The following is a 57446-nucleotide window of genomic DNA, read 5'->3' as shown; positions in this document are numbered from 1 at the left end:
CGGGGTCGTCGGTGGCGATCGTGAAGCGCAACCACTGGGACTACGTGCTGCTGGCGTGCGCGGCGGCGCGGCTCGGGGCGGTGCCGGCGCTGCTGTCCGACCGGGTCGCGCCGGACGGGTTGGCCGCGTTGCTGCACCGGCTGCGTCCGGACGTGCTGGTCACCCAGCGGGACGTCCTGGCGGGCGCCCGGGCGGCCGGGCACGACTTGGACCGGTTTGCCGTCCGCACGGTGTGCCTGGACGGGCCTGCGGAGGGTGCGTTGACGCCGGACGACCTGCGGGGCGGGGCGGTTCCGCCGGTGCACTCGCGCGGGGACGACGAGCCGCTGGCGGTCATTCACACCTCGGGGACCACCGGGGTGCCCAAGCTGGTGGTGCACTCCACCCGGACGTTGATCCGGCGGCTGTCCGCGTTCGAGGCACGACCGTGGCCGGTGCTGTCGGTGCGTGGGGACGACACGGTCGCCAGCGCCATCTCGTTCGCCCACGGCCGCGCGCTGACCTGGACCGTCAGCGCGTTCTGGCGGGCCCCGCGCACCGTCGCCCTGCTGCCGGACTCCGACCTGTCGACGGCCGCGGCGCTGCTGCGCAGCCACCCCCCGACCGTGTTGGAGGCGATGCCGTCGCACTACGTGCGGTGGCAGTCGCTGGCCGAGGACGGCGCTTCCGAGGCGAATCCGTTCCGGGACGTGCGGCTGTTCATCTCGACCTTCGACGCGATGCATCCGCCGACGGTGCGGTCCTTCCTGCAGGCGAGTCGGCGGCGGCGGCCGTTGTGGATGCAGGGCTGGGGGCAGAGCGAGACCGGTCCGTTGAGCTTCCGGTTCCTGACTCGGAAAGCGCTTTCCGCACCCGCTGGTCGGCATCCGACCACCCGTGATCTGGGGCGTCCGGTGCCCGGGTGGGTGCGGGTGAAGGTGGCCGATCCGGAGCGGCCCGGGCGATCGGTGCGGCGCGGCGAGACCGGCATGCTGTACGCCCGCACCGGCGCGCTGTGCCTCGGCTACCTCGGCGAACCCGAACGGTGGGCGCAGAAGGTCGACGGCCGCTGGTTCAACACCGGCGACCTCGGAGTGCACACCCGGGACGGTCGGGTCTTCGTGCTGGACCGGGAGGTGGACATGGTTCCCGGACTGAGCTGCGTCGAGATCGAGGACGTGCTGCACGAGCGGCTGCCGGACGTCGAGGAGGCGGTACTGCTCTCGGTGGCGGACGGCCGCCCGCAGCCGGTGCTGGTCACCGCGGCCGGCGACCTCGACCCGCAGCGCTGGCAGGACGCGGTGCGCGATCTTCCGCCGCTGGCCGAGCCGCTGCTCGTCCCCTGGGACGCGGTGCCGCGCACGGCCACCGGGAAGGTGCGGCGGCACGAGCTGCGCGAACAGGTGCTGGCGGGGAGTTCGCCTATCGGGACGGGGCGGTGGACGTGAGCCGGCGGCCGGTGGGGCGGTAGCTCGCGGGTCGGTGGCCGGTGGGTCAGCGGTCGGTGGGCCGGTGGGTGGCGGGTCGGCAGGTGGCCGGTGGGCAGGCGGGCAGGTGGTGGAGCGGATGGAGGAGTTGGGCGTGGACGAGCTCGATGTCGCGGTGGTGGGTGCGGGGATCGCGGGGTTGTCCGCGGCGCACCACCTGGCTGCCGCCGGGCGTGAGGTGCGGGTCTTCGAGGGTGCGGACCGGGTGGGTGGGCGGATGGCGTCCACCCGGGTGGACGGCTGGCTGCTGGACGAGGGCGCGGAGACCATCGCGGGCGCCGGGTACGAGGCGACCTGGGAGCTGATTCGCGCGGTCGGCATCCCGGAGTCGGAGGTACCGGTGATCGAGCCGGGCTTCGCGCTGTGGCGGGGCGGCCGGGCACATGCCCATCTGGGCCGTCCGAAGGGGCTGTTGACGGGTGCCGGGCTGTCCTGGCGGGGGCGGGCGGCATGGTTGCGGTTCGCGATGGAGCTGTCCACGTCCTGGCGCGGCTTCGACCCGGACCGGCCGGAGACCGCACCCAGTCGGGATCGGACGCTGAGCGAGTTCTGCGCCGGTTCGGCCGGGCGGCAGGAGCTGCTGGCCGCGATGCTGCAACCGCTTTCCAGTCACTGTTTCGGGTGGCGGCCGGAGACGTCCGCGATGGCGCCGATGGTGGCGACGCTGATGTCGGTCGGCGGGGCCGGCGCGCGGTGGATGACGTACCGGGACGGCATGGACACCCTGGCCCGGCGGCTGGCCGAGCGCCTCCGGGTGGAGGTGGGCGCGCGGGTGGTGGCCGTCCGGGAGCAGCCCGGCGGGGCCGGTGTGCGGCTGCGGTTCGCCGACGGTGCGGAGGTGGTGGCCCGGCAGGTGGTGCTGGCGGTGCCCGCGCCGCTGGCGTTGGAGTTGCACGAAGATGCCGCGACGGACGCGCGTCCGTATCTGGCGGCCAGTACGTACACGCCGATGCTCAAGGTCGCGTGTCTGCTGGACCGTCCGCTGCCGAGTCCGACCCGCTCCCCCAGTTATGCGATGTCGGTGCCGGAGAGCGAGAGTCGGGTGTGCACGGGTCTGATCCTGGACCATCTGAAGGCGGAGGGCCGCGTGCCCGAGGGGCGGGGCCTGGCGAGTGTCTTCGCGTCGCCGTGGATCTCCCCCGAGTTGCTGGACGAGTCCGACGAGCGGGTCGTGGAGGCGGTCTGTGCGGAGGCCGAGCGTTTCCTGCCGGGCCTGCGGGACGCCACTGTCCGCACCTTGGTGCACCGCTTCCGGCTCGGTCTGCCGCAGGGTTCGCCGGCGGCGGTGCGGGAGCGTGCCGCGTTCCTGGCCCGGCCGGCCCGGGCGGTGGAGTACGCCGGTGACTGGGTGATGCTCCGGCCGAGCAGTGAAGGTGCCGTCCGTTCGGGCAAGTTGGCCGCCGAGCGGGTGCTGGCGTTCGCGGCGGAGCGGTCCGGGGCGGTGGCGGTGCCGGGGCCTCGTGCGGCGGGGGCGGCGGCGGACGCTGTGGTCGCGGAGGGTGCGGTGGCGGATGCTCCGGGTGAGCGGGCCGTCGACGAGTCGACCGGGTCCGTCTGATGGGCGGCGCGGTAAGGGAGTTGACGTCCGGGCGCGGTGGCGGTTCGTACCTGTTCGACAACGCCAGTGTGCATGCCGGTGGGCAACATCGGTGTCTGGCCGGGTGGTTGGACCGGATCAGTATCGGCGAGCTGAGCCGGGTCGGGGTGCGGCCCGGGATGAGTTGTCTGGATGTCGGGGCCGGGGCGGGGAGCATCTCGCTCTGGCTGGCGGATCAAGTCGGGCCCGGCGGTTCCGTGTTGGCCACGGATGTGGCGCCGCTGCCGATGGCGGAGCGGCCCGCTTTGACGGTGCGGCGGCACGATGTGGTGCGGGATGCGCTGCCGGAGGGCGCGTTCGACCTGGTGCATGTGCGGCTGGTGCTGTCCCATCTGGCCGCGCGGGAGGCCGTGTTGGGGCGCCTGTTCGCGGCGTTGCGGCCGGGTGGCGTGCTGCACCTGTTGGAGTTCGATGCCGAGTACGCGCCGGTTCTGACCGCCCCGGACGATCGCGCTGCGGATCTCTATGAGCGTTACCAGCAGGCCAAGTTGAGGGCTTTCGTGGCACGCGGTTCGGACCAGGGGTGGGGCCGGAAGTGCGCCGCCGCGATGGCACGCGCCGGGTTCGTCGACGTGGAGGCGTCGCCGTACCTCGACACGCTCGCTCCCGGCACGCCGCAGTTGGAGATGCAGGTGCACAACACCTGGCACCTGCGGGACGCCCTGCTGCGCGAGGGGCTGACGGACGACGAACTCGCGGAGCTGCGCGCCATGTTCACCGATCCGAGGTTCCTGGCCTGCTCGAACGTGGTGTACGCCGTGCACGGTCGCAAGCCGTGAAGTCGGGTTCCGCCCATCGCCCCTCGCTGCTCGGAAACAGGGCAGCGGGGCGAATGGGTGGCGGGGCAAGAGGGCGACTGGGTGGCGGCATGTCGGTGCGGCCGGCCCGTGACGGGTTTGGGAGGCTGGAGTGACAATCGGTCAACTGCTGCGTGCTGGAGAAGTAGTTGGCGTCGGCGTGCGAGATTCGACGCCGTTTGTCGCGTCCGGCGTCGCGGCTGATCTGCTGCGCACCGCCGGGGTCGAGGTGGCGGAGGCGTCCGGCGGCGGCGCGCTGGAGGTCGGCGGGGGTATCGGCTGCCGGTTGACGTGGGCCGGGCCGGTGGCGCTCCCGCTGCGGAGCGAGGCGGACGTGCAAGCGGCGTGCGGGGTGATGCACGTCCATGGGCGCAGGTACGGCGGACCGCGGCTGCTGGGCGTGGACTTCGCGTCGGTCGCGGCCGGCGTACTGGCCGCTGGTGGAACTCTCGCTGCTTTGCGGGCACGGGAGTTGGGCCTTCCGTACCGGGAGGTGGAGGTGTCGGTGGCGCAGGCCGCCCTGCTCGGCCTGTCGCAGTACTTGGCGGCGGCGACGGCCGAGGAGGCATGTGTGGAGCCGGTCGGGGTGGGTGGTCCGCCGTTCCGGTCGTCGGACGGGGTCTGGTTCGAGCTGGAGGCGCTGGGGCCCGACGGCTGGTTGCGCTTCTGGGTCGAACTCGGCGTCGAGCGGCGGGTGGTGGGCCGTTCCTGGCTTCCGTTCCAGGCGCGGTACGGGACGGCGACGTGTCCGCTGCCCGACGAACTCTTCGTGGCGGCGGGCCGGTTGACGTTCGCCGGACTGGCCGCGCTGGCGGAGCGGTGCGGAGTCGACGTGACGCCGGTGGAGACGTGGCCGGCGGCGGTGGGCGGGGTGCCGTGGCGGGCGGTGCCGGGCGCGGCAGTGCAGGGCGCGGCGGAGGGCGCGGCGGAGGGCGCGGCGGAGGGCGCGCGGCCGCGCGAGGCTGCGGCGGGTGGGCGTGGCCCGTTGGACGGTGTCACGGTGGTCGAGGTGGCGCGTCGTGTGCAAGGGCCCATGGCCGGGCTGGTGTTGGGGCTTCTGGGTGCCCGGGTGGTGCGGGTCGAGCCGCTCGGCGGGGATCCGTTGCGGGGCGTGCCGCCGATGACCGCGTTCGGCGGGGAGCCGGTGTCGGCGCGCTTCGCTGCGCTCAACCGTGGCAAGGAGGTGCTGGAGGCAGACCTTCGTTCGTCCGAAGGGCGTGCTGCGGTAAGGGAGTTGGTGCGGGATTCGGATGTGCTGCTGCACAGTCTCGCGCCGTCGAAGGTGGCCGGCTTGGGTCTGGACGCGGAGACGCTGGAGGCGGTCCGTCCGGGTCTGGTGCACGCGCAGGCGTCCGGGGGCGCACCCGGGGTGACCACCGACTACCCCGTCCAGGCGCGCTCGGGTCTCGCCGCGCTGGTGGCTCCGCCCGGTCTGCCGCCACGACCCACGCTGTTGACGGTGTGCGACGTCCTCGGCGGGCTGGTCTGCGCGACCGCCGCCGTCGCCGGCCTGACGGCGCGGGCCCGGACCGGGCGGGCGCAGCGGGTCGAGTCGTCGCTGCTGTCGGCGGCACGGTTGCTGTGCGGGGCGGTGAGCGGGCCGGGCCTCCCTGGTGAGGCGATCGAGGTGTGCACGGACCTGGCGGCGCTGGCCGGTGATCCGCGGTTCGGCGGGGCGCTGGACGGTTCGGGGTGCGCGGTCGTCCGTGCGCCCTGGGAGTTCCGGACGTGAGCGGGTGGCGGTGGCGCGAGCGGCGCCCTCGACCGCTGTGCGGACGGGCGGGGCGGCGGACGTCCCACCGCAAGGGCCTCGCCGGCCGGGCCCGCAGGCGCTGCGCGTACGGGCGGTGGGGTCGCTGCTGCCCGCCCGCAGAGGGGGCTTCGGACGGGCGCGGGCGCAGCGGGGTTTCGGCGGGTGGCGGCTGCGGTGGTCGGTGCTCCGTTGTGGGGTGCTGTGGGCTTCGCGGGCGGTGTGGTGGTGAGGGCCTGACCTGGACAGGCGGGCGGGGCGGTGTTCGGCCGGGTGCGGCTGGGGTGTCGTCCGGTGCACGGGCGTGTGGCGGTGGCGGTGGCGGTGGCGGTGGCGGTGGCAGGCAGGGTGAGGCACTGACGGCAGGCGGTGTCTTGAGAAGTGGGGGCGCTGTTGGGGGTCGGCGGCGGCAGGCGTGCCGCGTTCGGGCAGGCCGGGCGGGAAGGGTGGATCGCGGTGCCGCGACCGCGCTGGTGGCGGACGGCGCGGGCCACGTCGGTGGGGGGTTTCGGCGACTGAGCGGACAGCGGACCTGCGGGACAGGCCGGCGTCGGCGGGAGTGCGGTGGTAGGGCGGGCGGCGTGGGCCGACGGAGAGATGTTCGGTCGAACAGTGGTTGCCGGTGGGGCGCGGCCTTGCCGACAGGCGGTACGTGGAAGGGCGATGGGGCTCGGCGGTGCCCGGCGTGCTGCCGTGTTCAGTTCCCCTGGGTGCGGAGCGTGGGGTGTGACGCTGCGTCCGCAATGGGGACCGGAGGAGAAGGCCGCGCGTCCAGGTGCCTGAACGGGCGGAAGGCCTGCGGGACAGATCAGGGTCGGCCGCAGGGTGCAGGGGCGGGAGCAGTTGGTGCCGGACCGCGCAGGGGTTACCGGTGGGGTGCCGCGACCGTGCCGGGGACGGGCAGCGCGGGCCGGGTCGGTAGCGGGTTCAGGGGACTGAGCGGGCGGCGGACCTGCGGGGCAGCCCGGCGTCGGCGGGAGTGTGGTGGTCGGCCGGAGGTTGTCGGCTGGTGCGGAGGTGGCCATCTGCCGGGCACGGCGAGGGCTGGGGCAGTTGGTGTTCCGCCGCGCGGTGGTTGCGGGCGGCGCGGTGCCCAGGTAGCGGGCGGTGCCCGAAGTTGTGGCGGCACTGCTGGCGATCGGCGGACGTCCCGTACTCGGTCGGCCTGGGCGAGGCGTGAGGATCGGGGTGCTGTGACGGTGAAGGGCGGACCGGGGCGGGATGCGGGTCGCCGCTGCGAGACCCGGGCAGGTGTGCTGGGCGGCTGGTTGCGCAGCGGTGGCGGACGGCGTGACGGGGGTCGGGCGGGCGTCCGGCGTTGGTGTGCTTCTCCCGTTGGGCGCGAACGGCGCAGTGGCTCTGCTCCTGGCGCAGCGAGCGTGCCGCTCGGAGCGGACCGCCGCCCGAGCGACCGTCCCGGGGTGCCGGGAGCGCCGGCCGACCCACCGTGTGGTGGTGGCGAACGGCGGCGCGGTCACTTGGCAGAGGCCGGTTCGCGGCGGGGTGGTGGCACTTCGTGTGGCGGAGTCCGCCGACGGCCGAGGTTCCGTGATTGGGCCGCCGGGGCGGGTAGCGGGGCGCGCGGGGCTGCGACCGGGCCGGTGGTAAGCAGGCGGGGCCACGGCTGTGAGAAGTCCAAGGCCGGGAAAGGACGGCGTGCTTGTACGGCTGGTCGGCGTTCGGGTGGGGGCGACGAGGTGCCGCCATCGCCGGGGGCCACCAGGTGCCCGGCCGGGATGGGCCGGCACGGAAATCGCCGGTCGGGCGCGGCGATGGCACGGGCGGCTGGGGCCTGGCAGCGCGGCGGTTGCGGGTGGATCGGCGCCCTGGCATCGGGCGGTGGCTGGACGGGGGCTGGCGGCACTGGAACTCGGCAGCAGCCGTGCCGCGTTCGGGCAGGCGGACGAAACCGTGCCGGGGCGGGAACCACGGGCGTGAGCGGGCGGTGGACCGGGACGGTGGGCCGGTGTCGGCAGGACCGCGGCGTACGGCCGGATGGAGCGGACCGGTTCGGAGGTATGGGGCCGGGCACGGCGACGACGGGGGCAATTGGCGTCTGGTCGCGTGGCGGCTGCGGACCGGGCGCTGCCTCGGCAACGGCCAGTCCCCGGCAGCGCGATGGCGCCGCAGGCGACCAACCTCGACAACGGCAGGCGTTCCGCACTCAGAACGCCGGTGCGGTGCCCAAGAACCTGAGCGGACGGCGGATCGGTGCGGCACAGGAGCGCGGCGCACAGTCGCATGAGGTCGACAGGTGTGGGGGTTCTCGGCCAGGCGCAGCGAGGGTGCAGGCAGTTGGTGTCTGGTCGCGTGGCGGTTGCGAGCCGGGCGGTCCTCGGTGGGGTGGTGGCGCTTCAGGCGACGAACCTCGACGGCAGCGGACGTGCCGTACTCACACCGCCGAGACAGGAGAGCCGGTAGGCAGACGAGGCAGCGCCGGTGCGGGGCCCAGGAGCCTGAGCAGACGGCAGACCTGGGTGGCGGACCGGTGTCCGCAGGAGCGCGGCGCGCGACCGCATGGAGCGAACCGGTTCGGAGGTGTGCGGCCGGACGCGACGACAGCGCGGGCAACCGGGGCCTGGTCGCACGGCGGTAGCCGACTGGGCGATGCCTCAGCAACGGGCAGTCGCCGGCGGGATGGTGGCGCGTCGGGCGACGAACCTCGACGACGGCGGACGTGCCGCACTCGGGAAACCGAGGCAGGGAGGGCCGCACGCAGACGAGGCCGCACCAATGTGGCGCCCATGGGCCCGACCGGACGGCAGACCCGCACGGCGCGCCGGTGCAGGCCGGAGCGCGGCGCACGACCGGCCAGAACGGAACGGTTCGGAGGTGTGCGGCCGGACACGACGACAGCGCGGGCAACCGGGGCCTGGTCACGCGGCGGTAGCCGACTGGGCTCTGCCTCAGCAACGGGCAGTCCCCGGCGGGATGGTGGCGCGTCAGCCGACGAACCCCGACGACAGCAGACGTGCCGCACTCGGGAAGCCGAGGCGGGGAGAGCTGCACGCAGACGAGGCCGCACCGACGTGGCGTCCATGGGACCGACCGGACGGCGAACCCGGACGGCGTGCCGATGTCGGCCGGAGCGCGGCGCGCAGTTGCATGAAGTGGACAGGCGTGGCGCAGCGGGGGCGCGGGCGGTGGGTGTCTGGCTGCGCAGCGGTTGCGGGCCGGACGCTGCCTCAGCAACGGCCAGTCCTCGGCGACGCGGTGGCGTTCCAGAGGACGAACCTCGACGCCAGCAGGCGTGTCGCGCTCGGGAAGCCGAGGCAGGGAGGGCGGTAGGTGAACGGGGCTGCGCCGGCGTGGCGTCCACGGGCGTGAGCGGACGGCAGACCGGCACGGCCGGCGAGCACCGGCAAGAGCGCGGCGCGCAGTCGCATGAGGTGGACAGGTGTGGAGGTTCTCGGCCAGGTGCAGCGAGAGCACGGGCAACTGGTCGCTGGTCGCGCGGCGGTTGCGAGCCGGGCGCTGCCTCGACAACGGGCAGTCCTCGGCGGGCTGGCGGCGCAGCTGGCGACGAATCTCGGCGACAGCAGTCGTGCCGCGCTCGGGAAGCCGAGGCCGGAAGGGCGGTGGGCAGGGGGCCCAGGAGCCTGAGTGGACGGCAGACCCGGGTGGCGGACCGGCTCGGAGGTGTGCGGTCGGACACGGTACAGGCGCGGGCAGCTCGCACCTGGCCACGTAGCGGTGGGGAGTCGACACCAGGCCGTTCCAGGAGGGGTGGTGGCGCGGCGGGCGACGAATCTCGGCGACAGCGGACGTGCTGCGCTCGGGAAGCCGAGGCAGGGAGGGCGGTAGGCGGACGGGGCTGCGCCGGCGTGGCGTCCATGGGCCTGGGCGGCCAACGGGTCAGGGCGGTGGTCCGGTGTCGTCCGGAACGCGGGGCGCGACCGCGTGGGGTGGAGAGGTGTGGAATTGCTCGGCCAAGCGCAGTGAGGGCGCGGGCAGTTGGTGCCTGGGCGCGCAGCGGTTGCGGGTCGGCACCAGGCTGTTCCGGGAGGGACGGCGGCTCGGCTGGGCGGCCCGCCGGGGCGGGGAGCGCGGACTGCGGTGGTGCAAGGGTGACGGGCGGGCCGGAGTGGGGTGCCCGCGCAGGTGAAGCAGGCCGGCTCTGTGGGGGCCGGGCTCGGACGCCTGTTGGTCGGCCGTGTGCCAGCCGCGGGCAGCGTGACGGGAAGGGAGAGCAGGTGCGGCGTTCGTATGTGCCGCCCACACGGCGGTGTGGCTCCGCGCCCACCGCGGAGAGGGTGCCCCGTGGAGCCGGACACCACTTGGTCGCCCGCTCCGGGACGCCGGGCCCAGCGCACATCGGTGGCGGGCCCAGGGCCGGTTCTCGGCAGGGTGGCGACGGCACGTGCGGCGCACTTCGGCAACGGCCGAGACCGCGTCCTCGAGCGGCCGGGGCGGGCGGCTCAGTTGCCGCAGCGGTGGTGGGTGGTGGTGGGCATCACGCCCGCACAGGTGGGCCGCGTCGGTGCCGGCGCGGGGACGACAGGGTGCCGGTTGGCGGCTGGCCGGTCCGGGTGAACCAACGTCTCCACCTGGGCGCAGCGCTGGCGCAGCCAGTCGGTGCCCGGGCGAGCGGCGGGTGCGGAGTTGGCTGGGCGGCGGACCGTTCCCGGGTAGGTGGTGCTGTTGTCCGTGGCGGAGGTCAGCGGCGGATCTGCCGCGTTCAGGCAGTCGGGGAGAGTCACGTCCCAACGGCGGCGAGCGAACCATGGCGGGACACCCATACAGATGAGTGCTCGGCCAGGCCGACACGTACACCGGACGGTCGGTCGCGCGCAGGCTGCGGACAGCACATCTCGCACCGGGTGGCGATGGACGAGCCGGTGTGCTGCATGCAGGCGTGGGCAGGTGCGCGAGGGTTGGAGTCTTCCGGACCCTGCGGGGGCCCGACTCGGACAGCCGTCGGTCGCACCGGACCGCGCGATAGGTCACCGTCGGCCTCCCGGAAGGGAGTTGAGGGCTGTCGGGCGCGCGCACGAGTGAGCCGCGATCCGTCCTCGGGCGCAGCTGGGCCACGCCGTACGCGGGCAGGTGCGCGAGAGCTGGAGTCTCCCGTCAGCGGACCGGGGCGACGGAGCCGCACCGACACCGGACCGTGCGGCAGGTCACCGTCGGTTTCCTGGCGGGGAGTTGAGGATGGCCGGGTGCGCGAACGAGTCAGCCGCGGCCCGTCCTCGGGCGCGAGTGGGCCACGCCGTGCGCGGGTGGAGCGCTCCATGGGGCGCAGCGGCTGCCGTCCTGCCGCAGCGAGCAGGCGTCCCGGCACGTCAGGTGGCTCGCTGCACAGCGGTCGCGGGTTGCGTGGGGTCTCGGCAGTGGCCGATCCCAGGAGAGGTCGTGCCGACAGCCGGTTTCGGCCGCGATGTGTACGCCGGGTGCAGGGGGCCAGGTTGGTGGGTGCGCGGGGGCTGGACTCCTGCACAGGTGGAAGGGGGCGCCCCCGGGAGTGGGGCGGGGTGAGTGGGCTCGGGGGCCACGAGGGTGTCTCGGTGGCTGTGGCGCTCGCGGAGGTGGGGCTGCGGCAGGCAGCGAGTCGGGTGCGGAACGGCGGGCTCCGACCTGGTGCGGAGGGTGGGCGGCGTTTCGGCTCACCGCGGTGCTGCCGGGCGGGAGTTGGCGAGCGGCTGCCGTCGGCAGGGTGCGGGGCGACAGCGCGGCGCCGGGGTGGGTTTTCAGTGGTGGTTGGACGGATGGATCGATCGGTGATGGGAGTGGTTGTGGTGGGCGGTGCGTGGGTCTCGGTGGCGGGTGTGGAGTTTCCGGATCGGGTGGGGCGGGAGTTGCGGGAGGAGTGGGTGGCTCGGGGGTGGTGTCCGGGGCGCGGGTTGTACGAGTTGTTTGTGGAGCGGGTGGGGGTCGATGGGGGGCGGGTGGCTGTAGTGGACGACGGGGGTGAGGTGACGTTCGTCGAACTGGCGCGGCGGGTGCGGGGGTTGGCGGCCGGGTTGGCGGCGCGGGGGGTGGGTCCGGGGTCGGTGGTGGCGACGAAGCTGCCGGCGGATTGGCGGGGCCTGGCGGTGGATCTGGCGGTGGCGGCGCTGGGTGGGGTGGTGTTGCCGTGTGTGCCGGGGCACGGGCGGCGGGATCTGTTGGCGTTGTTGGGGACGTCGCGGGCGGATGCGGTGGTGACGGTGCCGGAGTGGAAGGCGCTGGTGGACGGGTTGCGGCCGGAACTGCCGTGGCTGCGTGAGGTGGTGGTGCTGGAGGCGGAGCCGTGGCCGGAGCGGGCGGGCTGGGCGCCGGTGGCGGTGGATGCGGAGGCGCCGGCGCGGATTCTGGTGTCGTCGGGGTCGGAGGCCGCACCGAAGCTGGTCGCGTACTCGCACAATGCGCTGGCGGGGGGCCGGGGGCGTTACGTGGAGCGGGTGTTGGGGACGGTGGACGGGGCGCCGCCGCGGGTGTTGCTGTTGGTACATCCGGCGACGGCGTACGGCTCGTTGGCGGTGGTGGCGTTGGTGCGGTGCGGGGCGACGGTGGTGTTGCGGGAGCGGTTCGATCCGGCGGATGCGCTGGCGGCGGTGGGGCGTTGGCGGCCGACGCAGCTGGCGGCGGTGCCGACGATGTTGCGCCGGCTGGCGGAGCAACCGCCTTCCCCGGGTGAGGACTTGTCGTCCTTGCAGGCGGTGGTGTCGAGTTCGGCGATGTTGTCGTCGGCCGTTCTGGGGGCGGCGTTGCGGCGGTTCGGGTGTCCGGTGGTGAATGTGTACGGGGCGAGCGACGGGGTGAACTGTCATACCCGGTGGGAGAGTTCGAACGTCGACGTGTTGCGGGTCGGTCGGCCGGATCCGGCGGTGACGGAATTCCGGGTGTGCGGGCCGGACGGGCGTCCGGTGCCGGCGGGGGTGGCGGGCGAGTTGCAGGCGCGGGGGCCGATGAGTCCGCTGTGCCACGTCGGGGAGCCGGAGTTGGACGCGCGGCTGCGGGTGGACGGCGGGTGGGTGCGGTCCGGCGACCGGGGGGTGCTGGAGGCGGACGGGTCGTTGCGGGTGGTGGCGCGGATCAAGCAGATGGTGAACCGGGGTGGGGTGTCGATCGGCCTGTCGGAGGTGGAACGCCTGCTGGAGGGCCACCCGGGGCTGGTGGAGGCGGTGTGCGTACCGGTGCCGGACCCGGATCTCGGGGAGCGGATGTGCGTCTGCGCCGTGCCGCGCGAACCCGAAGGCGGGCTGGGGCTCGTCGAACTCACCGACTACCTGGGCCAGTTGTGCGGGTTGGAGAAGTACAAGTGGCCGGAGCGGCTGCTGTTGCTGGACCGGCTGCCGCTGGGCGCGTCGGGGAAGCCGGACCGGCTGGTGCTCACCGAGTTGGCGGCGGCCGTCACCGGCGGGCGGGACACGGCGGTTGAGGTCGGCGCTCAGAACGTCCGCCAGTAGCGGCTGTTGACGACGACCGTCACGCGGTCACCACGGGTACGCCGTCCGGGAGGTCGGCGAGCAGGGCCGCAATGTGGTCCGCGCAGAGCAGGGCCGCCGTGGCCACGGCGCTCCTGCTCATCCCCGCGACATGCGGGGTCAGCAGGGCGTTCGGCAGACCGAAGAGCGGCGAGGCGAAGGCGGCGTGCTCCTGCTCGAAGGTGTCGACGGCGGCTGCCGCGAGCGGGTGTGCGGGGTCGCGCAGCGCATCGGCCAGCGCCTGCTCGTCGACGATTCCGCCCCGGGCGGTGTTGAGCAGGATCGACCCCGGGCGCATGAGCGCCAGCTCCGTCCGACCGATCAGCCCTCGGGTCTGCACGGTGAGCGGTAGGTGCAGGGAGACCACGTCGCTGGTCGCCAGCAGTGCGTCGAGGGAGTGGGCCCGGGGCACCGAGGCCTCGGCGGGGTGCCGCGAAATGGCCTGGACATCCATACCCAGGGCGGTCGCCCGCTCGGCCAAGGCCCGGCCGATCCGGCCCATCCCGACGATGCCCAGGGTCAGCTCCGACAGCTCTACCGTCGGTGCGGTCGGTGCGCGCCAGTGGCCCCGGTGCGCGGCCTCGTTGTACGCCGGGAGATCTCGGGTCAGGGCGAGGAGTTGGGCGAGGGTGAACTCGGCGACCGCGTTCGCGTTGGAACCCGGGGTATGGGTGACAGCGACCCCGTACCGGGCTGCCGCTGCCAATTCGACGTGATCCGTGCCCACCCCGGCCCGGCCGACCACACGGAGCCGGTTGACCAGCGTGGCGTCGGTCGCCGCCGCGAGGAACGCGGCGCGCAGTGGCACAGCGGACGTTCTCAGTGCAGGCTCCATCGGAAGTCGACTTCCGGGTAGCGCCGGGACGGGCCGGCGAGGAGTGGGGTGGGGCGGTCGCGGAGGAAGTGGTCGGCGAAGGCGCGCACGTAGGTGCGGGTGAGTTCGGTGGCGCGGGCCGGGGTGAGGGTGCCGAGGAGGGCGGTGCAGGCGTCGGCGGGGAGGTGGTCGGCGAGGTGGCCGGGTTCGGCGGCGTGCGGCAGGTCGGTGAAGCTGAGGTGGCCCGCGCCTCGGGTGTACAACTGGCGGCCCCAGGCGTGGTGGTGTTCGCGCCAGCGCTGCCAGGTGTCGTGGTCGTGGAGCGAGGTGAGCAGCAGGAACGGCCGGTCCAGTCCGAGGTCGGGGACGGGTGAGCCGAACAGGCCGCCGTCGAGGTCGAGGCCGATCCGCAGGCGCGGGTCCTGGCGCAGCGCCTCGGCGGCGGCGGCTCCGCCCATGGAGTGGCCGAGCACGCCGATCCGTCGGCCGTCGACACTGAACGGCATTCTGCTGCTGGTGAGTTGGTCGGTGACGAAGCGCAGGTCGGCGACCCGGGCGGCGATCTCCAGGCGGTCGGCGGCGTCCCAGCTCGGCGGGTCGTCGGACAGGACGCTGTACACCAGTCGGCCGTCCGGGAATTCGACGGCGGTGGCGTCTCGGGTGTGGTCGACGGCCGCGACGAGGTAGCCGTGGGCGGCCAACTCCTCTGCCAGGGCGGTGCAGTTGCTGCGGCCGCCCTTGCGGCCGTGCCCGAGCAGCAGCAGGGGCAGGGGGCCCGGGTGGGCGGGGGCGTCGAGGTGGGCGGCGGGTCGGAGCCGTGCGAGAGTGCCCGGGTCCAGCGACAGGTACCGATCGATCGCGGCGGCGACCCGCGAGGTGAGGTAGGGCGCTCTGGCCCGGCCGGCGACGGTGCGTGCCGGGTACCAGAGCTGGACCATCAACTCGCGTGCGCCGGAGGCGGGTTCGAACGGGTCGAGCCGGTTGTGGTCGACCAGGTGCAGGCTGGTGGTGCCGACCGGTCGGCCGACGGTGGGCGCGGGCAGGTCGATGGGGCACGGCGGCGAGGCGGGCGAGGCCTGAGCGGGCGAGGCCGGCAGCAGGGCGGCGGCCCCGCCCAGGCCGGCGAGGGTGAGCAGGGAACGGCGCTTGATCATGCGTCATCCTTGGCAACTCGACGACCGGGTCCGGGTCCGGGTCCGGATCCTGCAAGCCTAGGGCAGGCTCGTGCGGCCGGTCCTGCCGTTGCCAAGAGCCGCCTGCCGTAGTCCTGTTGGGCCCTCCGAGGCTTCCGCAGTGGTGGGCCCGACGGTTCAGGCGGCGGGTACGGGGGCGGCCGCGAAGGAGTGCACCGCGGCGGTGATGCGGTCGACCTGGGCGTCCGTCAGGTGGGGGTAGATCGGGATGGACAGGCACTGCCGGGCGGCGCGTTCGGCGTTCGGCCAGTGGGCGTCGGCGGGGGCGAATGCGGTGAAGGCGGGCTGGCGGGGCAGGGGGCGCGGGTAGTAGATGTGGCTCTCCACGCCGTGTGCGGCGAGGTGCTGCTTGAGCTGGTCGCGGTGGGTGGCGAGCAGTGAATAGACGTAGTAGCAGCGGCCGTTGGTGCCGGGTGGCGGTGGGGTGATGCCGTCGGCGGCGAGCGGGGTGAACTGTTCGGTGTAGTGGGCGGCGATCTCGGCACGGCGGGCGAGGCGGCGGGCCAGGCCGGGGTGGCGGCGCAGCTGGAACGCGGCGAGGACTTCGTCGAAGCGGCTGTTCATGCCGATCAGGTGGTGCCGGAAGCGGTGCACGCCGTCCTGGCCGTGGTTGCGCAGCATCCTTGCCGTGCGGGCGAGTTCGAGGTCGTCGGTGACCACGACGCCGCCTTCGCCGGGGCCGCCGAAGGACTTCACCTGGACGAACGAGAACAGGCCGGCGTCTCCCCAGGTGCCGGCGGGTCGGCCGTCCAGGACGGCGCCCTGGGCGACGGCGGAGTCCTCGATCAGGCGGAGGCCGTGACGGTCGGCGAGGGCGCGCAGGCGCGGCATGTCGGCCATCACGGAGAACATGTGGGCGGGCATCAGCGCCTTGGTGCGGGCGGTGATCAGGGCCTCGGCGGCGTCGGGGTCGATGACCAGGGTGTTCGGGTCGATGTCGGCGAAGACGGGGGTGGCGCCGACGCCGAGGACGGTGTTGGCGAGCGGGGCGCAGCCGAACGCGGGGACGATCACCTCGTCGCCTGCGCCGATGCCCATGGCGCGCAGGATGAGGGTGAGTGCGGTGGTGCCGCTGCCGCAGGCCACGACGTCGGCGACGCCGAGGTCGGTCCGCAGCAATTCCTCGAAGCGGGCGGTGCGTTCGCCGAGGATGAAGCGTTGGGCGGGATCGGTGGCGACCTCGTGGACGACGTCCAGCAGCAGGTCGCGGTCGTCCTCGAAGAGGTCGGGCGGGAAGAACGGGATCTGCGGGGGTGCGGTGGTGGTCATCGGTGCTTTCCGTGCTGGAAGCCGCGGACCAGGTCGCTGACCAGGTCCAGGTCGTGGTCGGCGAGGTCGGGGTGGAGCGGCAGCGCGAGGGCGCGTGCACAAGCGGCCTCGGCATGGGGGAACTCGCCGCGCCGGTGGCCGAGTTCGGCGAAGCAGGGCTGCAGGTGCAGTGGCGTCGGGTAGTAGGTCTCGGTCTGGACGCCGTGTCGGGCGAGGTGCGCGGCGAGTTCGTCGCGGTGGTCGGACTCGATCAGGTAGACGTACCAGACGGGGTTGGTGGCGGCGGCGCGCGGGACGACGGTGGGGAGGGTCAGTCCGGGGGTGCCGACCAGGCGCTCGGTGTAGCGGGCCGCGAGCTCGGCACGTCGGGCGATGGCCTGGTCGACGCGGTCGAGTTTGGCGAGCAGGACGGCGGCCTGGATGTCGTCCATCTTGCTGTTGGTGCCGAGGAGTTCGGTGGGGCGGTTGATGGTGGGGAAGTCGTCGACGGTGGCGCCGGTGCGGCCGTGGTGGCGCATGGCGGCGACGGCGTCGGCGACGGCGGGGTCGTCGGTGAGGACGGCGCCGGCGTCGCCGATCGCGCCGAGGGTCTTGGTGGGGAAGAACGACAGCACGCCGCCGGCACCGTGCAGTCCGGCGTGGACGCCGTTCCAGCTCATGCCGAAGGCCTCGGCGCTGTCCTCGACGACGGTCAGCCGGTGGCGGTCGGCGAAGGCCAGCAGGGCGTCCAGGTCGGCGAGTTGGTGGAACAGGTGGACCGGCATGATCATGCGGGTGCGTTCGGTGCGGACGGCTTCCGCGCCGGCCGGGTCGAGGCTGTAGCTGTGCGGGTCGATGTCGGCGAAGACCGGGCGGCCTCCGGCCAGGACGACGGCGGACGCGGAGGCGACGAAGGTGTAGGTCGGGACGATCACCTCGTCGCCGGGTTGCAGGCCGGCCGCGCGCAGCAGCAGGACCAGCGCGTCGGTGCCGCTGTTGACGCCGACGACGTGGCGGGCGCCGGTCCGGGCGGCGAGGGCGGCCTCCAGTTCGGCGACCTTGGGGCCGTGCGAGTACTTGCCCCGGTCCATCAGTTCGTCGAGGTGGCGCCGGGTGGTGGGCCAGAGGGATTCGAAGGTCGCGGTCTGATCGAAGAAGGAGACGCCGGAGGAGGCACCCATGGAACTCTCATCGGGTTGTGGACGGTGGCGGACGGGTGGGGCGGCAGTACGGGACGGGCGGGTCGGACGGGGACGGGCGGGTCGGACGAGCGGGTCGGACGGGGGCGGTGCCGCCGGGAGCGGGCGGTGCTGTGTCGGTGGTTCAGGAGGCCTCCGGGCGTAACCGGAAAACGCTTTCCGAACGCCCCGATCGGGTGATGGGAGGCAACCGGAAAGCGCTTTCCGATTCCCTCCCGGAAACTGCGAGAAGAAACCCTCGGACGACCGGCGCACCGATGCACCGCCCGGAGGCACCCCGTTGAATCTATGCCGTGACCATCGCCGTCCACCTCGGGCAAATGACACCTTCACCCGTTCGAATGGCTTGGCATATATGCGAGTTGACGTTCTGGTGGGCCCCGCCGGAAGTGCTGGTTGAATACCCGGCGATGCGATCCCCGCGAATCGGACGGAAGGACGGCGCGCCATGTCGAACGGACTCGGGACCTTACTCGTCGGAATGGGCCGGGCGGGCAGCGGACTCCATCTGCCGGTGCTGCGCCGACTGCGCACGGCCGCCGATTCCGCGCACCTGTTCGCACCCGTACCGATACTCGCGGTCGACCCGCACCGCCGCCCCGCCGCCACCATCGATCTGCGGCCCGTCAGCCTTGCCGAGGCCCCCCGGCTCGCCGACCCCGCCGACACCGTCGTCCATCTCTGCACCCCGCCGACCGAACGGGCCGCCGCGCTCGACACCCTGGGCCGGCTCGGCTACCGGCGCATCCTGCTGGAGAAGCCGTTCGCCGCCGACGCGGCCGGGTTGGACGAACTGCTGGAGCTCCGCGAGCGCCACGCGCTGGACCTGGTGGTGGTCGCCCAGTGGCTCGGCAGCCGACTCACCGACCGGCTGCGCGCCGCACTGGCGAGCGGGGCGTACGGCCCGCTGCGAACGATCCACGTGGTGCAGCGCAAACCTCGATTCTCCCGCTCGCTGGCCGGCGGCGGCCACCCCACCGCGTTCGACATCGAACTGCCGCACTCCCTCGGCCTCTGCCTCTCGCTGGCCGGGTCCGGCCGGGTCACCGGCGCGGGCGGCACCGACATGGTGATCGGCGGGCAGGTACTCCCCCGGCTCGGCACCGCCTGGCTCAACCTCCAGCACGACAGCGGCGCCTGGACCCGGATCCGTTCCGACCTCACCTCCCCCGTCCGGGAGCGCCGGGTCACTCTGGAACTCGCCCACGGCACCCTGATCGGCCACTTTCCCGGCAGCGAGGCCGACGCCTACGCCCGACTGACCGTCATCGACCACAACGGCGAGAGCACCGAACTGCTCCACGACGACTCGCTCAGCACCTTCCTGCATCGCGTGTACGCCTACTTCGCGGCGGGCGGCGCGGCCGCCGGCGCCCATCACCCGCACCCCGACCTGGCGGTCAACTCCCAGGTGGTGCGGCTGCTCGACCAGGCCAAGACGATCGCCGCACAGACCCGCGACGCACAGACCCGCGACGCGCAGGACCGCGCCGCGCAGGACCGCGCCGCGCAGGACCGCGCCGCGCAGGCGGGCAACCCGCAGGCAGGCAGCGCGCCCGCCGACGATGTGCAACGCCGCGCGGCGGCCGCCCGATGACTGCCGCCGCCCCGCGCACCGCGGACCCCGCACCGGAGCCGCCGCTCGGCGACCCGCCGCGCCGGAGCCCCGCCCCGACGATCGGCTTCGGCGGCATCGGCGACGAGGCCGCCCCGAACCTGCCCGGTCAACTCGACGCCCTCGACGAACTCGGCTGGCGCGAGCTGGAGTTGCGGACGGTGGACGGCCGGTGGATTGCCGACCTGCCGCTCGACCGGATCGGCCGGATCGCCGAGACGCTCGCCGCCCGGGGCATCCGGGCGACCGGCCTGGCGTCCCGGATCGGCAACTGGTCCCGCCGGATCACCGACGACTTCGACCAGGACCTGGCGGAACTCGCCGCACTCACCACCCGCGCCGCCGTGCTCGGCACCGACCGGATCCGGGTCATGTCCTACCCCAACGCGGGCCTGTCGGAGCCGGATTGGCGCCGGCGGGCACTGGACCGGCTGACCCGCCTGACCGATCTGGCCGGTCAGCACGGCCTCACCCTGCTGCACGAGAACTGCAGCGGCTGGGCCGGCGCCTCGGCCGAACGCCAACTCGACCTGCTCGTCACGGTGGACAGCCCGGCCCTGCGCCTGCTCTTCGACGCGGGCAACGGCGTCCCGCACGGCTACGACGGATTTCTGATGCTTCGTCAGATTGCCGACCATGTCGCGCACGTGCACATCAAGGACGCGGTGGGCGGCGGCGAGGACACCGCCTACGTGCTGCCCGGCGACGGGACGGCGCGCCTGACGGAGAGCCTGCGCCACCTGCTCGACCGGGGCTGGAGCGGCGGCTGGTCGCTGGAGCCGCACCTCGCCACCCGCCCGCACCAGGGCCTGGCGGCCGACGGCACCGCAGTGAGCGGATTCGTCGCCGCCGGAAGGGCGTTGAGCACGCTGGTGGAGCGCGAACTCCTGCCGTCCACGGTGGGCTGGCGCGCGGTGCCGGGCGGGCTCGGACGCGCGACGGCGGTGACGCGTGAACAGTGACACCGCCACCACATCCACGACCACGACCACGACCACGACCACGACCACGACCACGACCACGACCGAAACGGTCTCGCGAGACGCCCAACTCCGGCAGAGCGAGCGCGACTTGCTGCTCGACCTGTTGCGCCTGCCGACCGCCGGGCCGCTGGAGACCGGCCCCGGCGCGCCACCCCCGCGCCTCCCCGAGGCGCTCGACGTCTACGCGCGGGCGGCGGAGGCGATCGGCCTGGCCGAGGTGCACCGCGGCGCTCCCTCGGCAACGGACCTCGACCGGCCGGACGTGCCGCTCACCGTACGCCAACAGGCCGCCGACGAGGGCTTCTTGGCCTGCCAACCGAGCCTGGTGCTGCGGCTCGGCCCGGAGCTGCCACGGTCGGCGACGGTGATGTTCAACGTGCACCTGGACACGGTGGCCGGCCTGGAGCCGGTCGGCTTCGACGGGCGGCGGTTCACGGGGCGGGGCGCGATCGACGCCAAGGGCCCGGCGGTGGCCCTGTTGGCGGGGATCCGGGCCGCGGTCGCGGCGGAGCCGCTGGTGGGCCGTTCGGTCGGGGTGCTCGTGCAGGCCGTTTCGGGCGAAGAGGGCGGCGCGCTGGGCACGTTCGGCACCCGCCCGTTGGTGGAGGCCGGGTACGTGGGCGCGCTGAACGTGTTCTGCGAACCGACCGGCCTGCGGTATCTGCCCCGGGCCACAGCCGCCGCCACCGCCCGGCTGCGGGTGCGCGGCGAGGACGCGATCGACGACTGCCCGGGCGAGGGCCACAACGCGACCGTACTGCTCGGATTCCTCGCCCAGTTCCTGGCACGGGAATTGACGACCGTCCCGGTTCCCCGCGACCCGGTCTGCGTGGCGGGCCTGAGCACCGGTCCGCTGCACAACCGGGTGTACGGCACGGGCGAGTTGCTGCTCAACCTCCCCTACCGGGACGACCGTTCGGGCCGGCGCGCGGAGCAGACCGTGCAGGCAGCGGTCGAGGCCGGATTGGCCGCGTTCCGGCGGGAGTTCGGCGGGCTGCCGGAGTTCGCCCGGACAGCGGCGGACTGCGCGCGGATCACCCGACTCGACTGGCTCAAGCGCGGCCTGCCCGTCCTGGACAATCGGCATCCCGCCTTCGAGGACCTGCTGACCCGGCAGGCCGGCATCCCCCGACTCCCGGACGACGAACCGGCGTTCACCTGCGACGCGATCTGGACGGCGGGCCTGCCGGACGCGTTCACCGTGGTGCTCGGCCCCGGCGACCTCGGTGCCAACCGGGCGCACGCGGAGGGCGAGTTCGCCGACCTCGCCCAACTCGACGGCTTCGCCTCGGCGGTGGCCCGTCTGCTGGTGGCCTTCGCCCGCCGGTAGCCACCCCGAAAACCCCGAATGCCCATCAACTTGGCTTCTACATAGCCAACTTCACGCACACGACACAGCAAGGAGAGCACCCTTCATGAGCACCGTGACATCCGCGCCCGGCTCCGCCGCTACCCACACCGTTCGCGTCCCGTACGCCGAGCTGCTCCGGTTCACCACCGACGTGTTCACCGCGAACCATCTACCGCCCGAGCGGGCCGAGTTGGCGGCCGAGGCACTGTGCTACGGCGATGCGGCGGGGATGGATTCGCACGGGCTGGTGAATCTGACCCGGCTGTATCTGCCGTTACTGGCGGAGGGGCGGGCCGATCCGCTGGCCGAGCCGGCGGTGGTGGCCGACCGGGGGGCTGCGGTGCTGGTGGACGCGGGGAATGCGCTCGGGCTCTGGCAGGCGGGTGCGGCCATGGAGTTGGCGGCGGAGCGGGCGGCACGGTTCGGCATCGGGCTGGTGTCGGTGCGCCGGGCGACGCACTTCGGCTGCGCGGGGCACCATGCGGCGCGGGTGACCGGGCGCGGCATGATCGGCCTGCTGGCGTCGAACTGCGGGCGGCAGCGGATCGCCCGGCCGCCGGGCGGCGCGGTGGCGCTGCTCGGCACCAACCCGTGGAGCGTGGCCGCTCCGGCGGGCGAACTGCCGCCGTACGTCCTGGACATGAGCACCACGGCCGTTCCGACGGGCCGGGTGCGGGCGGCGGCGCGGGCGGCGCGGCCGATCCCGGAGGGGTGGCTGGCCGACGAGGACGGGCGACCGGTGACGGACCCGGCGGCGTTCGACCGGGGCGAGGCGCACCTGCTGTGGCTGGGGTCGGGTTCGGGCGCCGAGTTCAAGGGGTTCGGGTTGGGGCTGATGGTGGAGGTGTTGGCGGCGATGCTGCCCGGTGCGGGGCTCGGTCCGGAACCGGCGGCGCTGGACGGCGACGGGGGCCCGACCGGCCGGGACGACGACATCGGCCTCTTCGCCCTGGCGATCGCCCCGGCGACGCTCCGCGACCCGGGTCAAGTGGCCGAGGACGCACGGAGGTTGTTCTCCACGGTGCTGGACTGTCCGCCTGCCGGGGGGCAGGTCGGGCCGGTCGTCTACCCGGGTTGGCACGAGGCCCGGCGGACCGCCGAGGCGCACCGTGACGGCGTGCCGCTGGCGGCCCCGCTGCTGGTGGAACTCGCCGCTGTGGCAGAGCAGTTCGGTGTCCGTCCGATCGCCGTGGAGGTGGCGGAGTGAGCGGGCTGCGGGTGGGCGTGATCGGGCTCGGGGTGATCTCGCGGTTCTATCTGGCTGCGCTGGAGAACGTCCCGGGGGTGGATTTGGCGGCGGTGTGCGACCACCAGGCCGAGCTGTTGCGGGAGTTCGAGGGCCGGGTCGGGTGTTTCACGGACCACCGGGCGATGCTGGCGGCGGGCGGGCTGGACGCCGTGGTGGTGACCGTCCCGAACGACCTGCACCTGGCGATCTGCCGGGACGCGCTGCGGGCCGGGCTGCCGGTGTGCGTGGAGAAGCCGTTGGCTCTGCGGGCCTCGGAGGGCGCGGAGTTGGCGGCGCTGGCGGCGGAGCGCCGGGTGCCGTTGTTCACGGCGTTCCACCGGCGGTACAACGCGGCGGTCCGGGAGCTGTGCCGGGCGCTGGCGGGTGCGGCGCCGGTGCGGTCGGTGACGGCGCGGTACTTCGAGCTGATCGAGGAGCATGTCGGCCGGGACCGCTGGTACTTGGACCCGGAGCGCTGCGGCGGCGGCTGCGTCGCCGACAACGGCCCGAACGCTTACGACCTGCTGCGGCTGCTGGCCGGGCCGATGGGCCTGGACGCCGCAGAGGTGGTGCGGGACGGGGACGGGGTGGACCGGCACGCGGTCCTGGAACTGTCGGGTGCGGGCGGGGTCCGCGGCCGGATCGAGCTGGACTGGTCGTACCCGGGCGAACTGAAGGACGTGGCAGTGGAGTTGGCGGACGGATCGGTGCTGCGGGCGGACCTGCTGGCCGGGCACGACGGGTTCAAGCAGTCGCTGTGGCACGAGTACGAGGGCATCGTCACCGCGTTCGCCGGGCTGCTCGCGGGCCACGGCGCGGGGGACGACACGACGGACGACGTGACGGACGACGTGACGGACGACGAGCGGGGCCCGGACGGGGTGGACGCGCTGCGGGTGGTCGAGGCGGCGTACCGCGCCGAGCGCGCGGAGGTGCGCGGATGATCCGGCAGCGCGGGCCCCGACCGGCGGGCGCGGTACGGGAGAACGGTCCGAAGCGGGAGGTGACGGGCACCCTGGTGAAGGTGCTGTTGCACAGCCGGACGGACCGCGGGATGAGCCTGGAGCCGTTCGCCAGCCGCTGCGTGCGGGCCGGCGAGGTGCACGAGCTGGTCACGACCGATCAGCGCGACACTGCGGCGGGGGCACGGATCGACCGGGTCGGGTTCCTCGGCTTCGCGGAGATCGCGAAGGCGGGGGTGCTGGACCGGGGCGACGAGGTGTACGTCGGCGAGCACCGGGTGGGGACGGTGCTGGGCTTCGACGCCTGCCACTTCCCCAACCACTACAACGTGCTGATCGCGGCCGAGCACCTGCTGACCGGAGAGAAGCTGGACCTGCGACCGGAGCTGCCGGTGCGGTTCGTCCCGCGCCTGTGAGGCCCGGCCCGTAGGACGCCCGGCCCGAAGGACACAGGCCCGCACGGCCCCTTGAATCCAAGCACAGGCCCGCCGCACGACGAAGGCCCGGAGCGGGGGGCGCCTTCCCCACTCCGGGCCCGGGTGCGTCAGCGTCGAGCCGTCACCGGCCGCGCGGCGTCACTCAGCGGCCGAGCAGCGGAACGTCGAGGTCGCCCAGGTGGTAGGCGCGGACGGCGCTGACCAGCTCGTCGACGGACAGCTGGCCGTCGCCGTTGGCGTCGATCTGGCGGAAGGCCTCGGCGGGCTGGACGCCCTCGACACCGATGGCGTCCAGCCAGGTCTTGAACTCGGCCGGGTTGACCTGGCCGTCGCCGTCCACGTCGACCAGCTCGACCATGGCCTGGATGGTCGGCTTGACGACCTGGCCGAAGCCGGCGCCGCCGTTCTCCAGGATGTGCTCCTCGGCGATGTGGTTGAACTGCTCGGGGGTGAGCGCGCCGTCCTGCTCGTCGATGCCGGCCTTGTCGGCGAAGAAGCCCCACATGCCGAGGTAGGCCTCGGTCAGCGCCCGGCCGGCCGGGGAGGTCGGGACCTCGCCGAAGGCCTGCAGGATGCGCTGGGCCTCGGCGTCCCAGTCGGCCCGGTCGATCTGGCCGTCGCCGTTCACGTCCCAGAGGTCGAAGCGCTTCTGGGTGCGGTCGGCCTGCACGGAGTTGGTCATGGTGGGTTCTCCTGGTGAGTCTGTTGCGGGCGGCGTCCGCCGGTCCAGGGACAGGGCCGACGGATGTCGCCCGCCGGGGTTCGAAGAGTGGCCATCACACAATCGGTGCGGTTGGCCACGGAACGTCACACTACCGACAGGACGTGCTCCGGTTCCCGGGCGTGTGGCCAACCGGGTGACATACTCCACGAATTGACTGACCGTCAGGTTCAGGACCGTTGAACTCCAAGGCCTCAGACACGATGTGGGGACACGGTCAACGACTCCTCAAGGGGTCTCCCGAGTGGGTGATCGAGGCGCGGTTCGACGCCGTCGGACCCACCGCGGGCCTCTACTCTCGCGCTGTGACCGAGACTTCTGCACCCGGGACGACGGGGACGCTCCCCCCGCTCCGCCCGCTCCCGCTGATCGAACTCGCCCCGCAGGCCTTCGCCGCCGTGCACGCCCTGCACGCCGCCGTCGAAGAGGCCGCGACGACGGCCGGGCTGGAACCGCTGCTGCTGGAGCTGGTACGGCTGCGCTGCTCGCAGCTGAACGGCTGCACCTACTGTGTGGACCTGCACACCGCGGCCGCCCGGAAGGCCGGCGAGACCGACGAACGGCTGGGCCTGCTGGCGGCCTGGCGGGAGTCCGGCCCGCTGTTCACCCCCCGTGAGTACGCCGCGCTGGCCCTCGCGGAGGCGGTCACCCGGCTTCCGGACCACGCAGAGGGCGCACGGGCGCAGCGTGAAGCGCGCGCGGAGCTGTCCGATCCGGAGGCGGCGTTCGTGGCGTGGGCGGCGACGGTGGTCAACGCGTACAACCGGATCGCGGTCACCTCCCGCCCGGTGCCGGCCGCCGAGGGCTGACCGGTCGCGCGGGTTCGCCCGGTGGCGGGCGGTGCGGCAGGCTGGAGGGATGGCGACGACTTTCGGCGGTTTCGCGGCGGCGACGGCGGCGGCGGGAGCGACTGCGACCGGACCGGTGGTGCTGGACGGCGGGCTGTCCGCGCAACTGGCCGCGCAGGGCTGCGATCTGTCGGACGCGCTGTGGTCCGCACGGCTGCTGCTGGACGATCCCGGGCAGCTGGTGGCGGCGCACCGGGCGTTCTTCGAGGCGGGCGCGCAGGTGGCGACCACGGCGAGCTACCAGGCGAGTCGGGTGGGTTTCGCGGCGCGCGGCGTCGGCGCGGCCACGGCGGACCGACTGCTGACGTTGAGCGTGGAGTTGGCGCGCCAGGCGGCCGAGGAGGTGTCGGCGGAGCTGGGTGACGGCCGGACGCGGTGGGTGGCGGCGTCGGTCGGTCCGTACGGGGCGGTGTTGGCGGACGGCTCCGAGTACCGGGGTCATTACGGCTTGTCCGCCGCCGAGTTGACCGCTTTCCACCGCCCCCGGTTGGAGGTGCTGGCGGCCGCCGGGCCGGACGTGCTGGCGGTGGAGACGGTGCCGGACCTGTTGGAGGCGTCCGTCCTGGCGGAGTGCGTCCGGGAGTTGGGGCTGCCGGCGTGGTTCTCGTTCGGCGCGGCGGACGGTCTGACGCGGGGCGGTGAGCCGTTGGCAGAGGCGTTCGCCTTGCTGGCGGACGTGCCGGAGGTGGTGGCGGTTGGCGTCAACTGCTGTGCGCCGCAGGGGGTTTCGGCGGCAGTGCGGCTGGCGGTGGAGGTGACGGGCCGGCCGGCGGTGGCGTACCCGAACAGCGGCGAGGACTGGGACGCGACGAACCGCGACTGGGCGGGTCCGGCCGCCTTCGACCCCGCCGACGCCCCGTCCTGGGTCGCGGCGGGCGCCCAACTGGTGGGCGGCTGCTGCCGGGTGGGCCCGGACCGGATCGCGGAACTGGCGGCGACGCTCGGCGGGTGACCGCCAACTGGCCGGGCGCGGAAGGCCGTTCCGACGCGGGTGGACCCCGGCCGATGCGGAGCAGCCGTGCGTGCCCTGGCAGTCCGCCCGGCCGGAGGTATCGTCAGGCTGCGCCGTCGGCGGTGCTCCTGGCGGTTCCGAGCTCGGCGCGCCGGCGGCTGACGGACGCGACGAGGTCGTCGAGGTCGCACTCGATGTCGGTGTTGTGGATCGGTGCGAAGTCGTCGATCCGGCTCGCCGTCTCGGCGATGTCCGACGGGTGGAAGCTCCAGCCTTCGATCATGCTCCACCCGGCCTCCTCCACGACCCGGCTTCCATCCCGGTTCGACACGTGCAGCCAGGCGGCGCACCGGTCGGAGAAGTCGAACGGCAGGAAGACCGGGCGCCCGAGGACCCGCAGCCGTTCGAGCTGCTCCAGCCACTGGTCGAGAAGCCGGCCGAGGCCCGCGCCGTGGGTCTCGTCGATGGCGAGGTAGTACGAGTCGCAGACGTGCCGCCAGACGCCGAGCCTCTGCAGGAGGTCGCCGTGGACGCTGCGGTCGGTGGTGCGGGAGAAGTGGAGCGGGACGTGGGCGGTCAGGTGTTGCACCGTACGGCCGCCGCGTGGCCGCCCGCCTTCGGATATGCCGCCGAGCCCGGGTGGGGGCAGGGACGATGGGCGCGGTGGGTGGTCGGTGGAGAGAGTGGAGAGAGGGGTCCGAGGTGCGGGTGGTCGGGTTGGTGAATGGGCTCGGGGTGTGCTGGGGGCGGGAGTTGGGGTTCGAGCGCGGGCAGGTGTGGACGGCGGTGGGGGTGTGGCCGCTGTTGGGGATGTTGGCGGCGGGGGCGGACGGGCCGGTGCGGGAGGAGCTGGCGGGGGCGTTGGGGGTGTCGGCGCAGGAGGCTCCGGCGGCGGCGCGGGAGGTGTTGGCGTCGGTGCGGCGGGTGCCGGGGTGTGCGGCGGCGCTCGGGGTGTGGACGGCGGAGCGGACCGAGGTCGAGGCCGGCTGGGTGGAGCAGCTGGGCGAGTCGGTGTGGGGGCGGTTGACGGGTGATCCGGACGTCGATCGGGCCGCGCTGGACGCGTGGGCGGCGGAGCGGACCGGCGGTCTGCTGCGGCGGATGCCGGTGGACGTCGTGGGGGCGGATCTGGTGCTGGCGTCGGCGGTGGCGGTGCGGACCAGGTGGGTGGCGCCGTTCCGTCCGGCGCGGCGGCGGGTGGCCGAAGGTCCGTGGGGGCGGCGGGAGTTGATGATGCTGGAGGCGTCCGGGGCGGAGTGGTACGAGCGGATCGCGGTGGCGGAGACTTCGGCGGGCCCGGTGACGGAGGTCCGGGTGGTCGGGGACGGCGAGGTGGACGTCCATCTGGTGCTGGGCGAGGAGGGTGCGGCGCCGGGGGCGGTGGTGGCGGCCGGGTTCGGGCTGGTGTCGGGCGAGTCGTGGCGGATGCCGGTGGCGGGCCTGTCGGACGGGGAGCCGTGGCCGGGGCTGGAGTTGGCGACGGTCGACGCGTCGAAGCCCGGCGATGTCGGTGAGTTGCGGACCGTGGGCTTCACGGTCCGGGCCGAGCACGACCTGCTGGCGCGCGCGGAGCTGTTCGGGCTGCGGACGGCCGCGCAGGACGGCGACTGGTTCCGCGGCATCAGCGGGAGCGCGCCGTTGAAGGTGTCGCAGGCGAAGCAGGTGGCGGTGGCGGAGTTCTCGGCGGAGGGCTTCGAGGCGGGTGCGGTGACGGCGGTGGCGATGACCAGGTCCGCCGGGCTGATGATCCGGCGGTTCCGGGCGCGTCGGGCGGTGGCGCGCTTCGACCGGCCGTTCGCGTTCCTGGCGGTGCACCGTCCCTCGGGTCTGGTGCTGGTGGCGGGCTGGGTGGCGGATCCGGCCGCAGCGGCGTGAGGCCCGCGCGAGACCGGCGTGAGGCCCGGGTGAGGCCTGCGCGACGCCCGGGTGAGGCCGATGTGACGCCCGGGTGAGGCCGGTGTGAGGTTCCGGGGTCGCCGGGGTAGTACGGTCGGAGGACGTCAGGTGGGGTCGGCATGGCCGACCGGTGGTCAGTGGAGGTGGGCCGGTGCCCGGTGCGATCCAGTCGCTGTCGCGGGCGGCCGCGATCCTGCGCCTGTTGGCGGGCGGGGAGCGGCGGCTCGGCCTGTCGGAGGTGGCGACGGGGCTGGGGTTGGCGAAGGGCACGGCGCACGGCATTCTGCGCACGCTGCAGCAGGAGGGGTTCGTCGAGCAGGACCCGGACAGCGGCAAGTACCAGTTGGGGGCGGAGCTGTTGCGGCTCGGCCAGAGCTATCTGGACGTGCACGAGCTGCGGGCCCGGGCGCTGGTGTGGGCGGACGACCTGGCGCGGGCGGCCGGCGAGACGGTGTACCTGGGGGTGCTGCACCAGCGGGGGGTGCTGGTGGTGCACCACGTGTTCCGGCCGGACGACACCCGGCAGGTGCTGGAGGTCGGTTCGATGCAGCCGTTGCACGCGACGGCGCTGGGCAAGGTGCTGCTGGCGTACGACCCGGTGGCGCGCGGCGAGTTGGGCGACGGGCCGTGGGAGGCGTTCACGCCCCGGACGGTGACCGAGCCGGCGGCGCTGGACGCGCAGTGCGCGCTGGTGCGGGAGCGCGGCTGGGCGGACGCGGTCGAGGAGACCTGGGAGGGGGTGGCTTCGGTGGCGGCGCTGATCCAGGACCGGCGGCGCAATCCGGTGGGCGCGGTGTGCGTGAGCGGCGCGGTGGAGACGGTGTGCGAGGGCGGCGCGGTGCGGCCCTCGCTGGTGGCGTCGGTGCGGACGGCGGCCCGGGCGATCTCGCGGGACCTCGGCGCGCACCGGTTCTGAAGCGCGACCGACCCGAAGCACGACCGGCCGCAGCAAAACCGACCCGAAGCACGACCGGCCCGAGGCACGACCGAATCACGACCAACCCGAAGCACGACCGAAGAGCAACCGAAAGCACGACCGAAGAGCAATCAGTCGATCGGGCCGCAGCGGGTGACCGTTCGACGGCAGGGCGTGATCATGAACGCGTCGCGTGTCACAACGCCTTGACGTCGGGCGTCCGGCTGCTGTTGGCTTCCAAACGTCGGTCGACATTGTCGAACGGCGGCTGGAGGGTCCGGGCGTGCCGCGCCCCTCGCGTGGTTTGCCGGACCCGCGCGCACGGGGACTGACGAAGAGTCACCCCGCGCCCGTTGACGTCCACCCGTCCCCGAGCCGAGCCGAGGAACCGCATGACTGCCAGCTACATCGCCGCGATCGACCAGGGCACCACGTCCAGCCGGTGCATCCTGTTCGGGGCGGACGGCCGGATCGTCGCCGTCGAGCAGCAGGAGCATGCGCAGATCTTTCCGCAGCCGGGCTGGGTGGAGCACGACGCGGCGGAGATCTGGACGCGGGTGCAGGCGGTGGTGCGGGGCGCGCTGGAGAAGGCGGGGCTGACCCGGGAGGACATCCGGGCGGTCGGCATCACCAACCAGCGCGAGACCACCGTCCTGTGGGACCGGCACACCGGCGAGCCGGTGCACCACGCGATCGTCTGGCAGGACACCCGCACCGAGGCGCTCTGCCGGGAGCTGGGCCGCAATGTCGGCCAGGACCGGTTCCGCCGGGAGACGGGGCTGCCGCTGGCGAGCTACTTCGCGGGTCCGAAGATCCGCTGGCTGCTGGACAACGTCGAGGGTCTGCGCGAGCGCGCCGAGGCCGGGGACATCCTGTTCGGCACCATGGACACCTGGGTGATCTGGAACCTGACGGGCGGCGTGCACGGCGGCCGGCACGTCACGGACGTCACCAATGCCTCACGCACCCTGCTGATGAACCTGCACACCCTGGAGTGGGACGAGCGGATCGCCGAGTCGATCGGCGTGCCGATGGCGATGCTGCCGCAGATCCGCTCCTCCGCCGAGGTGTACGGCGAGGCGGTCGGCGTGCTGGCGGGCGTGCCGGTCGCGGCGGCGCTCGGCGACCAGCAGGCGGCGCTGTTCGGCCAGACCTGCTTCGACGTCGGCGAGGCCAAGTCGACGTACGGCACCGGCACGTTCCTGCTGCTGAACACCGGCGAGCGGATCGTCAACTCGTACCACGGGCTGCTCACCACGGTCGGCTACCGGATCGGCGAGCAGCCGCCGGTGTACGCGCTGGAGGGGTCGATCGCGGTCACCGGTTCGCTGGTGCAGTGGCTGCGCGACCAGCTCGGCATCATCTCGACGGCCGCCGAGATCGAGACCCTGGCGGGCACCGTCGAGGACAACGGCGGCGCGTACTTCGTGCCCGCGTTCTCCGGCCTGTTCGCCCCGTACTGGCGTTCCGACGCGCGCGGCGTGATCACCGGCCTGACCAGGTACGTCACCAAGGGCCACCTGGCGCGGGCGGTGCTGGAGGCGACCGCCTGGCAGACCCGCGAGGTGGTGGACGCCATGCAGAAGGACTCCGGTGTCACGCTGACCGCGCTGAGGGTCGACGGCGGCATGACCTCCAACAATCTGCTGATGCAGAACATCGCGGACGTCCTGGACGTCCCGGTGGAGCGCCCGTACGTCGCCGAGACCACTGCGCTCGGCGCGGCCTACGCGGCCGGCCTGGCGGTCGGCTTCTGGGACGGGCCGGACACCCTGCGCGCCAACTGGCACCGGGCCGCCGAGTGGACGCCCCGGATGGACGCGGCGACCCGCGAACGCGAGCACCGCAACTGGCTGAAAGCGGTGGAGCGCACCATGGGCTGGATCGAGCAGGACGACGAGCAGCCGCAGCTCTGACGCCCTGTCAGAGACCCATCACCGAAAGGAGACGCGGACCGGCCGCGTACCGGGCCCGCCGCACACACCATGGCAAGCATCCCGACCCTGGGCGCCGAGCGCGCCGCCGGCCGCGTCGCCTCCCGCGCCGCCACTCGCGACCTGCTCGGCCGGGCCCGCTACGACCTGCTGGTGATCGGCGGCGGCATCCTCGGCACCGCCACCGCGTGGACGGCCGCCCAGGCGGGTCTGAAGGTGGCCATGGTGGACGCCGGGGACTTCGCCAACGCCACCTCCTCCGCGTCCTCCAAGCTGGTCCACGGCGGGCTGCGCTACCTGCAGACCGGCGCGGTCAAGCTGGTCGCCGAGAACCACAAGGAGCGCCGGGCGCTGGCCACCGACGTGGCCCCGCACCTGGTCAACCCGCTGACCTTCTTCGTCCCGGTCTACGAGGGCGGCCCGCACTCGGCGCCCAAGCTCGGCGCGGGCGTGTTCCTGTACTCGGCGCTGTCGGCGTTCCGCGACGGCCTGGGCCGGGTGGTCTCCCCCGCGGTGGCGGCCCGCGCGGTGCCGGGGCTGCGCACCGAGGGCCTGCGGCGGGTCGCGGTCTACGGCGACCACCAGATGAACGATGCCCGGATGGCCGTGATGACGGTCCGCGCGGCGGTCGACGCGGGCGCGGTGGTGCTCAACCACGCCGAGGTGACGGGCCTGCGCTTCACCCGCGGCCGGGTGACGGGCGCGGAGGTCCGCGACCGCCTCGACGGCGCCGAGTTCGGCATCGACGCCCGCCTGGTGCTGAACGCCACCGGCCCGTGGGTGGACCACCTGCGGCGGATGGAGTTCGCGGGCGCCGAGCCGTCGATCCGGCTGTCGAAGGGCGCGCACGTGGTGCTGCGCCGGCAGGCGCCGTGGCGGGCCGCGCTGACCATCCCGATCGACCAGTACCGGGTGTCCTTCGCCATCCCGTGGGAGGACCACGTCCTGCTCGGCACCACCGACGAGGAGTACACCGGCGACCCGCTGGACGTGCGTCCCACCGACGCGGACGTCGACCAGATCCTGTCCGAGGCGGGCCACGCGGTGCGCGACGAGCACCTGCGGCGCGAGGACATCACGTACGCCTTCGCGGGCCTGCGGGTGCTGCCGGGCGGCCCGGGGGCGACGGCTGCGGCCAAGCGGGAGACGGTCGTCACCGAGGGCCGGGCCGGGATGCTGTCGGTGGCGGGCGGCAAGTGGACCACCTACCGGCACATCGGCCGGGTGGTGCTGGAGAAGCTGAAGCACGCGCGCGGCGTGGGCCTCGCCGAGGACGTCTCGCCCATCCCGGCGACCGTGCCGCTGCCCGGCATCGGCGCCCCGCAGGCCGTCGCGCACCGCCTGCTGATGGACCGCGAGCCGGGCTCCCGGATGGACCCGCTGGTGGCCCGCCACCTCGCCACCCACTACGGCACGCTGTCCTTCGAGATCGCCCGGCTTCTCGCCGACCGCCCCGAACTCGGCGCCCGGGTCCACCCGGACGGGCCGGACGTGTGGGCGCAGGTGGTGTACGCGGCCGAGCAGGAGTGGGCGTACACGGTGGACGACGTGCTGCGGCGGCGCACCACGCTGACGGTGCGCGGGCTGGACACCGAGGAGGTCCGCAAGCGGACCGCGGAGCTGCTGGCGCGGTAGACGCACGACGACGCCCTCCGGGAGAGAAGCGGGATCCGGAGGGCGTCGCGGTCTGTGGGGTACTGCGCGTGGGACGGGGTGCTGCGCGCTAGATGATCAGGCTCAGCGGCATGATCAGGGCGATCGCGACCACCGAGATCACCGTCTCCATCATCGACCAGGACTTCAGCGTCTGGCCGACGCTCATCCCGAAGTACTCCTTCACCAGCCAGAACCCGGCGTCGTTGACGTGCGACAGGAACAGCGAGCCGGCGCCGATGGCCAGCACCAGCAGCGCGGCGTGGGTGGTGGACATGTCGGCGGCCAGCGGGGCGACGATGCCGGCGGCGGTGATGGTGGCGACGGTGGCGGAGCCGGTCGCGAGGCGGATCAGCACGGCGATCAGCCAGCCGAGCAGCAGCGCGGAGATGTGCCACTTGGCGGACCACTCGCTGACGGCGTTGCCGACGCCGACGTCGATCAGGGTCTGCTTGAAGCCGCCGCCCGCGCCGACGATGAAGACGATGCCGGCGATCGGGCCGAGCGAGCTGCCGACCGTCTCGGAGATCCTGCCCTTGTCGAACCCGGCCGCCTTGCCGAGGGTGACCATGGCGAGCAGGGTCGCGGCGAGCAGCGCGATCAGCGGGGAGCCGATGAAGTCGAAGAACCGCTGGACGCCGGCCTTCGGGTCGTCGACGACCACGTCGGCGAGGGCCTTGCCGAGCATCAGCACGACCGGCAGCAGGATGGTGGCGAGGACGGCGCCGAAGCGCGGGGTCTTCTCGCGCTCGACGGTGTCCACGGGGGTGGTGTCGGCGGGGATCTCCAGCGGGCCGACCCAGCGCTGGGCGACCCGGGAGAACAGCGGGCCGGCCACGATCAGGGTGGGCACGGCGATCAGCAGGCCGAGCGCCAGGGTGACGCCGAGGTCGGCCTTCAGGGCGTCCACGGCGACCAGCGGGCCGGGGTGCGGCGGGACCAGGCCGTGCAGCACGGACAGGCCGGCCAGCGCGGGGATGCCGATCCGCATCAGCGGGACGTTGCCGCGGCGGGCGACCAGCAGCACGATCGGGATCAGCAGGACGACGCCGACCTCGAAGAACAGCGGCAGGCCGAGCACGGCGGCGATCAGCGCCATCGCCCAGGGCAGCATCTTCGGGCCGGTCCGGGCGAGCACCGTGTCGGCGATGATGTTGGCGCCGCCGGAGTCGGCGAGCAGCTTGCCGAGCATCGCGCCGAGGCCGATCAGCAGGCCGACGGAGGCGACGGTGGAGCCGAAGCCGGTGGAGAAGCTGCTCAGCAGCTTGTCGAACGGCGCGCCGGCGACGGCGGCGAGCAGGCCCGAGCCGAGGGTCAGCGCCAGGAACGGGTGCAGCTTGAACTTGGTGATCAGCAGCACGATCGCGCCGATGCTGAGCAGCACCGCGACCAGCAGTTGGCCGTCGCTGTCCGTGTGGGGAAGTGCCGGCGCGGCGGCGGCCAGCAGGGTGGGGGTCACGCGAGTCTCCATTGACGGGCCGTCACCGACCGGGTCCTGACCGGGCGGCGGCGGTGTGACGAGGTGGGGGTCAGTTCGGCAGGCCGGCGACGGCGCGTTCGACGAGCGTGTCGGGGTCGGCGTCGACGTCCAGTACGAGGCCGATCTCGTCCGCCCGGAGCGGTTCGAGGGTGGCGTACTGGGAGTCCAGCAGCGAGGGCGGCATGAAGTGGCCGGTGCGGTGGGCGATGCGGTCGCCGACCAGCTCGTGACTGCCGGACAGGTGCAGGAAGAACGCCTCGGGGCAGGCGTCCCGCAGGATGTCGCGGTAGCTGCGCTTGAGGGCGGAGCAGGTGACGACGCCGCCGGTGCCGGCCTCGGCCCGCTCGCCGAGCCATGCGCCGAGGGCGCGCAGCCAGGGTTCGCGGTCCTGGTCGTCCAGCGGTGTCCCGGCGCTCATCTTGGCGATGTTGGCGGCGGGGTGGAAGTCGTCGGCCTCGGCGTACGGAAGGCCGAGCCGGTGGGCGAGCAGTCGGGCGACGGTGGTCTTCCCGACTCCGGAGACGCCCATCACCACGATGACGGGCGGCTGCTGGTTCTCGACGTTGAGAGCCATGGGTGGTGCTCCTGTCCTTGCCTGGTCACGGGCAAGGTAGACCCAAAGGTATGACTTATTCAAGCTGCCGAAACCCAATCGTCATACTTGTCTGCCTCGCTCCTGCATCGCCGCAGGTGGGAGCCCTTGGTGGCCGGGTGTGACGTCGCCGATAGGCTGGCGGAATGGAGATCCAGGGCCTGCCCGGCCGACTGCTTGCCCACCTCGGCCCGGCGATCGCCTCCGGCGAACTGCCCGCCGGCACCGTGCTGCGCGCCGAGGAGCTGGAGGCGCAGCACGGGGTGTCCCGCACGGTGGTGCGGGAGGCGGTGCGAATCCTGGAGTCGATGCGGATGGTCGAGCCGCGACGCCGGGTCGGCATCACGGTGCGGCCGCGCGGCGACTGGGACGTCTTCGACCCGCTGGTGATCCGCTGGCGGCTGGCCGGCGCGGACCGCTCCGCGCAGTTGCGCTCGCTCGGTTCGCTGCGGGTCGCGGTGGAGCCGGCCGCGGCGGCACTGGCGGCGCGCAACGCCAGCGACGACGACCGGCGGGAGCTCGGCGCGCTGGCCGTCGAGCTGACCGTCACCGCCCGGGCGGCGGACCTGGAGTCCTTCCTCGCACACGACATCGCCTTCCACGCGGCGGTGCTGCGGGCGTCCGGGAACGAGATGTTCGCGCACCTCAAGGACACCGTCGGCGCGGTGCTGACCGGCCGCACCGAGCACCGCCTGATGCCGCACCGGCCGCGCGAGTACGCGGTGCAGCTGCACCGGGAGGTCGCCGAGGCGATCTGCGCGGGCGAGCCGGAGGCGGCCGAGCGGGCGATGCGCACCATCGTGGTCGGCGCGCTGGAGGAACTGGACGCGACCCTCACCAACTGACTCCCCGTCGGGCCCTCTTGCCGGGCGGAATACGATCCTGAACGGGGGGTTGACGGTCCGTCGACACGCGACACGCCCGGTTTGAGTGGAATTCAGCCGGGTAGCGGCATACCTTCACCCCTACAGGGGCAACCTGGGGTCCGACAGGGGGTGGGGCGATGGCGCGTCGTCGGCGCAGGCGGCTGCCGGACGAGGTGCGGGCCGCCGCCGTCCGGGCGGGCCTGGCATTCGCGTTCACGGTGGTGACGGTGATAGTCGCCGTGCTGGCCTCCTGGTCGCACACCGGCCTGATCGTGCCCGCGCTGGCGCTGATGGCGATGGGCGTCTTCGTCCTGGTCTGGTGCCTGATAGACGTGGTGGTCTCCCGCCAGGTCGCTGCCTCCCGCCATCGCACGCCCAACTCGACCGGCCCGCTGGACGGTTCGCGCGAACGCGCCCACCGTCGGAACGGCCGCCCGTCGGCGTACGGGAGCTGACCACGCCCTACGGGTACGGGAGCCGACCGTCCGTCACTGCTGCTGGTGGCGGCCCGGGGTGGTGCCGAACGCGTGCCGGAACGCCTCGATGAACGCGCTCGGCGAGCGGAACCCGCAGGCCGCGGCGGTGGACGTCACCGAGCGTCCCTGCGCGAGCAGCACCAGGGCGTGCTGGAGGCGCAGTTGGGTGCGCCACTGCGGAAAGCCCAGGCCGAGCTCGCGGCGGAACAGCCGGCTCAGGGTGCGCTCCCCCGCCCCGACGGCCCGGCCGAGTTCGGCCAGCGAACGCCCGTCGGAGGGGTCGGCGGTGAGCAGCGCGGCGAGGTCGCGCAGGCGCGGGTCGGTGGGCTGCGGCAGGCCGAGCGGCAGTTCGGGGGCGTGCGCGAGCTGGTCCAGGGCGGCCAGTTCGAGCGTCCGGGCGGGCCGTCCGGTGGGCGCGTCCGGGCCGGTCAGGTGCGCGACGATCTCCCGCAGCAGCGGGGTGACGGCCAGCACGGCGGGCGCGGACAGGCCCAGCGGGTTCGTCCCCGCCGGATACACCAGGCACCTCAACTCGCTGGGCCCGTGCGCCCGGTGGGTGTGGGCCACCCCGGCCGGCAGCCACACCGCGCGGTGCGGCGGCACCACCCAGCGGCCGTGCGGCGTGCTGACCTCCAGCACGCCGAGACCCGGCGCGATCAGCTGGTTGACGTCGTGCCAGTGCCAGTCGATGCGTTCGTGGTGCGCCAGGGGGTGACGGCTCGGGCCGGTCTCCTTCTGGTGCGGTGGCAATTGGCGGGCCGGCGACATGAGTTGGCAGAGTAGCGGAAGCCTGCCTGCCGGTGCGGCGGCCACGCTGGGTCCATGACGATGCAACAGGCCGGCGTGTGGCGCCGGATGAGACTGTGGGGCGCGGCGCACGCCGTGGACGACCTGTACCAGGGGCTGGTGCCGGCCGTCGTCCCGTACTTCGTGCTGGAACGCGGCTACGGCTACGTCGCCGCGGGCGGGTTGACGCTCGCCGCCACCCTCGGCAGCGCGGTACCGCAACCGCTGGTCGGGCTGCTGGTGGACCGCCGCCCGCTGCCGTGGCTGTCCGCCGCCGGCCTGGCCCTGGCCGGGCTCGGCGTCGGCCTGAGCGGACTCGCCGACGGCTACGCCCTGGTGTGGCTGCTGGTGCTGCTCTCCGGTCTCGGGGTGGCGGCGTTCCACCCGGCGGCGGGGCGGGCGGCCCGGGAGGCGGCGGGCGACAGCGCGAGTGCGATGAGCGTCTTCGCGGCGGGCGGCAGCGTCGGCTTCTTCCTCGCTCCGGTGCTCGCCACTCCGCTGCTCGCCGCGTGGGGCGTCCGGGCGACGGCGGTGTTCGTGCTGCCCGCCCTCGCGATGGCCGCCGTCCTGTTCCGGGCCCGCCACCGCCGGTACGGGGGCCCCGGCGGTTCGGCCGTCCGGACGGGGAAGGACCGGTGGCGGCCGTTCCTGGTGCTGACGGGCGTCGAGATCGTCCGCTCGGTCGCCTTCTTCGGGGTCAGCACCTTCATCGAGCTGTACTGGCTCCGCCACCTCGGCGCCTCCCACCTGCTGGCGGGCGCGGCCCTGACCTGCTTCCTGTTCGGCGGCGTCGTCGGCACCCTCGGCGGCGGACGCCTCGCCGACCGGATCGGCATGGTCCGCACCGCGCAGTGGGGCACGGCGCTCACCGCCCCCGCACTGCTGCTCCTCCGGGTGACGCCGGGTCCGTGGGCGCCGCTCCTCTTCGCCGTGCTGGCGGGCGCGATGCTCAACCTGCCGTTCGCCGTCCTGGTCAAACTCGGCCAGGACTACCTCCCCACCCGCCCCGGCACCGCCGCCGGCGTCACCCTCGGCCTCGCCGTCAGCGTCGGCGGCCTGCTCGCCCCGCTCTTCGGCCTCATCGCCCAGTCCCACGGCCCGGAGGGCGTTCTCGCGGTCCTGCCGGCGGTTCCGCTGGTGGGGGTGCTGCTCGGGATGTTCATGGTGGAGCCGGACAAAATGGCAGGAGGGCTCGAGACCAGTGAGAGCACAACCGGGGGCGCGGGGAACTGCGCGAAGCGGAAGGCGCCCACCGGCAGGATCGCGAGATAGTGCAACTCCCCCTCCTGCGTCGCGATCTGGCTGATGGTGCACGCTCGGCCGCGCCGTTCCGCGCCCCTGGCTGTTCACCTGATCCACGGACGGCCCCCGCGCCCCTCGTGGCTCACCTCGCGACGGCGAAGCCGTACTGCTCCGGCCAGTCGGCCTTCACGCCGAGCGTCTTCGCCGCGTGCAGCGGCCAGTACGGGTCGCGCAGCAGCTCGCGGCCGAGCATGACCGCGTCCGCCTCGCCGTCCGTGAGGATCGCCTCCGCCTGGGCCGGCTCGGTGATCAGGCCGACCGAGCTGACCGGCAGCCCCGACTCGCGGCGGATCCGGGCCGCGAACGGGACCTGGTAGCCGGGCCCGACGGCGATCTTCGCGTGCGGGACGAGGCCGCCGGTGGAGACGTCGATCAGGTCGACGCCGATGGCCTGGAGTTCCTTGGCGAGCAGGACGCTCTCCTCGACCGTCCAGCTGGGCCGGTCGGGGACCCAGTCGGTGGCGGAGACGCGGAACAGCACCGGGAGGTCCGCGGGCCAGACGGCCCGCACCGCGGTGGCGATCTCGCGGGCCAGGCGGCTGCGGCCCGCGAAATCGCCGCCGTAGCCGTCGGTGCGGTGGTTGGTGATCGGGGAGAGGAACTGGTGGACCAGGTAGCCGTGGGCGCCGTGCACCTCGACCACCTGGAAGCCTGCGGCCAGTGCGCGACGGGCCGAGGAGGCGAAGTCCTCGACCAGTTCCGCGATCTGAGTTTCCGTCAGTTCCAGCGGAGCCGGGTACCCGTCGTTGAAGGGAATCGCCGAGGCGCCCACCACCGGCCACCCGCCGTCCTCGACGCCCAGCGGACCGCCGCCCGCGTTGGCCTTCCCGGTGGAGGCCTTCCGCCCGGCGTGGGCCAGCTGGATCGCCGGAACCGAACCGTGCTGCCGGATCAGCGCCGCGACCCGGGCGAGGGCGTCCTGCTGCCGGTCGTTCCACAGGCCGAGGTCCCACGGGGAGATCCGGGCGTCGGGGCGGACGCCGGTGGCCTCGACCATGACCAGACCCGCGCCGCCGGCGGCGCGGGAGCCGAGGTGGGCGAGGTGGAAGTCGGTGGCAACGCCGGTCTCGGGGCCTTCGGGGGCGGCCGAGTACATGCACATCGGGCTGAGCCAGATCCGGTTGGGGATGGTCAGCGAACGGAGGGTGATCGGTTCGAACAGGGCGCTCATGAGGGCCCGTCCTTCCTGTGGTCCCGACAGCGACGATGTCTTCGCTTCGTACGATAGCCGCCGTACTACGAGATCTGTCAAACTACGAGAGTTCTCGTACTATGGCAGCGTGACCATCGACGAGGACTGCCACCAGGACTGCCCGGGACTGCTGCCGGAGCCGGCCGTCGACGAGCTGCGCCTCGAGGCAGTGCTGCACGCGCTGGCGGACCCGACCCGGCTGCGGATCGTCGCGGACCTGGCATGGGCGGGCGGCGACGAGCTGAACTGCCTGGCGTTCGAACTTCCGGTCACCAAATCGACGTTGACGCACCACTTCCGCGTCCTGCGCGAGGCCGGACTGATCCGCCAGCACCGTCGCGGCACCTCTAAGATGAACACACTGCGCGTCGGCGATCTTGCCGCGCGCTTCCCCGGCCTGCTGGATGCGGTGCTCGCCGCCGCCGAGCCGTGCTTCACCACCCCGAAGCCCGCCGCCCACTGAGCCGCCGACCGAGCCTCCGGCCACGAGCCTGACGATCCGTCAATTCACCATCCAGGCAAGGCGAATACTCGCCAGCCGATCCGGCGACCCTTCGCCAGTTCAACCGTGGAACCGTCTCGTCACTCTGTTCGTCAACCGCCTCAGAAGCCCCACCGGGCAGATGCCGGGGGGCACTTCCTGACACGGTCATGCCTGGTCACACGGGCTTTACCGGAGTTGCCCCACCGTTCATCCTCCGTGGTCATTTGGTCTATACCAATCGGGTAATCTGACCGGCGACAGGTGTCAATGACCGGCCGTGGGGGGCCCATATGACTGTCAATCACCTTCCGTCGCCACCCTCCGATCAGGAGCTCTACTGGTATTTCGGACCTCAGCGCCGCTGGGTTCCGCTACTCTCCGCACTCGCCTTCGTGCTCAGCGCGGCCACCATGTTCAGTTTTTCGCTGCGCACGCCCGCACTCTGGCCGTTCCTGGCCGTTCTCGGCGTCAATGTGGTCGCGCTCGCCCTGACCTGCCTCAACGGACTGCGCCGCCGGCGCTTCACCCGGGCCGGCCACGAACTGCTGGTCGCCGCCTGGCAGCCCGCCGAGGCGCCGTCCGTCGACCTGTACCTGCCGACCTGCGGCGAACCGCTCGACATCCTCGCCAACGCCTACCGCGCAGTGGCGCGGCTCGACCACCCCGGACAGCTCGACGTCTGGGTGCTGGACGACGGCGACCGACCCGAAGTCGCCGCGCTGGCAGCCGAGTTCGGCTACCACTACGTCGTGCGGCCGAACCGCGGCGAGTTCAAGAAGGCCGGCAACCTCAACCACGCGCTCGGCCTCAGCAGGGGCGAGTACGTCGCCATCCTGGACGCCGACTTCGCGCCGCGCGCCGACCTGCTGCACCACCTGCTGCCGTACTTCGGCGACCCGAAGGTCGGCATCGTGCAGAGCCCGCAGTGCTTCGACACCGACGCCTCGATGGGTTGGGTGCAGCGCGCCGCCGGCTCCGCCCAGGAGTGGTTCTTCCGCTGGATACAGCCCAGCCGGGACGCCTCCGACGCGGCGATCTGCTGCGGCTCCAACGCGGTGTACCGGCGTTCCGCCATCGACGCCGCCGGCGGCTTCGCCCGGCTCGACCACAGCGAGGACATGTACACCGGGCTCGCCCTGCACCAGCAGGGGTTCACCACCCGCTACGTGCCGGTGCTGGTCGCCAAGGGCACCTCGCCCGACTCCACCACCAGCTTCGTCAACCAGCAGTACCGCTGGACGATGGGCAACCTGCACCTGATCGGCGACAGGACCGCCCGCAAGGCCATGACCTGGCGCATGCGACGCTGCTTCGACGAGGGCATCGTCGGCTACCTGGCCGCCGCCGTGAACGTGCTCACCGCACCGCTGCCGCCGCTGGTCATGCTGTTCGCCTACCCCGGCGAGGTCCGCGCCTGGTACGTGCTGCCGATGCTCTCCCTGCTGTGGCTCTGGCACGTCCTGCTGCCCCGGGTCAGCCGCACCCGCTGGCGCTCCGAAGTCCTGCGCGCCAACGTGCTGATGAGCTTCGCCGCCGCCACCGCCTACTGGCACACCCTCCGCGGCCGCAGCGCCGCCTGGGTGCCCACCGGCGCGGCCAAGCCCGGGCGTTCCGGCGGCATGGCCCGCAACGTGCTGCTGGTCTCGCTGGTCTGGACGGCCGGCACGCTGGCCGCCACCACCGTCGGCATCGCCGCCGCCACCGCCCTGCACGGCTGGCACTACACCTGGGGCCTGGCCCTGTACCTCGCGGTGCAGCTGCACCTCGGCGTCCCGCTGATCCGCGACCTGTACGCCGAACTGCGGCCGCACGCCACCGAACCGACCGAATCCGGGGCCCGCCCGGCGATGCGGCCCAGGCGCTGGCCCGAGGCCCTCGCCGTCACGAGCACGCTCGCCCTGATCGCCCTGCTCGCCTCCGGCTGGGCGGCGCCGATGCTGCCCTGGCTGGGCTGAAAGGTCCACCTCCCGTGTCCACCAGCACCGCCCCGCTCACCGTCGTTCTCGGGCAACCACCCGTCGAACGGCCGAAGTTCAGACCCGACATCGAAGGCCTGCGGGCCGTCGCCGTGCTCGCCGTGCTCGCCTTCCACGCGGCCGTGCCCGGCCTCGCCGGCGGCTTCGTCGGCGTCGACGTCTTCTTCGTCATCTCCGGCTACCTCATCACCGGCCTGCTGCGCAGCGAGAGCGCCGCCACGGGCAAGGTCCGGCTCGCCGAGTTCTACTCGCGCCGCGCCCGCCGACTGCTGCCCTCCGCCGCCGTCGTGCTCGCCGTGGTCGCCGTCCTCGGCGCCCTGCTCACCGCGCCGCTGCGCCGCGCCGACCTGGAGCGCGACGTCCTCGCCTCCGCGCTGTCCGTCGCCAACTGGCGCTTCATCGCCGAACAGACCGACTACCTGGCCGCCGGCCGCGACCCCAGCGTGCTGCTGCACTTCTGGTCGCTCGCCGTCGAGGAGCAGTTCTACCTGCTGTGGGCCCCGCTGATGGCGCTCGCCGCCCGCTGGGTCTGGAAGCGGCGCACCCTGCTCGGCCTGACGCTGCTGCTCGGCGCCGGCTCGTTCTGGCTCTCCCTGCACTGGAGCGCCGGCGCGTACCTCTCCACGCCCACCCGGGCCTGGCAGTTCGCCGCCGGCGCGGTCATCGCGCTGCTTCCGATCCGGCAAGTACCGCGCCTGATACGGGAGTTGCTGGGCCTCGGCGGCATGGTCGCAGTGCTCGCCGCGGTGCTGCTCTTCGACGCCCGCACCCCCTACCCCGGGTACGCCGCCCTGCTGCCCACCGTCGGCACCGCCGCGATCGTCCTGGCCGGCTCCGGGACGCACCTGGTGGGACGGGTGCTGTCGCTCGGCGCGCCGCGCGCGATCGGCCGGCTCTCCTACAACCTGTACCTGTGGCACTGGCCGGTGCTGGTGCTCGCCGAAGCCCAGTGGGGCGCCCTGCACTGGGGCGTCAAGGTCGCCCTGACGGCGGCCGCCGCACTGCCCGCGCTCGCCGCCCTGCACTGGCTGGAGCAGCCGCTGCGCCGCAGCCTGGTGCTCGGTGAAATCCCGCGCCGCGGACTGTCGTTGGGCCTCACCGCAGTGGTGATGCCGGTGGTGCTGGCGCTGGTCGTCGGCTCCGGCACGCTCCGCAACCTCGGCCCCTCCACTCCCCCGGACCCGGCCGGTCTGCCGCCGGGCGCCCGCGACGGCCGCACCCTGCTCGCCGCCGCCCCGCCCGCCAACGGCCCGACCGTGCCCAACCCCGTCCAGGCCCGGCAGGACTTCCCGCCGGACGGCCTCTGCGAGGTCAACCCGGCCGACACCACCAGCCCGCCCTGCCGCTTCGGCAACGGCGACGACCGGATCGTGCTGCTCGGCGACTCGCACGCCGGCCAGTGGTTCTCCGCCATGCTCGGCGTCGCCGCCCAGCACCGCCTGTCCGTCGAGGAACTCGTCAAGCAGGGCTGCCCGCTGCCCGAACTCACCGTCAACAACCCCCAGTTGGGACGCACCTACCACGAGTGCGACACCTGGCGGACGAACGCGCTGGCCAGGCTCAAGGACGGGCCGAAGCCGAAGCTGATCGTGGTCTCCACCATGAACCGCTACACCGCCGACCGGGAGACCCTGCTGCACGGCTGGGAGCAGACCCTCACCCCGCTGCGGGAGTTGGGCGTCCCGATCGTCTACCTGCAGGACACCCCGATCCCCGGCCGGGACGTCCCGGCCTGCGTCTCCGGGCACCCCGACACCACCTCCGCCTGCGACTTCCCGCGCAGCGAGGGCCTGTGGGCCGACCCGCTGGCCGAGGAGATCACCGCCGGCCGCGTCCCCGGCGTGCGCACCGTCGGCGTCAACCAGGTGCTCTGCCCCGGCGACGGCCGGACCTGCCCGGCCGTCCTGGAACACGTCCTGCTGTACCGCGACGACTCGCACCTGACCAACGCGGCGGCCGTCGTCCTCACCGCGCGGCTCGACCAACTCCTCACCGAGGCGGGCCTGTTCGGCGACGGCTGGACCACCCTGCTGCACGACGAGTTCGACGGCCCGGCCGGCACGAAGCCCGACCCCGCGAACTGGCAGTACGACCTGGGCACCTGCTACCCCGGCTGCCCCGCCCCGCAGTGGGGCACCGGCGAGATCGAGACCATGACCGACTCCACCGCGAACGTCCGCCTGGACGGGCAGGGTTCACTGGAGATCGTGCCCACCCGGGACGCCTCCGGCCACTGGTCCTCCGGCCGCATCGAGTCCAAGCGCGCGGACTTCGCCGCACCGGCGGGCGGAGTACTGCGCGTGGAGGCGAAGTTGGCGCTTCCCGCCGTCAACGGCCCTGCCGCTGCCGGATACTGGCCCGCGTTCTGGGCGCTCGGCGGCAAACTCCGTGACGGGTACACCGGTTGGCCGGGCGTCGGCGAGCTCGACGTCCTCGAATCGGTCGGCGGCCGCGGCGCCTTCGGCACGATGCACTGCGGCACCACCCCGAACGGCCCCTGCAAGGAGCCGAACGGACTGGGCTCCGGCGAACAGCCCTGCGCGGACTGCTGGGGCGCGTTCCACACCTGGACGATCGAGGTGGACCGCACCTCCGCCACCGAGAAGGTCCGCTGGCTCCGCGACGGCCAGGAGTACTTCGCCGTCACCTCCGACCAGGTCGAACCCGCCGCCTGGGACCAGGCGGTGCACCACGGCATCTTCCTGATCCTGAACGTCGCCATCGGCGGCAACCTCCCCGCCGCACACGGCAGTTCCCCGACCACGGCCACCGAGCCGGGCCACCCGATGAAGGTCGCCTCGGTCACCGTGTCGACGAAGCGCTGACGACCCGACGCGAAGCCCACCGGGACGTGAAATCGTTGTCCCGGTGGGCTTCGCCGGTCCTCAGAGCCCTCGGCCGGCCATCAGGTCGGCCAGGCCGGGCACGGGCTCGGCCTTCCGCTGGAGGAAGTGGACCTGCTGCCCTCGCCGGTCGGAGACTCGCAGCAAGTCCCACCCCTGGGCCTCCTGGTAGTACCTGGCCAGCCGGTCCTGTCCGGTACCGCGCCGCACCCAGGTCATCCCCTGCCCGGCGGCCCTGTCCAGCGACCACCAGGCGATCAGCCGTCCGAGCCGATGCCGGTTCGGGCGGGTGAAGGTCGTGGCCAGGAACAGCGTCGGCTCGGACCGCTCGTCCTCGGTGAACGCCCACGGCGGCAGCGACTCGTTCCCGAAGTGCGAGGTGCAGCCGACCACACCGTCGCTCTCGTGCTCCAGCACCCACACCGGGAAGACCGGGTTCCCGGCCTGCGAGCCGTACTCCTCCGCCAGGTCCGCGCACTCGCCGAGCCCCCGGCCGGACAACCACGCCGACCTCGCCCGAACCATGTCCGCGATCGGGCCCGCGTCCGCTGCGGTGGCCTCACGCATCCGATACACGATCGTCTCCTTCGGAACGCCCGGAACGCCCGGAACACAGAGCCTAGCGATGAATCAGGGCGGAGTCCGCGAGCAGCACGAACACCACCTCGTGGTCGCCCTTCACGATGGTGCCGTTCGCCAGCCGGTCAGCCGTGGAGGACAGCAGATCCGGGTCCAGGAGACCCGCCCCGATCAGTGGGAAGCCCTCCGTGAGCATCTTCCGAATGCGGGGGACGCCGTATTTGCACATGGCCATCGTGACGACCTGCTGAAAGTTCTCCACGATCCGGGGGCGGGAGACACAATCGGGCAACCCGGTGCGGTCCACCACCTCCCGAAGAGCGCGCTTGTCACGTCGCCACTCCAGCGGCAGCCACTCGCAGTACCGCACCAGAACCGGGTCGGTGAGCGGATGGAGCGGCCACAGGCCACGGCGCAGGAACTCCGGGCCGCACACGGCCTTGGCCATGAGCGCGGTCTCAGGCACAGCAGAGGCCGGGGTGATCGCCGTGTCGATGTCCCTGACCGCATCGATGGCATTGGGCCCGAGCCAGGACGGCAGGTCGGCCGGTTCGAAGCCGCCCCATCCGCCCTCGTCCTCGGCTGAGGTGGTGGCCATCAACTCGTCGCCGCCGATGCCGGTGAACACGGCCGTGACCCCGCGCTGCGCGAAGTGGCCGGAGAGAGCACCGAGGGCATCGGTGTAGATGTCGGCACTCGGAGAGACCCAATTGTTGCTGCTGAAGCTCGATGCGGGCCCGTACGGCAGATGGTCCAGGGCCTGCACGGTGACGTCCGCCCATCCGCCTGCGAGGTACTTCAGGAGCAGCTTCCGGCGCTCGCCCTGTTGATTTCCTCGCTCGCCGTCCAGCATCACGGCCCCGGCAGTGACCCCACGGCCCTGGGGAGCGGTCTGCATCGCCAACGCGACAACCGCAGAGTCCATACCGCAGGACAGTTGCACGGCAGTTCTGAAGCCGGTCCAGGGCACCCGGGTGACGGCCAGATCGAGGATGTCCCGGAACAGCGGGATCGGGTCGGCTCCGCCTCTGGCAACCCGCGCCCGGGTGTGCTCGGCCGCCTTCGGGAACTGGATCGTCAACGAGCCCTCCGGTCCGAAGGACGCAGTCGCCCGTTCGGTCAGAAGCCTGATGTCCTGCCAGAAGGTGGACGCCGAATAGCGGGCGCGCAGTCCGAGGTGTCGGGTGACGGCCACCTCGTCCAGCCGGTCCGGATCCTGGTGTGCGCGCAGGTCCGTGAGATCCCACGATCCGTACAGGACTCCGTCGGCACTGGCCAAGTACTGCGGTGCGGTGCAGGCGGTCCCGGTCCTGAGACGAACAGTGTGGCCGGGGGAAACGTCGATCGTGGTCCAGTCGTCCCTGCTCGCCGGGATCTCGGCCAGGATGCGATGGAACCCCGCGGAGTCGACGACGGCGATCTCCGGGCCGGTCGTAGGTGATGTCTGCATGCGTCATACGGAACTGGAACATCGACGGACTCCCCTTCACGCGTCGGTGGGAATGGTGCGACCGGCCGCAACCTCGCAAAGCGTCACGACCGGTCGCGGGTCGTCAGACTGCAGTGGTGTCGTACGTCTGCACGGAGTCGCTCGACCCGGAGATCTTCTTGTAGCTGTACCGGTCGGTGGTTTCCATGACTTCGTACACGGGCTCGTCGCCGAAGACTCGGCCAGACGCCTCCAGCAGCATCTTCTCGTCCATGCTGTTCATCGCGCGTGTCCCTTCGATCGAGTACCGGATGCGCGACAGGCCAGGGCATGCCCGGATGCCGATCTGCCGCACCAACAGCCAACCGTCCACCTCTGCTTGGAGTGAACTGCTCCGCCGTGATCGCGAGTTGAAAGACTTGAATTCAGGCATGATGTCGCCCATGCCAATGAGGGCCGATCAGAATGCCGCCCTGACGGGGCTGTTGGACGAGTTGGGCTGGAAGCATGGACAGTTCGCCCGTGCCATCAACAGCGCGGGCACCCGTGCCGGCCTGCGCCTGAAGTACGACGAGTCGTCGGTGAGTCACTGGCTGAACGACGGCACGCTGCCCCGAAGGAAGACCCAGGACCTGATCCTGGTTGTCCTGGCACGAGGCCTCGGGCGGCCGGTGACAGCGGTGGAAGCCGGCTTTGCCACCACATCTGCGGTCGCCACCGACGCCGATACGCTGACCGGACTGGCTGAACTGGGGAGGGCGGACATGGACCCATCTCGCCGAGCGCTGATGGGCGTTGCCGGCCTCTACGCAGCAACCATGGCCATCCCCGGCTGGCAGGAAGCCACAAGCCGTTCCAAGCTGATCCGGGCCAACCCGCACACCCGAATCGGCATGCGCGAAGTCGAGGCCGTCACTGCGATGACCGAGCAGGTCAGCGCCCTGGACGACCAGTTCGGCGGCCGGTTCGCCCGGCCCATGGCCGCGGCGTTCCTGGTGAACACGATCGTGCCCTACCTCCACGCCGAGGCTACCGACGAGGTCAGAGCGGCGATGCTCTCGGCCGCCTCCGACCACTGCTACCTGACCGGATACATGGCCATGGACGAGCGGCTGGACGGCCTCGCCGACCGCTACTACGCCAAGGCACTGGAGTTGGCTGCAGCCGCCGGGGACCGGCTCACCTTCTGCACCACCCTGCGTGGCATGAGCGTCATGCACGGGGATCTCGGCGACGGCGCGACAGCTCTTCGACTGGCGGATGACGCCTCGTCCGCCTCACCCCAGGCCTCGCCCCGGATGCGCGCGTTCCTGGCAGGCCAGCAGGCACACGCCGCCTCCATCGTCGGAGACCGGGCGGTGGCTCTTCAGAGGATCGCCGAGGCCGAGGCCTCGATGGAGAAGGCCGAGTCCCAGGCCAAAGCGTTCGGCTCCTACGACCCCTCAGCTCTGAATTACCACATCTCACAAGTCCGCTACGAGCTCGGCGACCTGAACGGGTCGATCAGGTCGATGGAGGAATCCCATCGTCTGCGCGAGCCGATCTTCCGGCGCACCCGGGTCCGGTACGGGGCGATGCTCGCCGAGCGAAAGTTCGAAGCCGGACGAATCGAGGAAGCGTGCGTCGAGTGGCACCGGGCGCTGGACGATTTCCCACTCGTCCAGTCCGCCCGATGCCACGACCGCATCGACGCCATGCTCGCCATGACCGGCCCGTTCCACCGCAACACTCATGTCCGTGAGTTGCGGCAGCGCGCGACCGAGCAGGCCAGGTGATCCCGGCCCGTCCTCGGTCGCCTCGAACACAGTGATTCCTACTCGGGCTTGCGGAACATCCTCGTTGCCGTGATCTCTCCGTGGATCGTCGGGCCGTCGGGGTCCTGGGGGGCCGGGAGGCCGGGGCGGAGGTGTTCTTCGACCGAGATGTACTTGAGGCCGGCCCGGAGGTCGGCGTCGTTGCGGAGGCGGATGACGAGGGGGAACTCGGCGAGCGCCGTGGTGTCGAACAGGCCGGTGGTGTAGATCAGTTGGACGCCGAGCGCGTCGGCGACGGCGCGCTGGAGCTCCAGCAGGTAGGTCGCGTTGGCGCGGCCGATCGGGTTGTCGAGGAACAGCGTGCCGGCGTGGCGGAGCTGTGACTGGCCGCGGTCGTTGGCGCGGAGGGCGGCCATCGTGCAGTAGAGGGCGATGGCCGCGGTGAGCAGCTGGCCGCCGGAGAAGACGTCCGACATCTGGCCGACCGAGACCCGCTCGGCGCGCAGAACCGCGTCCGGCTTGAGGATCTCGACGGAGACGCCCTTGGGGCCGATCGCTGCGGCGACGCCGCGCAGCAGCAGGGACATGCCGTCGCGGCGCAGGTCGGAGTTCTTCTTGACGGCGGACCGGGTGGCCTCGTCGATGACTTCGCCGAGCCGTTCGACCAGGACGGCGTGGTCCGGGTCCTCGAAGCGGATGCGCAGGAACTCCTGGCCCGACCACTCGCCGAGGCCTTCGGGGAGGTGGGAGAGTCGCTGGGCGGCGCGCAGGGTGGCGAGCGAGGATTCGACCAGGCCGCGGAGGCGGTCGACGATGGAGGCGCGGTTGCGTTCGAGCTGGGCGAGTTCGTCGGTGAGGACCCGCAGGCGGGGGGCGAACGCGGCGGCCCAGGCGGCGGCGTGGTCGGGCAGGGCGGCGGCGGGCAGCTCGCGGATCTGCTGGCGGGCGGGGGTGCGGACGGCCTCGTAGCGGGCGGCGTTGGCGTGCCGGACGAGGGCGTCGGAGGCGTCGCGGACGGCGAGTTCGGCGCCGGTGAGCTCGGTGGCGGCGGTGCGCATGGCGCGCCGGGTGTCGGCGGCGGCGGCGCGGGCCGCGGCGAGGCCGCCGAGGTAGACGTCGGCGGTCTCGGTCTCGTCGCCGGTGTTGTCGCGCAGCGCGTCGCGGAGCTGGACGGCGAGTTCCTCGAAGTCGGTGGCGGCGGCCTGGGCCTGGTCCAACGTCCGCTGCAGGTCGGCGTGTTCGGTGCGCGCGGTGTCGACGCGTTCGCGGCGTTCGGCGAGCAGTGCGGTGGCGGTGCGCAGCAGGGCCTGGGCGTGTTCGGGGTCGGCGGGCAGCAGGTCTTCGGGGAGGTCGGTGTGGGCGTCGCCGTTGATCGGGGCGGAGCGTTCGGCGTCGCCGCGCAGGCGGCCGACTTCTTCGGCGGCGGCGCCGGAGCGGGCCTCGATGATGGTGACGAGTTCCTCGGCGCGGGCGGCGGCGGCCTGGCGGGCGGGGCCGTCGGCGCCGTCGGGGCTGGCGAGGAGTTCTTCGGCGCGGGCCTTGACCTTGTTGCTGAGGCGTTCCAGCTCGGTTGCGGCGGCGGCCTGGTCGCCTTCGGCGCGGGCCTGTTCGGCGCGCAGGTCGGCGCCGACGCCGACCTTTTCGTAGAGCTGGGCGGCGGCCCGGTAGGCCTCGCGGAGGGCGGGGAGGGACGCGGGCACGGCGGTGTCGTCGGGGTCGGCGGCGATCTCGGCGGCGGCGATCTCGGCGCGTTCGCCGCGCAGGGTGCGTACGGTGCGGCGGGCGTCGTCGGCGGCGCGCTGGGCGGCGCGGCGGTCCTCGTCGCAGGTGCGGGCGCGTTCGGTGCACAGGGCCTGGCGGCGTTCGCATTCGGTGGCGTCGTCGGCGAGTTCGCGCTGCCGGCGGGTCCAGTTGGCGCGTTCGCGGAGGCGGAAGGCGAGGCCGGCGAGGGCGTCGGCGCGGCGGCGGGTGCGCTGGGCGGTCTCCCGGCACTCCTCGTGGCGGGCGGCGGCGGCCTGGTGGTCGGCGTCGGCTTCGGCGTGGTCGGCGCGCAGGGTGGCGAGTTCGGCGGCGGTGGCTTCGGCGCGGTCGGCTGCTGCGGCGGCGGTTTCGGCGAGTTCGGCGAGGGTGCCGGGCGGGCAGGCGGCGTGCCAGGAGGCGAGTCGGGCGGCGAGGGCGCGGTCGCCGCCGAGGCGGGCGGCGAGTTCGCGGATGTGTTCCTCGCGGGCGGTGGCGCGGGCGCGCAGTTCGCGGCGTTCGTCGTCGGCGGCGGTCTCGTTGTGCATGGCCGGGTTCGGCGGCACGAGAAAGAAGCCGGGTTCGCCCTCGATGGGGGCGATGAGGGCGGCGGCGGTGCCGACGGCGACGGTGGAGCGGGGCAGCAGGGCGGCGGCGGCGAGGGCTTCGCGGGCCCGGTCGAGCGAGGCGGGGTCGGTGACGACGACGCCGTCGACGAGTTCGGGGCGGGCGGCGAGGATGGCGTCGTGGTCGGCGGGGTCGACGGACTGTGCGAGGTAGCGCCAGCCGGGCAGCGCGGGGATGCCCTGTTCGCCGAGGTGTTCGACGGTGGCGAGGACGTCGGGGCCGGGCGGCAGCAGGCCGCCGTCGCCGAGGGCGGCGAGGATCCGGGAGTCGTCGGCGGCGGCGGTGCGCAGGTCGAACAGGGTGCGTTCGGCGTTGGCGACGGCCTGGTCGAGCAGTTCGCGCAGGTCCTCGGCGGAGGCGTCGAGTTGACGGGGCGTCAGGAAGCCTTCGGTCTCGTCCGCGCCGTCCTGGTACGGGGAGAGCGAGAGGAGTTCGGCGAGCCGGGGTTCGGCGGCGAGTTGGGCGGCGGTGCGCTGTTCGGCGGCGAGGGTGCGTTCGGCGGCGGTGCGGGCGTCGGTGGCGCGGGCGGCGGCGAGTTCGGCGCGGGCTTCGGCGGCGGCGGACTCGCGGGCCCGGACGGCGCCGGAGTCGGCGGCGGTGCGGGCCTGGTCGAGGGCTTCGGTGGCGGCGCGTTCGGCGTCGGCGGCGTGCAGGGCGGCGCGGGCGGGGTCGGGTTCGGCGCCGGAGTCGTCGATCCAGCCGGCTTCGACGGCGGCGGCGGTCTCCTGCTCGACCTCGGTGAGGCGCTGGCGCAGGTGTTCGGCCTCGGAGCGGGCCTTCTGGGCGGCGGTGGCGGCGGCGGTGGCTTCGGCCTGGGCGGCGGAGCCGTCCTGCTGGAGCTCGTCGGCGCGCAGTTCTTCCTGGTCGGCGCGGGTCTCGGCGCTGAGCGCGGCGGTTTCGAGGGCGCGGGCGAGGGCGCCGGCGGCGCGGTCGCGGGCGGCGAGGGCGGGGGCGGCGTCGAGTTCGGCCTCCCGGATGGCGGTGGCGACGCGGCCGGCGCGGTCGGCGGCGGCGCGGTGCCGCAGGACTGCCTCGGCGGCCTGCCAGGAGGCGAACTGGGCGCGGGCGTCGGTGAGTTCGCGGCGCAGTCGGCCGGCTTCGGCGGTCGCGGCCTCCAGGCCGAGGGTGGCGTGCCGGTAGGTCAGTTCGGCGACGATCCGGTCGTGCCGGGTGCGGTCGGTCTCGGCGGCGGTGACGGCGCTCGCGGCGGCGGCGACCTCGACGGCGAGGTCGTGGACGCGGTCGCGTTCGACGGCGGAGCGGGCGGACAGCGACAGGGCGAGCCTGCGGGTGCGGCGTTCGGCGGCGCGGTGGCCCTCGCGGACGGTCTCGCGTCCGGCGGTGGCGTCGACGATGCGCTGGAGCAGGTCGACGGAGCCGGCGGTGAACTCGCGTTCGGCGGTGAGTTCGGCGCGGCGGCCGAGCTTGGCGGCGAAGCCGTGGACGAGGTCGGCGAGGCCGTCGGTGTCGCGGGTGTCGGTGACGGCACGCAGCAGCAGGTCGGTGAAGTCGGCGTCGTTGCGGACCGCGAACAGGCCGGCGGCCTCGCCCTCGTCGGCGTTCATCTCGCGCTGGTAGCGGAAGAGTTCGGGGTCGAGGCCGAGCGCGCCGAGGTGCTCGTTCCAGCGGTCGTGGATCTCTTCGAAGGTGACGTCGAGGTGCGAGTGGGCCTTGCCGGCCTCGGTGAGGGTGTCGCGGAAGCCCTTCATGGTGCGGCGGCGGCCGCGGGTCTTCTGGTCGCCGGCCAGGCTGGGGCGTTCGGCGACCGGCAGGCCGTCCAGGGTGAGGCCGGGGCCGGGCCGGAAGGAGTACCAGAGTTCGGCGAACTTCCGCGGGTCGGAGGAGACCTGTCGGCCGCGCCATTCGCTGACCTTGCCGACGACGATGAGTTCGCCGGTGACGGTGTGCTGCCATTCGAGGGCGACGTGGCCGCAGTCGTCGGCGAGCAGGAACTTGCGCAGCACGCCGGAGGAGGCGCCGCCGAGGGTGTTGCGGTGGCCGGGCAGCATCACCGAGAAGATCAGCTTGAGCAGAACGGACTTGCCGCCGCCGTTCTCCAGGAACAGCACGCCGGCGGGTGCGGGGCGGCGCTGCGGGCCCTCGGGTTCCTCGCCGAACAGGCCGATCTGCTGGGGCTGCGGCTCGGGGACCGGCTCGCCGACGCCGCGCAGGTCGAGCACCGTGTCGGCATAGCGGGCGCCCGCCGGTCCGATCGAGTACAGGCGGACCCGGTTCAGCTCGTACATGTGCGGTGGTTCTCCTGGAGCGGTCAGTTCAGAACGTGGCGGGGGCGGGTCAGAGCGAGTGGAACGGCAGGCCGGCGTCGGCGACCAGTTCGTCGCTGTCGTCGGGCGGCAGCAGGGTGGCGGTGCCGTCGCTGACGGGGACGACGCCCAGGTCGAGGAGTTCGGCCATGGCGGCGCTGCCAGCCAGGTCGCGGACCTGCAACTGGTAGCGGGCGGTGGTGCGGTAGGTGCCGCCGGCGTCGTCGGAGGTCTTCTGCAGGAAGCCGGAGTCGACCAGGAAGGACACCGCCTTGGAGACGATGCCGGTGGTGGAGCCGGACAGCCGGCGGGCATCCTTGGTGGCGCCGGTCGCGGAGCGGCGGGCCCACACGCGCCAGGCGGCTTCCAGCGCGGGGGCGGCGCTCGCCGGGTCGGTGTTGCTGCCCTCGGCGGCGGCGCGTTCCTCCAGGCGGCGGCAGGCCTGCCGGACGAACGCGTCCACACCGTTGACGGAGACCCGGCCGAGGTAGCCGTCGTCGGCGAGGTCCTCGGGGCGGGGGAAGGCGAGCGCGGCGACCGCGAGGTGCGCGAGGCCGTGCAGGAAGCGGTCGGTGGACTCGGAGTTGGCGCGGCGCGAGTAGTCGCCCATCCGGACGGCGAACACCGAGTCCTCGGCGGCGGCGACGGCCATGCCGGCCCGTGGCGAGACCTCCAGCACGACCAGGCCCATGCCGGTGGCGACGGCGTCGGCGAGGCGTCCGAACGGCGGGTCGTCGCGGTAGCGGCGGACCAGTTCGGCGTACTCGGCGTCGCGGGACGGCAGCAGCTTGGCCTGCAGGCCGAAGGAGACCAGGCGGGCCGCTTCGGCGACGTCCGCCGGGCTGATCGGCGCGGGCGCGGCGGCAGCGGCGGCGGCCGGTTCGGCGTCCTGCGGTGCCCACGCCTCGGCGCTGGTGGTCATGCGGGTGCTCCTTCGGTGCGGGTGCTGCGGGTGCTGCGGGTGCTGCGGGCGGTGCTGGTGCTGCGGGCAGTGCGCGCGGTGCGGCCGGTGCGGCCGGTGCGGGTGGGACGGCCGGTCACTTGGCGTCCCGGCGGTCGGCGGCCATGCCGGCGGCGTCCAGCAGGGCGCTGCCGACGATCAGGTCCGCGCCGCCGAAGCCGGGGTCGTCCAGGCGGGTGCCGTCGTCGACGGCGAACAGCAGGCGTTCCTCGCCCTGCCGGTACGCGGTACCGACCGGCGGGCTGGCCGCGTGCACGGCCAACAGGGCGACCAGGTAAGCGAGTTCCTCGCCGTCCTCGGCGAGTTCGGCGCCGCGGGCGCGGGCGTCGGCGAGCAGGCCGGAGAGCCGGCGGGGCGCGTCGGCGGGCAGGTCGAGCAGGTCGAGCGCGGTCTCCAGCTGGGCTTCGGAGAAGCGGCTGTCGTCGGGGGTGGCGACCAGGTCGGGTTCGGGCAGTTCGACGCCGAGGTGTTCGCGTTCCACGGGCGGGGTGAGCAGCAGTTCGACCAGGTCGCTGACCCGGACCGAGACGGGGGTGCGCAGTCCGGTGCCGCGGGCGAAGAACGCGTCGGTGGGCCGGGTGGCGTCCGCGAGCGGCAGGGTGAGAACGGGTGCGAGGAGTTGACCGTACAGGTCGATGCCGGCCCGGGCGGTGGGCGCGGAGAACGCCTGCCGGTCCTGTTCGGCGCGGAACAGCGGGCCGGCCTCCAGCAGGCGGGTCTGGAGCTGGGTGTGCCGGCGGATGCAGTCCTTGACGATGTCGACGAGTTCGGCGGCGCGCCGCTTGTGCTCGGCGTCGGCGCTCTCGTCGCGGGCCTTGCGGATGTTGGTGAGGATCGCGTTCTCGTGCCGGTACCGGTCGGCGATGTGGTCGAGCGCCTCGTCGATCAGGTCGGGGACGGTCTCCATCCAGTCGACGGCCCGGACGTTGCGGCGGGTGGCCTCCAGGGCGCGGCGCAGCGTCTCGGCGTACTGGACGGTGCGGTAGCGGGCCTGTTCGGCGGCGAGTTGGGCGTCGGCGAGGCGGCCGCGGCGGATCAGCACCTCCAGCTTGACCTCGGCGGCGATCTGAGCGCTCGTCACGTCGGTGTCGAGGGCGCCGACGAGGACGTTGACGGCCTCGTCGGTGGTGCGCAGGTAGACGCCGCCGTCCTGGCCGGGGACTTCCTCGATGAGCTTGAAGTCGTAGTCGCGGCGGGTGTATTCGCCGTCGGGGCCGAAGGTGCCGTAGACGGCGCGGAAGCCGCGATCGACGCTGCCGACGTTGATGAGCGATTCGAGCACCCAGCGGGCCACCCGCTCGTGCTCGGTGACGGCGCGTCCGGGGTTCTGGGCGGCGATCCGGGGCAGGAGGCGGCCGAGGACTATGTCGCGGTCGGCCCCGGTGTCGAAGTCCATGTTGAGGGTGACCAGGTCGATGGCGGCGAGGCCGATCTCGGCCATCGTGTACGAGGCGTACTCGCCGGCCAGGTTGACCTTGCGGCTGTCGAGGTCGTGCAGCGGCGCGGTGCAGGCGAGCGCCTTGAGCCGGCGGGCGAGTCCCTCGTCGGCGGCCGGTCCGGGGGCGGGCCTGGTGGGCTGGTCTGCGATGGCGGTCACGGGGGACAAGATTAGGGCTTTCCGTGGACAGGTCCGAAACGTCCCGTTTGGGGGAAGCTGTTCCAGCGTGTTGAACGCGTTCAAATTCAGGTCTAGAGTCCTTCTCGCGACACTGCGTGCCGTCTCCGGCACCCGCGTCATGGAGGGGGGATTCCCCATGTCCGACATCGCCACCGCCCCGACCGGTTCCACCACCGCCGGCCCCGGTCCTGCCACCGTCACCGACACCGCACTTGTTCAACGCCGTATCAGGCGCTGGTTGTGGCTGTTCATCGTCTGCCTCGTGCTCAGCGGGCTGACCGCGTTCCCGTTGCAGACCGAGACCTCGCTGCTGGTGAGGTTCATGGACGCCACCGGCCTCGCCGACGCGCTCCCCGCGCTGGACGCCTGGGTGCTGCGGGTCGGCGACGGCGTCGCCGACGGCTACGGCAGCCACCCGTTCCTCGCCTACGGCACCGACTGGCTGGCGTTCGCGCACCTGGTGATCGCGGCCGCGTTCTGGGGCCCGCTGAAGGATCCGGTGCGCAACGTGTGGGTGATCCGCTGGGCGATGATCGCCTGCGGCGGCGTCGTTCCGCTCGCGCTGATCTGCGGTCCGCTGCGCGACATCCCGCTGTTCTGGCAATTCGTCGACATGTCGTTCGGTGTCTTCGGCGTCATTCCGCTGCTGGTCGTGCACCGGCTGATCCGCACCCTGGAGTGGGACCGGGCCGTCCGCACCCACCACGACTTCGCCCGGGTCATCCCCTCCCCCTGACCGACATGCGGCGGGCCACCGGCGCTGCGCCGGTGGCCCGCAGGACGTGCGGGTCAGCTCGCCGCAGCGGCCTCCGGCAGGCTCACCGTGCCGTCGTGCAGTTCGATCACCCGGTCCGCCTGCGCCATCAGGGCCGGGTCGTGGGTGGCGACCAGCGCGGTGACGCCCTGCGAGCGGACCACCGCGCGGAGCAGCTCCATCACGGCCAGGCCGGTCTCCGAGTCGAGCTGGCCGGTCGGCTCGTCCGCGATGATCAGGGCCGGTTCGTTGGCCAGCGCCCGGGCGATCGCCACCCGCTGCTGCTGGCCGCCGGAGAGTTCGGTGGGCCGCTGCGCGGCGTGGTCGGCCAGCCCGACCAGCGCCAACAGGGTGCGGACCCGCTCCTCGCGTTCGGCGGCGGGCAGCCGGCGCAGCCGCATCGGGACGCCGACGTTCTCGGCGGCGGTGAGCGTCGGCAGCAGCCCGAAGGACTGGAAGACGAAGCCGATCCGGTCGCGGCGCAGCGCGAGCCGCCCCGACTCGTCGAGGGCGGACAGGTCGGCGCCGTCGAGCGAGATCCGTCCGCCGGTCGGGGTGTCGAGCCCGCCGACCAGGTTGAGCAGGGTGGTCTTGCCGGAGCCCGAGCGGCCCTTGAGGGCGGTGAGTTCGCCGCGGGCCGCGGTGAAGGAGACCCCGCGCAGTGCGTGCACGGTGCGCTCACCGCTGCCGAAGCTGCGCCAGAGCTCCTCGACCACGACCATCGGCGAAGACTTGTCGGTTTCGTTCATTCTCTGGTCCC

44 protein-coding genes (1 of these 44 only partly in view) are annotated in these 57446 nt (G+C 73.1%); 25 read left to right on the top strand and 19 right to left on the bottom strand.

What is annotated here, in order from left to right; genetic code table 11:
* From AMK19_RS26695 to AMK19_RS38260, 4 genes are all read left to right on the top strand, one after another.
* On the top strand, positions 1-1427 hold the 3' portion of the coding sequence (locus AMK19_RS26695; protein WP_073816095.1) for a class I adenylate-forming enzyme family protein. It extends 187 nt beyond the left edge of the window; only the last 1427 of its 1614 coding nucleotides appear in the window; its start codon lies off the left edge, out of view; the stop codon is at positions 1425-1427.
* Between the two features lie 133 nt (positions 1428-1560).
* On the top strand, positions 1561-3024 hold the full coding sequence (locus AMK19_RS26690) for a protoporphyrinogen/coproporphyrinogen oxidase (RefSeq protein ID WP_198953454.1): 1464 nt from the start codon (positions 1561-1563) through the stop codon (positions 3022-3024).
* The gene (locus AMK19_RS26685) at positions 3024-3842 is read left to right on the top strand and encodes a methyltransferase (RefSeq protein WP_073816042.1); all 819 of its coding nucleotides are present in this window, start codon (positions 3024-3026) and stop codon (positions 3840-3842) included. The genes AMK19_RS26690 and AMK19_RS26685 overlap by 1 nt, the downstream gene beginning before the upstream one ends.
* Before the next feature lie 178 nt (positions 3843-4020).
* A complete protein-coding gene (locus AMK19_RS38260) occupies positions 4021-5592 on the top strand; it encodes a CoA transferase (protein WP_083647382.1) in 1572 nt (523 codons plus the stop codon).
* A 4436-nt stretch (positions 5593-10028) separates the two neighbouring features.
* On the opposite strand, the gene AMK19_RS35480 is transcribed toward AMK19_RS38260, so the two are convergent.
* The gene (locus tag AMK19_RS35480) at positions 10029-10310 is read right to left on the bottom strand and encodes a hypothetical protein (RefSeq protein WP_143200409.1); all 282 of its coding nucleotides are present in this window, start codon (positions 10308-10310) and stop codon (positions 10029-10031) included.
* A gap of 1005 nt (positions 10311-11315) precedes the next feature.
* On the opposite strand from AMK19_RS35480, the gene AMK19_RS26675 reads away from it, so the two are divergent.
* Entirely contained in the window at positions 11316-12998 is a 1683-nt protein-coding gene (locus tag AMK19_RS26675) for an AMP-binding protein (RefSeq protein WP_073816040.1), read from the top strand.
* Positions 12999-13017: 19 nt separating this feature from the next.
* Here the strand turns inward: AMK19_RS26675 and AMK19_RS26670 are convergent, their stop codons facing one another.
* The 4 genes from AMK19_RS26670 to AMK19_RS26655 form a co-directional block, all read right to left on the bottom strand.
* Positions 13018-13824, bottom strand: a complete 807-nt coding sequence (locus AMK19_RS26670; RefSeq protein ID WP_241844599.1) for an NAD(P)-dependent oxidoreductase — start codon at positions 13822-13824, stop codon at positions 13018-13020.
* A gap of 11 nt (positions 13825-13835) precedes the next feature.
* Positions 13836-14984: an alpha/beta hydrolase gene (locus AMK19_RS35475; protein WP_073816037.1), complete on the bottom strand. Its 1149-nt coding sequence runs from the start codon at positions 14982-14984 to the stop codon at positions 13836-13838.
* Between the two features lie 156 nt (positions 14985-15140).
* Complete coding sequence (locus tag AMK19_RS26660) at positions 15141-16292, bottom strand: DegT/DnrJ/EryC1/StrS family aminotransferase (protein WP_073816033.1); 1152 nt, start codon at positions 16290-16292, stop codon at positions 15141-15143.
* A complete protein-coding gene (locus AMK19_RS26655; RefSeq protein WP_073816030.1) occupies positions 16289-17452 on the bottom strand; it encodes a DegT/DnrJ/EryC1/StrS family aminotransferase in 1164 nt (387 codons plus the stop codon). The genes AMK19_RS26660 and AMK19_RS26655 overlap by 4 nt, the downstream gene beginning before the upstream one ends.
* Before the next feature lie 499 nt (positions 17453-17951).
* Between AMK19_RS26655 and AMK19_RS26650 the strand changes: the two genes are divergently transcribed.
* From AMK19_RS26650 to AMK19_RS26625, 6 genes are all read left to right on the top strand, one after another.
* Positions 17952-19067 (top strand): hypothetical protein, encoded by a 1116-nt coding sequence (locus tag AMK19_RS26650; protein ID WP_073816027.1) that lies wholly within the window; start codon positions 17952-17954, stop codon positions 19065-19067.
* Positions 19064-20047, top strand: coding sequence for a sugar phosphate isomerase/epimerase family protein (locus AMK19_RS26645; protein WP_073816025.1), 984 nt, complete (start codon positions 19064-19066; stop codon positions 20045-20047). Before AMK19_RS26650 ends, AMK19_RS26645 begins: the two co-directional genes overlap by 4 nt.
* Positions 20037-21398 (top strand): M20/M25/M40 family metallo-hydrolase, encoded by a 1362-nt coding sequence (locus AMK19_RS26640; RefSeq protein ID WP_083647381.1) that lies wholly within the window; start codon positions 20037-20039, stop codon positions 21396-21398. Before AMK19_RS26645 ends, AMK19_RS26640 begins: the two co-directional genes overlap by 11 nt.
* 85 nt (positions 21399-21483) lie before the next feature.
* Positions 21484-22626 carry an Ldh family oxidoreductase gene (locus AMK19_RS26635; RefSeq protein WP_073816022.1) on the top strand — a complete coding sequence of 381 codons (1143 nt, stop codon included), beginning with the start codon at positions 21484-21486 and terminating at the stop codon, positions 22624-22626.
* Positions 22623-23591 (top strand): Gfo/Idh/MocA family protein, encoded by a 969-nt coding sequence (locus AMK19_RS38255; protein WP_073816020.1) that lies wholly within the window; start codon positions 22623-22625, stop codon positions 23589-23591. The genes AMK19_RS26635 and AMK19_RS38255 overlap by 4 nt, the downstream gene beginning before the upstream one ends.
* Positions 23588-24025 carry a DUF6917 domain-containing protein gene (locus tag AMK19_RS26625; protein WP_073816018.1) on the top strand — a complete coding sequence of 146 codons (438 nt, stop codon included), beginning with the start codon at positions 23588-23590 and terminating at the stop codon, positions 24023-24025. Before AMK19_RS38255 ends, AMK19_RS26625 begins: the two co-directional genes overlap by 4 nt.
* 163 nt (positions 24026-24188) lie before the next feature.
* Here AMK19_RS26625 and AMK19_RS26620 read toward each other — a convergent pair whose 3' ends face one another.
* Positions 24189-24728: an EF-hand domain-containing protein gene (locus tag AMK19_RS26620; RefSeq protein ID WP_073816015.1), complete on the bottom strand. Its 540-nt coding sequence runs from the start codon at positions 24726-24728 to the stop codon at positions 24189-24191.
* A gap of 344 nt (positions 24729-25072) precedes the next feature.
* On the opposite strand from AMK19_RS26620, the gene AMK19_RS26615 reads away from it, so the two are divergent.
* Together AMK19_RS26615 and mmuM are read left to right on the top strand one after the other, a co-directional pair.
* Positions 25073-25576 (top strand): carboxymuconolactone decarboxylase family protein, encoded by a 504-nt coding sequence (locus AMK19_RS26615; RefSeq protein WP_241844598.1) that lies wholly within the window; start codon positions 25073-25075, stop codon positions 25574-25576.
* A 49-nt stretch (positions 25577-25625) separates the two neighbouring features.
* Positions 25626-26567: a homocysteine S-methyltransferase gene (mmuM, locus tag AMK19_RS26610; protein ID WP_073816013.1), complete on the top strand. Its 942-nt coding sequence runs from the start codon at positions 25626-25628 to the stop codon at positions 26565-26567.
* Positions 26568-26670: 103 nt separating this feature from the next.
* Here the strand turns inward: mmuM and AMK19_RS26605 are convergent, their stop codons facing one another.
* Positions 26671-27156 (bottom strand): hypothetical protein, encoded by a 486-nt coding sequence (locus AMK19_RS26605; RefSeq protein ID WP_073816010.1) that lies wholly within the window; start codon positions 27154-27156, stop codon positions 26671-26673.
* 131 nt (positions 27157-27287) lie between these two features.
* On the opposite strand from AMK19_RS26605, the gene AMK19_RS38250 reads away from it, so the two are divergent.
* From AMK19_RS38250 to AMK19_RS26585, 4 genes are all read left to right on the top strand, one after another.
* Positions 27288-28442, top strand: coding sequence for a serpin family protein (locus tag AMK19_RS38250; RefSeq protein WP_274537001.1), 1155 nt, complete (start codon positions 27288-27290; stop codon positions 28440-28442).
* Between the two features lie 172 nt (positions 28443-28614).
* Positions 28615-29379: an IclR family transcriptional regulator gene (locus AMK19_RS26595; RefSeq protein ID WP_073816005.1), complete on the top strand. Its 765-nt coding sequence runs from the start codon at positions 28615-28617 to the stop codon at positions 29377-29379.
* Positions 29380-29771: 392 nt separating this feature from the next.
* The gene (gene glpK, locus AMK19_RS26590) at positions 29772-31295 is read left to right on the top strand and encodes a glycerol kinase GlpK (protein WP_073816003.1); all 1524 of its coding nucleotides are present in this window, start codon (positions 29772-29774) and stop codon (positions 31293-31295) included.
* A gap of 69 nt (positions 31296-31364) precedes the next feature.
* Complete coding sequence (locus AMK19_RS26585) at positions 31365-32948, top strand: glycerol-3-phosphate dehydrogenase/oxidase (RefSeq protein WP_073816001.1); 1584 nt, start codon at positions 31365-31367, stop codon at positions 32946-32948.
* Positions 32949-33036: 88 nt separating this feature from the next.
* Here AMK19_RS26585 and AMK19_RS26580 read toward each other — a convergent pair whose 3' ends face one another.
* On the bottom strand, positions 33037-34437 hold the full coding sequence (locus AMK19_RS26580; protein WP_073816000.1) for a GntT/GntP/DsdX family permease: 1401 nt from the start codon (positions 34435-34437) through the stop codon (positions 33037-33039).
* 58 nt (positions 34438-34495) lie between these two features.
* Positions 34496-35020 carry a gluconokinase gene (locus AMK19_RS26575; protein ID WP_073815999.1) on the bottom strand — a complete coding sequence of 175 codons (525 nt, stop codon included), beginning with the start codon at positions 35018-35020 and terminating at the stop codon, positions 34496-34498.
* A gap of 164 nt (positions 35021-35184) precedes the next feature.
* Here AMK19_RS26575 and AMK19_RS26570 point away from each other — a divergent pair, with 164 nt between their 5' ends.
* Positions 35185-35883, top strand: a complete 699-nt coding sequence (locus AMK19_RS26570) for a FadR/GntR family transcriptional regulator (RefSeq protein WP_073815998.1) — start codon at positions 35185-35187, stop codon at positions 35881-35883.
* A gap of 158 nt (positions 35884-36041) precedes the next feature.
* Positions 36042-36359 (top strand): hypothetical protein, encoded by a 318-nt coding sequence (locus tag AMK19_RS26565; RefSeq protein ID WP_143200408.1) that lies wholly within the window; start codon positions 36042-36044, stop codon positions 36357-36359.
* Positions 36360-36392: 33 nt separating this feature from the next.
* Here AMK19_RS26565 and AMK19_RS26560 read toward each other — a convergent pair whose 3' ends face one another.
* Positions 36393-37148: an AraC family transcriptional regulator gene (locus AMK19_RS26560; RefSeq protein ID WP_073815994.1), complete on the bottom strand. Its 756-nt coding sequence runs from the start codon at positions 37146-37148 to the stop codon at positions 36393-36395.
* Positions 37149-37202: 54 nt separating this feature from the next.
* Here AMK19_RS26560 and AMK19_RS26555 point away from each other — a divergent pair, with 54 nt between their 5' ends.
* Positions 37203-38438 (top strand): MFS transporter, encoded by a 1236-nt coding sequence (locus AMK19_RS26555; protein WP_073815992.1) that lies wholly within the window; start codon positions 37203-37205, stop codon positions 38436-38438.
* Positions 38439-38550: 112 nt separating this feature from the next.
* Here the strand turns inward: AMK19_RS26555 and AMK19_RS26550 are convergent, their stop codons facing one another.
* Positions 38551-39639, bottom strand: coding sequence for an NADH:flavin oxidoreductase/NADH oxidase (locus AMK19_RS26550; protein ID WP_073815990.1), 1089 nt, complete (start codon positions 39637-39639; stop codon positions 38551-38553).
* Between the two features lie 109 nt (positions 39640-39748).
* Here AMK19_RS26550 and AMK19_RS26545 point away from each other — a divergent pair, with 109 nt between their 5' ends.
* The 3 genes from AMK19_RS26545 (at position 39749) to AMK19_RS26535 (ending at position 44945) form a co-directional block, all read left to right on the top strand.
* Entirely contained in the window at positions 39749-40123 is a 375-nt protein-coding gene (locus tag AMK19_RS26545; protein WP_380476151.1) for an ArsR/SmtB family transcription factor, read from the top strand.
* 311 nt (positions 40124-40434) lie between these two features.
* Positions 40435-42099, top strand: coding sequence for a glycosyltransferase family 2 protein (locus tag AMK19_RS26540; protein WP_073815988.1), 1665 nt, complete (start codon positions 40435-40437; stop codon positions 42097-42099).
* 14 nt (positions 42100-42113) lie between these two features.
* Positions 42114-44945 (top strand): acyltransferase family protein, encoded by a 2832-nt coding sequence (locus AMK19_RS26535; RefSeq protein WP_073815986.1) that lies wholly within the window; start codon positions 42114-42116, stop codon positions 44943-44945.
* A gap of 60 nt (positions 44946-45005) precedes the next feature.
* Here AMK19_RS26535 and AMK19_RS26530 read toward each other — a convergent pair whose 3' ends face one another.
* The 3 genes from AMK19_RS26530 to AMK19_RS36140 form a co-directional block, all read right to left on the bottom strand.
* Positions 45006-45539, bottom strand: coding sequence for a hypothetical protein (locus AMK19_RS26530; protein WP_073815984.1), 534 nt, complete (start codon positions 45537-45539; stop codon positions 45006-45008).
* 43 nt (positions 45540-45582) lie between these two features.
* Positions 45583-46992, bottom strand: coding sequence for an asparagine synthase-related protein (locus AMK19_RS26525; protein WP_073815981.1), 1410 nt, complete (start codon positions 46990-46992; stop codon positions 45583-45585).
* A gap of 103 nt (positions 46993-47095) precedes the next feature.
* Entirely contained in the window at positions 47096-47254 is a 159-nt protein-coding gene (locus AMK19_RS36140; RefSeq protein ID WP_158071949.1) for a hypothetical protein, read from the bottom strand.
* A 148-nt stretch (positions 47255-47402) separates the two neighbouring features.
* Here AMK19_RS36140 and AMK19_RS26515 point away from each other — a divergent pair, with 148 nt between their 5' ends.
* Positions 47403-48746, top strand: a complete 1344-nt coding sequence (locus AMK19_RS26515; protein ID WP_443135044.1) for a tetratricopeptide repeat protein — start codon at positions 47403-47405, stop codon at positions 48744-48746.
* 38 nt (positions 48747-48784) lie between these two features.
* Here AMK19_RS26515 and AMK19_RS26510 read toward each other — a convergent pair whose 3' ends face one another.
* From AMK19_RS26510 to AMK19_RS26500, 4 genes are read right to left on the bottom strand one after another with little or no spacing between them, the layout of a single operon-like run.
* Complete coding sequence (locus tag AMK19_RS26510; RefSeq protein WP_073815977.1) at positions 48785-53335, bottom strand: hypothetical protein; 4551 nt, start codon at positions 53333-53335, stop codon at positions 48785-48787.
* A gap of 49 nt (positions 53336-53384) precedes the next feature.
* Positions 53385-54275, bottom strand: a complete 891-nt coding sequence (locus AMK19_RS26505; protein WP_073815975.1) for a hypothetical protein — start codon at positions 54273-54275, stop codon at positions 53385-53387.
* Positions 54272-54394, bottom strand: a complete 123-nt coding sequence (locus AMK19_RS38245) for a hypothetical protein (RefSeq protein ID WP_274537000.1) — start codon at positions 54392-54394, stop codon at positions 54272-54274. The genes AMK19_RS26505 and AMK19_RS38245 overlap by 4 nt, the downstream gene beginning before the upstream one ends.
* Positions 54391-55911 (bottom strand): hypothetical protein, encoded by a 1521-nt coding sequence (locus tag AMK19_RS26500; protein ID WP_198953452.1) that lies wholly within the window; start codon positions 55909-55911, stop codon positions 54391-54393. The genes AMK19_RS38245 and AMK19_RS26500 overlap by 4 nt, the downstream gene beginning before the upstream one ends.
* Positions 55912-56068: 157 nt before the next feature.
* Here AMK19_RS26500 and AMK19_RS26495 point away from each other — a divergent pair, with 157 nt between their 5' ends.
* The gene (locus AMK19_RS26495; protein WP_073815973.1) at positions 56069-56668 is read left to right on the top strand and encodes a hypothetical protein; all 600 of its coding nucleotides are present in this window, start codon (positions 56069-56071) and stop codon (positions 56666-56668) included.
* A gap of 53 nt (positions 56669-56721) precedes the next feature.
* Here AMK19_RS26495 and AMK19_RS26490 read toward each other — a convergent pair whose 3' ends face one another.
* On the bottom strand, positions 56722-57435 hold the full coding sequence (locus tag AMK19_RS26490; RefSeq protein WP_073815971.1) for an ABC transporter ATP-binding protein: 714 nt from the start codon (positions 57433-57435) through the stop codon (positions 56722-56724).
* Positions 57436-57446: the final 11 nt, after the last annotated feature.

The sequence above is a fragment of the Kitasatospora sp. CB01950 genome (assembly GCF_001905465.1).
Classification (GTDB): domain Bacteria; phylum Actinomycetota; class Actinomycetes; order Streptomycetales; family Streptomycetaceae; genus Kitasatospora.
This window is presented reverse-complemented; position numbering and strand designations above follow the sequence as displayed.

Excerpts from the sequence above, each read along its gene's own strand:
- AMK19_RS35475 (WP_073816037.1), bottom strand. The coding sequence starts at position 14,984 with ATGATCAAGCGCCGTTCCCTGCTCACCCTCGCCGGCCTGGGCGGGGCC.
- AMK19_RS26585 (WP_073816001.1), top strand. The coding sequence starts at position 31,365 with ATGGCAAGCATCCCGACCCTGGGCGCCGAGCGCGCCGCCGGCCGCGTC.
- AMK19_RS26625 (WP_073816018.1), top strand. The coding sequence starts at position 23,588 with ATGATCCGGCAGCGCGGGCCCCGACCGGCGGGCGCGGTACGGGAGAAC.
- AMK19_RS26510 (WP_073815977.1), bottom strand. The coding sequence starts at position 53,335 with ATGTACGAGCTGAACCGGGTCCGCCTGTACTCGATCGGACCGGCGGGC.
- AMK19_RS26495 (WP_073815973.1), top strand. The coding sequence starts at position 56,069 with ATGTCCGACATCGCCACCGCCCCGACCGGTTCCACCACCGCCGGCCCC.
- AMK19_RS26685 (WP_073816042.1), top strand. The coding sequence starts at position 3,024 with ATGGGCGGCGCGGTAAGGGAGTTGACGTCCGGGCGCGGTGGCGGTTCG.
- AMK19_RS26650 (WP_073816027.1), top strand. The coding sequence starts at position 17,952 with ATGGGCCGGGCGGGCAGCGGACTCCATCTGCCGGTGCTGCGCCGACTG.
- AMK19_RS26575 (WP_073815999.1), bottom strand. The coding sequence starts at position 35,020 with ATGGCTCTCAACGTCGAGAACCAGCAGCCGCCCGTCATCGTGGTGATG.
- AMK19_RS36140 (WP_158071949.1), bottom strand. The coding sequence starts at position 47,254 with ATGAACAGCATGGACGAGAAGATGCTGCTGGAGGCGTCTGGCCGAGTC.
- AMK19_RS26560 (WP_073815994.1), bottom strand. The coding sequence starts at position 37,148 with ATGTCGCCGGCCCGCCAATTGCCACCGCACCAGAAGGAGACCGGCCCG.
- AMK19_RS26655 (WP_073816030.1), bottom strand. The coding sequence starts at position 17,452 with ATGGGTGCCTCCTCCGGCGTCTCCTTCTTCGATCAGACCGCGACCTTC.
- AMK19_RS26515 (WP_443135044.1), top strand. The coding sequence starts at position 47,403 with ATGATGTCGCCCATGCCAATGAGGGCCGATCAGAATGCCGCCCTGACG.
- AMK19_RS26540 (WP_073815988.1), top strand. The coding sequence starts at position 40,435 with ATGACTGTCAATCACCTTCCGTCGCCACCCTCCGATCAGGAGCTCTAC.
- AMK19_RS26580 (WP_073816000.1), bottom strand. The coding sequence starts at position 34,437 with ATGGAGACTCGCGTGACCCCCACCCTGCTGGCCGCCGCCGCGCCGGCA.
- AMK19_RS26620 (WP_073816015.1), bottom strand. The coding sequence starts at position 24,728 with ATGACCAACTCCGTGCAGGCCGACCGCACCCAGAAGCGCTTCGACCTC.
- AMK19_RS26660 (WP_073816033.1), bottom strand. The coding sequence starts at position 16,292 with ATGACCACCACCGCACCCCCGCAGATCCCGTTCTTCCCGCCCGACCTC.
- AMK19_RS26490 (WP_073815971.1), bottom strand. The coding sequence starts at position 57,435 with ATGAACGAAACCGACAAGTCTTCGCCGATGGTCGTGGTCGAGGAGCTC.
- AMK19_RS26525 (WP_073815981.1), bottom strand. The coding sequence starts at position 46,992 with ATGCAGACATCACCTACGACCGGCCCGGAGATCGCCGTCGTCGACTCC.
- AMK19_RS26565 (WP_143200408.1), top strand. The coding sequence starts at position 36,042 with ATGGCGCGTCGTCGGCGCAGGCGGCTGCCGGACGAGGTGCGGGCCGCC.
- AMK19_RS26570 (WP_073815998.1), top strand. The coding sequence starts at position 35,185 with ATGGAGATCCAGGGCCTGCCCGGCCGACTGCTTGCCCACCTCGGCCCG.
- AMK19_RS26635 (WP_073816022.1), top strand. The coding sequence starts at position 21,484 with ATGAGCACCGTGACATCCGCGCCCGGCTCCGCCGCTACCCACACCGTT.
- AMK19_RS26505 (WP_073815975.1), bottom strand. The coding sequence starts at position 54,275 with ATGACCACCAGCGCCGAGGCGTGGGCACCGCAGGACGCCGAACCGGCC.
- mmuM (WP_073816013.1), top strand. The coding sequence starts at position 25,626 with ATGGCGACGACTTTCGGCGGTTTCGCGGCGGCGACGGCGGCGGCGGGA.
- AMK19_RS26675 (WP_073816040.1), top strand. The coding sequence starts at position 11,316 with ATGGATCGATCGGTGATGGGAGTGGTTGTGGTGGGCGGTGCGTGGGTC.
- glpK (WP_073816003.1), top strand. The coding sequence starts at position 29,772 with ATGACTGCCAGCTACATCGCCGCGATCGACCAGGGCACCACGTCCAGC.
- AMK19_RS26555 (WP_073815992.1), top strand. The coding sequence starts at position 37,203 with ATGACGATGCAACAGGCCGGCGTGTGGCGCCGGATGAGACTGTGGGGC.
- AMK19_RS26645 (WP_073816025.1), top strand. The coding sequence starts at position 19,064 with ATGACTGCCGCCGCCCCGCGCACCGCGGACCCCGCACCGGAGCCGCCG.
- AMK19_RS26550 (WP_073815990.1), bottom strand. The coding sequence starts at position 39,639 with ATGAGCGCCCTGTTCGAACCGATCACCCTCCGTTCGCTGACCATCCCC.